We start from the raw sequence: 53,948 nt of genomic DNA on the forward strand, positions 1-53,948 counted from the left end.
GAAAACCCGTCGGCGATTCGATTGGAGCGCGGAACCTAGTGAAACCAACCGATGAAAGCAAGAAGTTTTTCGCCTCTTTCTTCCGTGGGACCGTGAGGACCTAAACCCCCGCGGCCCCGTCGGCCGGCCCGTTTCCGAGCGAGGCGGCTCTATACGGACCACCCTCTTTGTCAGCAAGCGGATTCTGATGATGCGGGGGAAGTTTCTCACAGACTCATGATCGTCGATCAGGAATCGTATTCCTCGAGGCTATTCGAAGCCCGTAAATACTGGCGTTTCGCCTTCTCAGGCCCCGCCGAGACGCGACATCAGTTCCGGATCCTGCTCGGAGGCCACGACCTCGTCGTCGAAGGCGCGTTGGGCATCCGCCTCGTCCGCAAAGGTCGCCGGCTCTGACAGCCGCAGGCTTGAAACCTCGTAGACATCGTCCTTCTGCTCGAGCGTGACGCCGCTGCGGGCGTGGAGGATGCGGGCGTCCATGGTCATTGGGCTGGTCTCCTGTTCCGATGCAGAACGCACCAATCGGCCGGATGGCTCTCCTCAATCGCCAGAAAGACCGTCTACGAGGCGCGAGCGCAGCTCTTCGTCATCCAGTCCCTGCACGACGATCATTTTCGAGCGCGACTGTCCGCCGCGTCCCACGCTGATCGACGACTTCGGCACGCCAAGGCTTTTGGCCAGGAGCCGGATCAGGGCGTCGTTGGCCTCTCCCTCGATCGGACGGGCGCGGACGCGCACCTTGAGCACGGGTCGTCCCTCGGCGTCGGTCGCCCAGCCATCAATGCGATCGGCCGCAGCGCCGGGCTGCAGCCTTATGGGCAAGTTCGCCATGTGGTCCTCTGCGGGCAAGAAAAAGGGCGCGGCTCCGATCGGCGCCGCGCCCTCTTCAGATGGATTCGACCTGGGCCTAGCCCAAGGCGGCCATCAGTTCCGGCACCACCGTCTTGTAGTCGCCGACCAGACCATAGTCCGCGACCTGGAAGATCGGGGCGTCCGCGTCCTTGTTGATGGCGACGATGGTCTTGGAGTCCTTCATCCCGGCCAGGTGCTGAATCGCGCCCGAGATGCCGATGGCGATGTAGAGCGCCGGGGCGACCACCTTGCCGGTCTGACCGACCTGATAGTCGTTGGGCGCATAGCCGGCGTCGACCGCCGCGCGCGAGGCGCCGATGGCGGCCCCCAGCTTGTCGGCGAGCGGCTCCATCACGGCATGGAACTCGTCCGCCGAGCCCAGGGCGCGACCGCCCGAGACGATGATCTTGGCGGCGCCCAGTTCGGGCCGGTCCGACTTGACCATTTCCTCGGACACGAAGGCCGTCTTGGGCGCATCGGCGCCGGCGACGCTCTCGACCGGCGCCGAACCGCCCTCAGCCGCGGCGGCGAAGGCGGTCGGGCGCACCGTGATCATCTTCTTGGCGTCGGCCGACTGGATCGTCTCCAGCGCATTGCCGGCATAGATGGGGCGCACGAAGGTATCGGCCGACACCACCTCGATGATGTCCGAAATCGGCGCGACGTCCAGCTTGGCGGCCAGACGCGGGGCGAAGTTCTTTCCGTCCGTGGTCGCAGGCGTCAGGATGGCGTCGTAGCCCCCGGCCAACGGCAGGACGGTCGCCTCGACCGCCTCAGCCAGCATCTTGCCCAGACCGGCGCTATCAGCCAGCAGCACCTTGCGGACGCCCGCGATCTTGGCGGCGCTATCGGCGGCGGCCTGCGCCCCCTGCCCCAGAACCAGGACATCCACATCGGACGAGAGGCCCAGCGCGGCGGTCACGGTCTTGTGGGTGGTGTCGCGAACGGTCGAACCGTCGTGATCGGCGATGACGAGGACAGCCATATTACAGCGCTCCCGCAGACTTGAGCTTGGAAACCAGTTCGGCCGCATCGGCCACCTTGACGCCGGCCGACCGTTTGGGCGGCTCGGTGACCTTGATGACCTTCAGACGGTCGGCGACATCGACGCCGTAGTCGGCGACCGCCTTCATGGCGATCTCCTTCTTCTTGGCCTTCATGATGTTCGGCAAGGAGGCGTAGCGCGGCGTATTCAGCCGCAGATCCACCGTCACCACCGCCGGCAGTTCGGCGGCGATCGTCTGCAGGCCGCCATCGACCTCGCGCGTGACCGTGGCTTTTCCGCCGTCGATCGCCAGCTTGCCGGCGAAGGTCGCCTGGGGCCAGTCCAGCAGGGCGGCCAGCATCTGACCCACCGCATTGTTGTCGCCGTCGATCGACTGTTTGCCCATCAGGACCAGGTCGGGCTTTTCTTGCTCGACCACCGCCTTCAGCAGCTTGGCGACCGCCAGCGGCTCAAGATCCGTGTCCGACTGGATCAGCAGCCCCCGATCCGCGCCCATGGCCAGCGCCGTGCGGATGGTTTCCTGCGCCTGGGTCACACCGATGGAGACCACGACGATTTCCGTCGCGGTGCCGGCGGCATGGTGTTCCTTGCCTTCCTTCAGACGAACCGCCTCTTCGACGGCGATCTCGTCGAAGGGGTTCATGCTCATCTTGACGTTGGCCAGATCGACGCCCGACTGATCCGCCTTGACGCGGGCCTTGACGTTATAGTCGATCACCCGTTTGACGGGGACGAGTACCTTCATGGGTCTATCCGTGAAATCGCCTGAATGTGTGGGCAGGACATGGAGCGGTCGCGAAGGCCTGTCAACGTAACGTGGGGTCAAGCTGTGGCTTCGATCCCTATCCAACGGACCACGAGATGAAGCGTTTCCTGACCTTTCCCCGCCTGGCGATGATCTTCTTCGGCTTGTTCGGCATCACGGTCGTCGGGATTTTTGCCTTGCAGGACTATTGGGTCGCGCCCGGCAAACGCTGCGAGGCGGCGGGCAAATGGTACGACATGGAAAGCCGCATCTGCGCCCAGCCTATCTCCATCGCCCAGATCACCGGCCGCCCCAATGGCGTGTCTCGCGCCGAGGCTTCGGCCGAGAAGAACCGGGAGCTGGTTCGCATCGAACAGGACCTCGCCGCGCAGAGCCGCGCCCGCGCCGCAGAGGCCGAGCGTCAGAAAGCCGCACTGGCGGCGGCGCGTCCCGCCGCCTGACCGGTTTCGCCTAACGGGTCGCGCCGGGCTTCCATTTGATGTCGCTGGCGCCGTTGGCGTTGGCGCGTCGCGCGGCGACGAACAGATGGTCGGACAGGCGGTTCAGATATTTGACCGCTTCGACATTCACGGCCTCGCCGTTTTCGATCAGGCGCACCGCCTCGCGTTCGGCCCGTCGGCAGACGGTGCGCGCGACATGCAGATGGGCCGACAACGGCGCGCCGCCCGGCAGGATGAAGCTGTCGAGCGCCTTCAGGCTCTCGTTCATCCAGTCGATTTCCTGCTCAAGGCGCGCAACCTGACTCTCGACGATGCGCAAGGCCTCCCAGGCCGGCGGCGGGTCCAGAGGCGTGGCCAGATCGGCGCCCAGGTCGAACAGCTCATTCTGGATCCGGCCCAGCATGGCGTCGATCCGGTCGTTCTGGCCGCTGTTCAGCCGGGCGACCCCGATCACCGCGTTCAGCTCATCCACCGCGCCATAGGCCTCGACCCGAGCATCGCTCTTGGACACAGGCGCGCCAGACGCCAGACGCGTGCGACCGTCGTCGCCCGTGCGGGTGTAGATTTTGTTCAGCGTCACCATGATCAGGCTCCCTGCGTCGCCTTCCACATCATGCCGACGACCAGCAGGATGACGGCGACCGCCTGAAGCCCGACGCGCAGACGCATCAGCTTGTTGGAATGGCTGCGCGCATAGTCCCCGCCCCGGAACAGCGAATAGAGGCCGAAGCCCAAGGTGATCGTCACGGCCAGGATCGCGAGGATGATCAAAATGTCGAAAATCTGCATGCCGTCGTTCTAGACCCGGATCGCCGTCACGCGCCAGCGCAGCGCTCAAAGCCATTGTCCGGCGCGCAGGATCGAACGGCAGAAATTCGCCAATCGCAGATATTTTATTTCCCGAGCTAAGCCATTTGGTGACGATTGTTGGCGTAACGTCAGCGCCATGACTGATCGCGCCGTCCGCAACCTGGAGCACCTCAAGAGCTCGGCCTCCACAGCTCGCGTGCTGAATCTGCTGCGCGTGTGGGAGGAGAACGGCGACAGCGCGCCCGACGGCGCCGTGCGCAATCCCGACTGGGCTGCGCGTCCGATCTTCCGTACGGCGGCGCTGAACCGCGCCCTGATCATCAAACATCGTCTGCGGCGCAACGAGACCGATCTGTTCACCGGCCGACGCCAGGTCGCGACCAAGGTCGTCATCCCCATCGACGATGCGGACCTGAAGACCGGCGGCCGATACGTCTTCGTCAATCAGATCGGCTTTGAGCGGATGATGATGGAGGCGTTCGGCGTCGCGCCCAACCACCCCGATATCGAAACCCTGCGCCTGATCGACAAACTGCCGTCGCTGGACCCCTTTTTGCTGCGTGAGCAGTTGCGTCGCGGCGGCCTAGACCCCTCGCCCTGCTACTTCTCGATCAGCGACAGTGATCTTCAGCGCATGCTGGCCTTCGTCCGCAGCGAGATCGAGCCGCTGGTGACGCTTAGCCTGGGCGCGGATACGGTAGCCGTGAATTCGGATTCCGCCGGGCGGATGGCGTCCAAGATTCTGTCGAACACGCCCGGCGATCAGCTGGACGCCCTGCGACTGACCCTGCGCCTGGCGCCCGAACAGTATCAGGAGGGCGTCTTCTGCTGGAAAGGCTTCCTCTATTACAAGTGGACGCTCGCCGCCCTGCTGGGCGAGGTCGCCGGCGTCGCCGAGGCCGTGCGCACCATCAAGCCCGTCGGCAAGGTCGATCACGCCGCTAAAGAATATCTGGCGCGCAGCCGCGATGTCCTGCGCGGCCGCATCATCAAGACGTGCGACGAAGTCAGCAGAACCCTGCGCGTCTATGACGACGCCTACGCCAAATTGACCCAGGAAGGCCGCCCTATCGCGTTCCGTGACTTCCTGCTGGACGCCCCGTCCATGTTCGCAAAGCTGGGCGACCAGCTGGGCGCCGTCCAGCACATCGTCAGCTACTGGCGCTTCCGCTTCGGCCCCTCCGCCGCTCCGGTGAACGTCGAGGAGCTGATGGACATCTTCATGGACTTCGAAACCGGCCTGCTCGGCCGTGGCGAACTGCCCGACGACATCGGAATGATCGCCGCCTAGCCCGATCCTAGTGCGCCGCGTCCCAGTTCGACGCCGCGCGGGCATCCACTACGAGGGGTACGGTCAGGGCCACGGCTGGGTCCGACGCGTTTTCCATCACGCGTTTGATGACGGCGATGGCGCGGTCGGCCTCGGCTTCCGGCGCCTCGAACACCAGTTCGTCGTGGACCTGAAGCAACATGCGCGTGCTGAGGCCGGCCTCGGTCAGGGCGGCGGGCATGCGGATCATGGCGCGGCGGATGATGTCGGCGGCCGCGCCCTGGATCGGGGCGTTGATGGCGGCGCGCTCGCCGAACTGGCGCTCGGCGCCGGACTTGGAATGGATGGCCGGGATGTGGATTCGGCGGCCGAAGACGGTCGAGACGAAGCCGGTCTGGCGCACCTCGGCCTTGGTCTTGTCCATATAGGCGCGAATGCCCGGGAACCGTTCGAAATAGGTCTTGATATAGGCCCCCGCCTCGCCCTGATCGATGCCCAGCTGGTTGGCGAGGCCGAAGGCCGAAATGCCGTAGACGATGCCGAAGTTGATCGCCTTGGCGCGGCGCCGCGTCTCGGACGGCATGCCCTCGACCGGCACGCCGAACATCTCCGAGGCCGTCGCCGCGTGAATATCCAGCCCCGCCTTGAAGGCGCGCTTCAGTTCGGGAATGTCGCCGATATGGGCCAAAAGACGCAGCTCGATCTGGCTGTAGTCGGCGCTGATCAGAACATTGCCGGGCGCGGCGATGAAGGCCTGGCGGATCTCGCGGCCCGTCTCGGTGCGGATCGGGATGTTCTGCAGGTTGGGATCGCTGGACGCCAGACGGCCCGTGGTGGCGGCGGCCAGCTGATAGCTGGTGTGGACGCGGTCCGTCTTGGGATCGGCGGCCGCGGTCAAGGCGTCCGTATAGGTGCCCTTCAGCTTCGACAGCTGGCGCCAGTCCAGGATCGCGCGCGGCAGATCGTGGCTGAGCGCCAGTTCCTCCAACACGCTGGCGTCGGTGCCCCACTGGCCCGAGGCGGTCTTCTTGCCGCCCGGCAGGTTCAGTTCGCCGAACAGTATCTCGCCGATCTGGCGCGGCGAGCCGATGTTGAAGGGGCGCCCGGCGATCTCATGGGCCTGGGCCTCCAGCTCGGCCATACGTAGGCCGAACTCGCTGGACAGCCGCTTCAGCCGGTCGGGATCGATGCGAACCCCGTTCAGCTCCATGTCCGCCAGCACCGTCGGCATGCCGCGCTCCAGCGTCTCATAGACGGTGGACAGGCCTTCACGCGCCAGACGGGGTTTCAGAATACGCCACAGCCGCAGCGTCACATCCGCATCCTCGGCGGCATATTCCGAGGCGGGTTTCAGCGCGACGTGCTTGAAGGATTTCTGGCTCTTGCCAGTACCCGCCACGCTCTTAAACGGGATCGGCTCGTGGCCCAGGTGCAGGCGCGCCAGCTCGTCCATGCCGTGCCCGTGCAGTCCGCCCTCCAGCACATAGGAGATCAGCATCGTGTCGTCATAGGGCGCGACGCGGATGTCCCGACGCGCCATGACGGCGATGTCGTATTTGGCGTTCTGAAGCACTTTCAGGACCGACGGGTCTTCCAGCAGCGTCTTCAGCTTGGCCAGGGTCGTAGGCTTGTCCAGCTGATGGATCGGCTCGGGCGCCTCGCCCGTTTCGCCAAATAGTCCGCCCTCGCCGGACTGCGGCTCGTGCTCGTGCGTCAGGGGGATGTAGCAGGCCTCGTTCGGCCCCACCGCCAACGACACGCCGCACAGACCCGCGTGGGTCGCCGACAGCGTATCGGTCTCGGTGTCGAAGCCGACGACGCCGACCTCGGTCGCGCGCGCGATCCAGCGATCCAGCGCCTCTTCAGTCTGAACGCATTCGTAGGCTGCGTGATCGAAGGTCTGGACCTCGGCGGGGCCTTCGACGACCTGGCCGTAGCGAGGGGTCGCGACCGGCGCGTTCAGGTTCGGCGCGCGCTTGGGCGCAAAGGCGGAAACGTCGCTGGGCCCGGCCTTGCCGTCGCCCACGCGGCGCTGCAGCGAGCGGAACTCCATCGTCTCCAAAAAGGCCGACAGGATCGCAGGATCGGGATCGCGCACGGCGAAATCGTCGATCGCCTCGGGCGCCGGCGCATCGCAGGTCAGGCGCACCAGCTCACGCGACAGCCGGATCTGGTCGGCGAAGTCGATCAGAGTCTGACGGCGCTTGGGCTGTTTGATCTCACCGGCATTGGCCAGCAGGGTGTCCAGATCGCCGTATTCGTCCAGCAGCTGCGCCGCCGTCTTCGGTCCGATGCCTGGCGCGCCGGGGACGTTGTCCACGCTGTCGCCGATCAGGGCCTGCAGATCGACCATCTTCTCAGGCGCAACCCCGAACTTTTCGAAGACCTCAGGCTCGGCCAGACGCCGGTCCTTCATTGGATCCCACATCACGACGCCGCCGCCGATCAGCTGCATCAAATCCTTGTCCGACGAGACGATCACCGCCTCCCCGCCCGCATCGCGCGCCTTGCAGGCGTAGGTCGCGATCAGGTCGTCGGCCTCGTAGCCGGGCAGTTCGACGCAATGGACGCCGAACGCCGCCGTCGCTTCGCGCACCAGCGGAAACTGCGGGACCAGATCCTCGGGCGGCGGCGGACGATGGGCCTTGTACTGATCGTACAGGGTGTTTCGGAACGTCTTTTCCGAATGGTCGAAGATGGCCACCAGATGGGTGGGGCCATCGGCGCCCTTCATGTCCTTCAGCAGCTTCCACAACATGTTGCAGTAGCCCTGGACCGCGCCGACCGGCAGGCCGTCGGACTTTCTCGTTAATGGCGGCAGGGCGTGATAGGCGCGAAAGATGTAGGCCGAGGCGTCGATCATCCACAGACGCAGCGCAGGGCCGTCCTGCGTCATCTGGCGTTCGGTCTCTGGATTTTCGGGCGCAGTCGTCTCGGTCATGGCCGGAACATAGGGCTCCAACGCCCCCGCGTCAGCGTCAGAATTCGGTCCAGCTCGATCCCGGATCGCGTTGACCCGGCTGGGCCTGCTGCTGGCCCCAGGACACGACCATGAAAGCCTTGTGGCTGCGGATACGATAGGTGCCGATCATCGGCACCACCGCGCCCAGCGGCGCACCGGTCTTGGCTTCGTAGAGGAAGCCGGAAAACTCGGCGACCCCGACCCGGTCCCGGTGGCTGTAGACCGATAGTTCCGGCAGGGAGACGACGTTGAAGGTCTCGTTGATCGGGATCCGCATCTCGGGGATGCCGAAGACGCGCCGCATCTGCTCCAGCGACAGGGCGCCGGCGCGGATCTCGAACACGGCGTTCGCCTCGTCCTTGTTGCGGGCCAGGCTGAAACCGGCGTCCGAGATCGCGCCGCGTATCGCGCTGACGGCGTAGCGGGTGCCCTCGCCCTGGAAATAGGCGTCGTCGATGAAGACCGAAGCGCCCGTCGGCAGCGGCAGGACCAGCCCCTCGACCGCCCGGTCCGAGGCGCGCGCCAAGAGCAGCTGCTCCGTCGCCGTGCGGCCGGTGTTGCTTTCGGTGGTCGAGGCGCAGGCCGACAGCACGACCGCCGCAACCGTCAGCAGAGCCGCCGTCCGGGCCGTCATCACCAGGCGCCGACGTTCGGCATGGAGGCCCAGGGCTCGGCCGGCGCCAGCGGCGCGCCTTCCTGAAGCAGTTCGATGGAGATGCCGTCGGGCGAGCGGACGAAGGCCATGTTGCCGTCGCGCGGCGGACGGTTGATCGTCACCCCGCCGTCCATCAGCGTCTGGCAGGCGGCGTAGATGTCATCGACCTTATAGGCCAGGTGACCGAAGTTGCGGCCGCCCTGATACTCTTCCGGATCCCAGTTGAAGGTCAGCTCGACCTCGGGGCAGCGTTCCGCCGCCGACTGTTCCAGATTCTTGGGCGCTACGAGAAACACGAGCGTGAACCGGCCCGCCTCGTTCTCGGTGCGGCGCACCTCCTGCAGACCCAGAAGGTCGCAATAGAAGTGCAGCGAGGCGTCGATGTCCTTTACCCGGACCATGGTGTGCAGATAGCGCAAGGCTCGTCTCCGTCCGAACAGCGTGTCAGCCGTCTATAGACCCAACCGCCGCAACACCGCGACTGAACTGAGGTTACGGTCTCAGTGGGCCTCGGGTGCGCGGGCGGCGGGGCTCAGATATTCGTTCTCGTCGTGGGCCTGGGCCGACAGGACGAAACGCCGGTCGCAATAGCCGCACTCGATGAAGTCGTCCTCGCCCATGTCCATATAGACCAGCGGATGGCCCAGGGCCCCGCCGCCGCCGTCGCAGGCCACGCGTTTGGTCGAGACGACGATCTCTTCGGGCGGCGGGATGATGGCGTCGGAATGGCGGGGAGGCATGGTCCGGTCCGGGTCTGAAAGGCTTGCGCGCTTCCTAGGCGGCGCAGGCCGGAAGGTCAAACCTCAGCGGTCCGGCGACCCAGCAGCCGGTTCAGCATCGCCTTGCGCTTCTTAAACAGGGTCAGGCCCAGACAGGCCGCGCCGACCCACAGACCGATCTCGCCGATCAGCAACAGGGCGGCGCCGGCGATGGCGGCATGCGTCATTTCTATCTGATCGGTCTTGCCCGCCAGCAGCGCCAGTCCTCCACCGACATATCCGATGGCGCAGACAGCCATGGCGACGAAGCCGATCAGGCGGGTGCGGGTCAGGGGCGTCCTGGCTTTTTTAATGGGGGTCACGGCGTTCTCCATCAAGTTCGGTTGTCTTTATGACAAGCAAGCTAGACATGTTGATTGATGACGTCAAGCATCATTGACACATGGACAGGTCTGCTTGTCGGATGGCGTCGGCGAGACAGGTTGGCGATTGCGGTCACTCGCCCTACCTATGCCGCTCGCCGTCCCGTCCGAGTGAATAGCCGACCATGTCAGAGACCCCCGCCCTGCCCGACAACGCCATCGCGGTGCGGGGACTGAAGAAGACCTATGCCGGGTCCAAGAAGGCCGCTCCCAAGACGGCCCTGCGTGGCGTCGATCTGGTCATTCCGCGCGGCTCCGTCTTCGGCCTGCTTGGCCCGAACGGGGCGGGCAAGTCGACACTGATCAACATCCTGGCCGGCGTGGTGAAGAAGTCCGAGGGCTCGGTGACCATCTGGGGCCGCGACATCGACAAGGAGCCGCGCGACGCCGCCGCCGCCCTGGGCGTCGTGCCGCAGGAGATCGTCGCCGACGTCTTCTTCACCCCGCGCGAATCGCTGGAGGTGCAAGCGGGCTTTTACGGCGTGCCTAAGGACGAGCGCCGGTCCGACGAACTGCTTGCCGCGCTCGGCCTGTCGGACAAGGCCAACGCCTATGTCCGTGCCCTGTCCGGCGGTATGAAGCGCCGGCTGATGGTGGCCAAGGCCTTGGTCCACAATCCGCCCATCCTGATCCTGGACGAGCCGACGGCCGGCGTGGACGTCGAACTGCGTCGCCAGCTGTGGGCCTACGTCCGCCGCATCAACGAGGAGGGGGTGACCATCGTCCTGACCACCCACTATCTCGAAGAAGCGCAGGAGCTTTGCGACACCATCGCCATCGTCAACCGGGGCGAGGTGGTGGCCTGCGAGCCCACGCCGCAGCTTCTGCGCCGTCTGGACAGCCGCAATGTCGTTGTGACCCCTGAAACGCCCCAGGCGACGCCGCCGGTGCTGGCCGGTTTCGAGGTTACGCCTCGTCCGGGCGGCGCCTTCGCGGTCGCCTATAAAAAGGGGCAGTCTTCGGTCGAGCTGGTCATCAACGCCGTGCGCGCCGCCGGCGTCACCATCGCCGACATCACCACCGAAGATCCGGATTTGGAGGACGTCTTCCTAGCCCTGACCTACGGCGACACGTCGCGGGTCGATCCGACCAGGGACTAATCGACCTCGGCTAGGAATTCGAAGATCGCGGCCTTGGCCTCGGCCTCGTCCAACATGGGCGCGTGGCCGATGCCGGGAACCTCGACATAGGCCATGGTCGGGGCCGCCTTCTTCATCCGCGCGGCGATGTCGGCGCTCAGCAGATCCGAGGCAGCGCCCCGCACCAGCAGCGTCGGCTTCTTCTTCGCGAGGCGTCGGAACATGGGCCACAGGTTCGGGACCAGCGCCTTGGCGCCCGCCGCTCGGATCGGCACGGCGATGTCCGGATCGTAGTCCAGCGCGATCTCGCCGTCGGGCTGCTGGCGGAAAATGCGCCGGGCGAAGGCGTCCCAGTCCGCATCCGTATAGTGCGGGAACGCCACCGCATTGATCCGCTTCGCATAGGCCGCCGCATCGGCCCAGGAGCCGATCTCGACCGGCTGGCCGCTGTAGGCGGCGATGCGCGCCAGACCTTCCGGCGCCACCTCCGGCCCGATGTCGTTCAGGATCGCGGCGACCACCGCCTTGGACCGCATCGCCGTCAGCGCCATGGTGATCAGCCCGCCCATCGAGGTGCCGACGAAGACCGCTTTATCGATCCCGGCCTGCTCCATCAGGGCCAGCACGTCGCGCGCATAGACGTCGGGCATATAGGTCATGGCGTCGGGCGCACGGTCCGACAGGCCACGTCCACGCACATCCACGGCCAGCACCCGACGCCCGCTCTGAGCCAAAAGCGGCGCGATGGCTTCGAAATCGGCGCTGTTGCGGGTCAGGCCATGGATGGCGATCACCGGCGGCCGCGCGACGCCGGGACCGGGCGCATAATCACGCGCAAAGAGCGTGAGCCCATCCGGCGAGGTCCAGCGGCGTTCAACGAATGGATAGGGCGCGCTCATTGGCGATGTCCTCCGATTTTGGATCAGAGTAATTCACCAGCCGAGGAAATGCGACGCCCGGTCTTAAAGACCCACCACATCGCGCACGAAAGAGTCCAGATCGCCGCCTTCGAAGAGATAGCCCGCCACCCCGGCCCGCTCTCCGGCCTGCAGATCGCGCGTCTGATCGCCTATGATGAAGGACTGAGCCGGGTCCAGATGGTGCTGGGCGATAGCGCGCAGCAACATGCCCGGATTGGGCTTGCGATCAGGGTGATCAGGATGGCGATAGCGCGCCTCGATCGCCTCGGGATGGAAGGGCGCGGAATAGACGGCGTCGATGATCGCCCCCTCTTCGGCCAATCGCGCGACCAGCAGATCGTTGAAGGCGTTCATCGTCTCTTCGCTGAACAGGCCTCGCGCCACGCCCGACTGGTTCGTCACGATCACGGTGCGATAGCCGGCCTTGTTCATCCGCCGCACCGCCGCCGCCGCGCCGGGGATCAGCTTCAAATCCTCGGGCCGATGCGGATAACCGCTGTCCTCGATCAGCACCCCGTCCCGATCCAGAAAGGCGGCGGGCCGGCCGGTCATGCGTCGCTCCGAAGCAATTCCGAAAAGGCGGTCATCAGGTGATAGAGGCTGGACGCCGGCGCCGCTTCATCGTGCGAGCGGCAGTCGGCGTCGTAGCTGTCCACCCATAGGCCCGGCACGGCGGTCGCCAGATGCGTGTCGAACACGGCGGCGATCAGTGCCGAAACGCCGGTGTCGCCAAAACTCAACCCTGTGCGAATGGCCTCGGTCTGGGACCACAGACGCCGCCCGCCATCCAGCACCTCTCCCGCCGGGCCGATCTCACGGATGGCGAACCCGTCGCGATAACCGCGTGCTGTCGCTCGGCGATGCAGCGCCGTGGCCAGATCTGAATCGTCCCCACTCTGTTGTAACAGCCAGGCCCATTCTTCGAGGTGGCCCGGCTCGATCACATAACCTGTCGCTGGATCGGCGGACCAATCCTCGGTGAAATATTCGCGGATCGCGCCGTCGATCAGGAAGCGGTGTTTGCACAGGTCCAGCGACACCCGCGCCGCCGCTTCGAACGCTGGGTCGGGCGCAATCGCCTGCCAGGCCAGCATGGCCTCCAGCATATGCATGTGGGGATTTTGACGCCGCGGCAGGCGTGGCGGCAGCGCCTCTTCCCATCCCCCATGCGAAGACGCCATCAACCGATCGATCGCAGCCAGCGTCTCCACCGCCAGAGGCCGCGCTCGCGCATCACCCAGGACGCGGTGCGCCGCCGCGAGCGCGAACAGAACGAAGGCCAAATCATAGAGATCAGGCGTCTCATCGACCACAACGCCGTCGTCATCGGTTGCCGAGACCCAAAGGCCGTCGTAACGTCGGCGACTGGATATCAGTTGATCCAGCCCGGCCTGGGCCACCGCACGGCCCTGCGCCCATCCCAAGGCGGCCGCTTCGCAAAACACATAGACCTGACGCGCCTGAACCCGCGTGCGACGACGAAGACCGGTCACCGGCCGGCCATCGAAATCCAGCTGCTCGAAGAAGCGCCCCTGCGCATCCACGCCCCGCTCAGCCCACAGCGGCAGGGCATGGTCGAACAGCCAGTTCGAAACCCTGGTCCGGGCGGCGGAAAGCTTCGTCATGGCGCTGGCTTAGGACGCAAGCCGACGGGCGCCAAGACCTGTGTGCGGTAGCAAAGGGCAACGCGATGTGACGCCGCGCGATTTGGCCCGCGCGCCCGATCTTGCTAGGACGACCCGACATTCGCGGCCCGCCTGTCCGGCCGCCGCCCCCGATTCCCCCGTGGAGAGCGTCCCCCATGATCCCCTTCATCGACCTTCAGGCCCAGCGCCAGCGCCTCGGCGGCAAGATCGAGGCCGCCGTTCAGGAAGCCGTTGTCGGCGGCGCCTGGGTCATGGGTCCGCAGGTCCGCCAGTTCGAGGCCGACCTCGCCGCCTTCGGTCAGGCCAAACACGCCTTGGGCTGCGGCAACGGCACCGACGCCCTGATCCTGCCGTTGATCGCCTGGGGCGTTCGCACCGGCGACGCCGTCTTCTGCCCCAGCTTCACCTTCACGGCCACGGCCGAGGTCGTGCCGTGGCTGGGCGCCTCGCCCGTGTTCGTGGACGTCGACGCCCACACCTACAATATGGACCCGGCCAAGCTTGAGGCGGCCATCGAAGCGGTCAAGGCCGAAGGTCGCCTGACGCCCAAGGTGGTCATCGCCGTCGATCTGTTTGGTCAGCCGGCCGACTATCCCGCCATCCGCGCTATCTGCGACCGCCACGGGCTCAAGCTGATCTCGGATTCGGCGCAGGGCTTCGGATGCACCCTGAACGGCGACCATCCGCTGAAGTGGGCCGATGTCACCACGACCAGCTTCTTCCCGGCCAAGCCTTTGGGCTGCTACGGCGACGGCGGGGCGGTGCTGACAGACGACGACGATCTGGCTCAGGAAATGGATTCCCTTCGCGTGCACGGCAAGGTCGTCGCCAAGGACCTGGAGGCCGGCGCCGCCGCCTTCGCCCACGACCCCAAATATCTGGCCATGCGCATCGGCATGAACAGCCGGCTGGACACCATCCAGGCCGCCATCCTGATCGAGAAGCTGAAGGTCTTCGGTCAGGAGATCGAGTGGCGCAACCGGATCGCCGCCCGCTACAACGAACGCCTCGCACCCCATGTCTCGGCCGTGCCCCACGTCATCGACGGCGGCGTTTCCATCTGGGCGCAATACACGATCGAGCATGAGGATCGCGACGGGCTGGCCGCGCACCTGAAGGATCGCGGCGTGCCCACCGCCGTCTATTATCCGGTGCCGATGCACATGCAGCCGGCCTATCAGCGCTTCCCGCAGGGCGCGGGTGGCCTGCCGGTTACCGAACGGCTGAGGAACCGGGTCCTCAGCCTGCCGATGCACGCCGATCTGGACGAGGCGACCCAGGACAAGGTCGTCGCCGCCGTCGCCAGCTACAAGGGCTAAGCCGATGCCGAACACCCCCGCCCTCAAGATCGGCGTCGCCGGCGTCGGCGTCATGGGCCGCAACCATGCGCGCGTCGCCTCCGAGATGCGCGAGTTCGACCTGACCACCGTCTTCGATCCCGATGCGGTGACGGCCGAGGGAGTCGCCGCCGCCTATGGCGCATCGCCCGTCACGACGGCCCAGGCCTTCGTGGACGCCGGTCTGGACGCCGCCATCGTCGCCACGCCCAACCGGTTCCACGCCGAGATTGGCGTCGCCCTCCTGGAAAAGGGCGTCCACGTCCTTGTCGAAAAGCCGATCGCCGCCAGCGTCGCCGACGCCCAACGCATGATCGATGCGGCCAAGGCCAATGACCGGGTCCTGATGGTCGGTCAGGTCGAGCGCTTCAATCCTGCGGTCGAAACCGTGAAGCGCGCCGTGACTGACGACGACATCATCTCGATCCAGATCACCCGGGTTGGTCCCTTCCCGCCCCGCATGGGCGAGGTCGGCGTGGTCATCGATCTGGCCGTGCACGACATCGACATCATCCGCCACCTGACGGGCTCCGAGATCGTCGAGGTGCAGCCGCAACTGGCCCGCACCCGCGCCGACCGCGAGGACACGGCCCTGCTCCAGTTCCGTCTGGACAGCGGTGTGATCGCCCATATCACCACCAACTGGGTCACCCCCTACAAGACCCGCACGCTGCAGGTCGCGACCAAGACCAAATTCATCGTCGCCGATCTGATCACGCGCCAGGTCACCGAGTATTTCGGCCAGCAGCCGGACGGCTCCTATTCGACCCGGATGCTGAACAACTGGCCGGCCGAACCGCTTAAGAAGGAGCTGGAGGCCTTCGCCCGGGCCATCACGACCGGCGAAACGCCAGCCGTCACCGGTGAAGACGGCCTGCGCAATCTCGAGGTCGCGCTGCGCTGCCTCGGCGAGCACTGATCGGATCAGGCCCCGTTCTCGCCGCAAAACCTGAGGAAGAGAAACGTATGCGCCGTATCACCGCCACCGCTCTCGCCCTGATCGTCGTCGGTTCGGCGGCGGCGCCCGCCCACGCGGACGCCCGCTACCTGGCCTATAATGCATCGGACCGGATCACCCAGGCGCTGACCAAGGGCGTCACCTTGCAGGTGCGGCGCGGTCTGTTCGGGGCGGTGCAGGTCGAGCGTCTGTTCTCCACCACCGCGCGCGGGACAGCAGGCTTCACGCGCGGCGGGCCGGACGCCGCGCGACGCGTCCTGCCCCAGGGCGCCGAGGAAAACGACATCTATGCCATCGATCAGGACGGCGACGGCCGCGGCCTGTCGCGCGCCCTGTGTCCCGGCGCCGACGAGGTCTGGCTGATCATGGGTCGCGTGCGTGCGCCTCGTCCCCTGACCATGCAGGCCGTGGGTCGGTGGTCGGACGGCGCCTATCGGCACTGCGTGACGCTCAGCTACGACTGGCGCGGCGAATGGGCGACAGCCCCGCAGGCGCAAACGCCACGAGACTGATCCGCGTCCAGACTGTTTCATAATGAGCACGCACAAGCGGACAATTGTGACGATTTGACTTTTATATTCGTCAGTGACACTTTGAGCACACGAGCGGCGGCGGCCGTTCTACCGCCCTGGAATATCCCCCTCCCCGGCGGCGAGAGAGACGAACCTCCCAGAGCCCGGCCCGTCGCGGTCGGGCTTTTTTTACGCCGCGCGCCTGCTAGACGGGGGCATGACCCTTCGCCTCGCCACCTGGAACATCAACTCCGTCCGCCTGCGCATCGACCAGGTCGCCCGCTTCGTCGCCGAACGCGCGCCCGATGTCCTGATGCTGCAGGAGATCAAATGCACCACGGACCAGTTCCCACGCGGCGCCTTCGAGGACATGGGCATGCCCCACCTTCGCGTGGCGGGCCAGAAGGGCTGGCACGGCGTCGCCATCGCCAGCCGCCTGCCGCTTGAGGACAGCGACACCTTCCAGGTTTGCAAACTGGGTCATGCGCGCTGCGTCTCGGCCCGCGTGTCCGGCATCGACGTGCAGAACTTCTATATCCCGGCCGGCGGCGACGTTCCGGACCGGGCGCTGAACCCCAAGTTCGACCACAAGATGGACTTCTATGAACAGCTGACCGCGATCGTGGCCAAGCAGGACAAGTCTCGCCCCCTGGTCATGGCCGGCGACTTCAACATTGCACCGGGAGAGGGCGATGTTTGGAACCACCGCTACATGTCCAAGATCGTCAGCCATACGCCGATTGAGGTCGAGACACTGAACCGGCTCCAGGAGACGGGCGGTTTCGCCGATGTGCTGCGCGACCGTTTTCCCGAGCCTCAGAAACTGGCCAGCTGGTGGAGCTATCGCGCCGCCGACTTCCGCAAATCGAATCGCGGTCTGCGCCTGGACCACATCTGGACCTCGCCCGGCCTGACCCCCGCCGTGGTCAAGGACACCGCCCGCATCCACGACGACGTCCGCGAATGGGATCGTCCCAGCGACCACGCGCCGGTCACGGTTGATCTGGACGTCTGATCCTCAATAGACGGCGACCGGCTTGACCGACGCCGGCGCCTTTCGACCCCGGCCGACTTTTCTGGCGGCGCGCCCGAGCCGAACCACCGCCTCGTCCAGCTGGTCTTCCGGCAGGGTGTAGGGCAGGCGCAGGCGGCGTTCGAAGGCGCCGTCGACGCCGAATCGCGGACCGGCGGCGAGGCGCAGGCCTTCGGCCTCGGCCGCGATCGTGAGGGCGGAACTGATCGGCGTGGGCAGGCGCGCCCACAGCGACAGCCCGCCGGCCGGGCGGGGACAGACCCAGTCAGGCAGTTTTTCAGCGAGCCGCGTCCGCAGATGATCCCGCCGGGCGCGCAGGAGAGGCCGGCGCGCCGCCAGGGCCTTGCCGCCGTCGTTCAACAGTTCGACCGCCGCCAGCTGCTCCAGGATCGGAACACCCAGATCGAAGCTGGCGCGACTTTGGGCCAGGCGCTGGATCACCGCCCGGTCAGCGCGGATCCAGCCGATCCGCAAACCGCCCCAGACGCTTTTGGACATCGATCCCAGTCTGACCATCCGCGGCGCATCGACGGCCGAGGCGCTGAGCGCCGGCGGTCCGCTCAAGGTCAGTTCGACCAAGGTCTCGTCCAGCACCAGCAAGGTTTCAGACCCCTTCAGCCCCGCCAGCAGCCGCGCCCGATCCGACGCCCGCATCATGCGCCCGGTCGGATTGTTGTGATCCAGCACCAGATAGGCCATGGCCGCGCCGCTGCTGCGACAGGCCGAGACGAGCCCCTCGACGTCCCAGCCCTCCTCGCCTTCGCCGTCGGGCAAGGCCACCGGCACGGCGCGACCGCCCGCCGCCAGGATGGCGTCGATCGCCTGCGGATAGGTGGGATGGTCGAACACCACCGGGGCGCCGGGCCGCGTCGTCAGGCGCAGCAGATGAACCAGAGCATTGTGGGCGCCGTGGGTGATCAGAATCTGCCCCGACGAGGTCGCCAGGCCGCGCCGCCGGTATCCCGCAGCCACCGCTTCGCGCAGTTCCTCCAGCCCCGCCGTCTCATAACCGTGTCCGGGCAGGTTCGCCGGCAACCGCTCCAGCGCCCGCACATAGGCCGCATGCACATTGGGATCGGCCGGCAACACGGCGGCGGTCAGGTCGATCAGACCGGTCTTGTCCGTTTGCGTCGCCTCATGACGCGGCGAAGGTCCGGTCGGCAGGCTGGTGCGCGCGGCGGCGCCCTGCCCGCCGGTCAGGAATCCGTCATCCCGCAAGCGTCCGTAGGCGGCCGAGACGGTCGTTCGGCTCAGGCCCAGCGCCTGGGCCAGTTCCCGTTCGCCGGGCAAACGCGCCGCCAAGGGCAGTCGGCCATCCAGAATCAGCAGTCGTATCGCGCCTGAGAGCTGCCGATAGGCTGCGCCTGCGCCCGGCGACCGCCAGGCGCCGAGGTGGCGTGTCAGAGAAACAAGACCGATCGACCGCGACGACATGGGGCCAGAATGGCATAACTGGCCCTGTTTTCGATAGCCAGTTTGGCGCATCAGATCGATCTATGACCCGTCGCCTGATCCAGCTCTTCGCCGGCCTTTTTCTCTACGGCCTGTCCATCGCCCTGATCGTCCGCGCCGATCTCGGTCTGGATCCATGGGACGTGCTGAACCAAGGGGTGTTCGAGCGGTTCGCGAAACCCGCCGGTATGAGCTTCGGTCTGGTGGTCAATCTGATCGGTATGGCCGTGCTTCTGCTATGGATCCCCCTACGCCAGAAGCCAGGGATCGGGACCGTCGCCAATGTGTTGGTCATCGGCACGGTCGCCAATTTCGGTTTGGACTGGATCCCGTCCGACCTAGGCCTACCGCTCCGGGCCGGCCTGCTCATCGCCGGCATCGTCCTGAACGGCGTGGCCAGCGGGGCCTATATCGGCGCAGGCCTCGGTCCCGGCCCCCGCGACGGCCTAATGACCGGCATCGTCGCGCGCACAGGCTGGCCGGTGAAATGGGTGCGGACGGCCATTGAACTGACCGTTATCGCCGTCGGCTGGCTCTTGGGTGGTTCGGTCGGAGTGGGCACGTTGCTTTACGCCCTGACCATCGGCCCACTGGTCCACGTCTTCCTGCCGCTGTTCGCAATTCGTCCGAAGGCGGCCGGTTGAACCCGTTAGGGCTGCAGCCGGTATCCGCCCGCGTCGGTCAGCAGCAGACGCGCATGGCCCGGTTCCGGTTCGATCTTCTGGCGCAGGCGATAGATATGGGTTTCCAGCGTATGCGTCGTGACCCCGGCGTTGTAGCCCCAGACCTCGGTCAGCAACTCTTCGCGCGACACCGGCTTGGCCCCGGCGCGATAGAGGTATTTCAGGATATTGGTTTCCTTCTCGGTCAACCGCACCTTCTTGCCCTTTGAGTCCATCAGCACCTTGGCGGCAGGCCGGAACTCGTAGGGGCCAATGGTGAAGACGGCGTCCTCAGATTGTTCATGGCTGCGCAGATGGGCGCGGATGCGCGCCAGCAGCACGGCGAACCGGAAGGGCTTGGTGACATAATCGTTGGCTCCGGCGTCCAGGCCCAGGATGGCGTCGGCGTCCGCCGATTGCGCCGTCAGCATGATGACCGGGGTCGAAACCCCGTCCTTGCGCAACAGGCGACAGGCCTCGCGGCCATCCATGTCGGGCAGATCGACGTCCAACAGGATCAGATCGGCGCGGATCTCGCGCCCCATCCGGACGCCATCGGTCGCGGTCGCGGCCTGCTGGGTCTTGAACTCCTCATGCAGGTTCAGCTGCTCGGCCAAGGCCTCGCGCAGGTCGTCGTCGTCGTCGATGATCAGAATGGTCTTGGGCGTAGGCATGGGACAGACAATGGCGAGGCTTGGCCCCCGCGCCAAGGCTTGGGGGTGCGAATATTCACATCGGGTTACGAGCTAGAGGGCGTTTCGGGTCGATTTCGTTCCCCGAACAAGGCCGTTCCGACCCTGACGTGCGTCGCGCCGCACCGGATGGCGGTCTCATAGTCGCCGCTCATACCCATCGACAGGACCGACAAACCGTTTCGTTCGGCCATGTCCCGCAACATCTGAAAATGCGGCTCTGCGTCCTGATCCGCCGGGGGAATGCACATCAGACCCTCTACCGTCAGCCGATACGTGTCGCGCGCCGCCGCAATCAGGGCGTCGGCGGCATCGGGCAGGACCCCGGCCTTCTGGTCCTCCGCGCCCGTGTTGACCTGGACCAGGACGCGCGGCGATCGGCCGCGCTTTTCGCCCGCCTTCGCCAGGGCGCGCGCCAGCTTTTCGCGGTCCAGGGTTTCCATCACGTCGAACAGAGCGACCGCATCCTCGGCCTTATTGGTCTGCAAGGGGCCGATCAGCCGCAGCTCCAAACCCTGTGCGCCCCCGCGACGATCAGCCCACCGTCCCTGCGCCTCCTGCACCCGGTTCTCGCCGAAGATCCGCTGACCCGTCGCCAAGATGGCGTCGATGGCCTCTGGGGCTTGCGTCTTGGAGACGGCGGTCAGGATCACGTCCGCTGGATCCCGACCGGCCGCATGGCAGGCGGCGTCGATGCGCGCCCGCACCTCGGCGACCCTTTCGGCGATGGACGGGGCGGAAAAAGCGGAGGAAGAAGAGGTCATGATCCTGCCGGCCGGTTACAGCGACGATGCGCGCGCGATCTGGAACGCCGCGACCGCTCTAAACCGCGCCGCCGTCGCTGTCAGCCCGGCCGCCGCAGCCTTGCCGCCGATGCTGTTCTTCACCGACCCGGATCGCACGCCCCGACCGTGGGAGACGGCGGCGCGCCTGCCCGCCGGCTCGGCGGTGATCTATCGCGCCTTCGGCGCCTCCGACGCCGTAGAAACGGGGCATCGGCTTCGGGAAGCGACGGCCGATCGGGGCGTGAAACTGTTGGTCGGGCTGGACCCTGATCTGGCCGAGGCGATCGACGCCGACGGGCTACACCTGCCCGAACGTGCGGTTGAGCAGGCCGCGCGCATTCGCTCGGACCGACCCGACTGGATTTTGACAGCGGCTTGGCACGGCCTATCCCAGCCGCCCGAAGACTTGAACGCCCTGATCCTGTCGCCGGTGTTTCCGGCGGGCGGCGCGTCCGCCGGCAAACCCGCCTGGGGCGTCGCTGCGTTCGAACGGCATGTGAAAGCCGCCGGCCTGCCGGTCTATGCGCTGGGCGGCGTCACGCCAGAAAACGCCGCAACGCTCGCATACACAGGCGCCTGCGGCCTGGCGGCGGTAAGTGCGATCCAGTCAGCGTTTCGCTGACCGATCGAAATCAGAACTTGAAGATGGTTTCCAGACGGACGCGGGGCTGGGCCCGGCCGTTGGTTTCGGGCGCGCGGGCCGGATCGGCTTCCGGCGTGCTGACGGCGGCGGCGGCGCCGACGCGCAGACGGTCGTTCAGGCGATAATAGGCGCCGGCCTCGACATCGCCCCAGTCGGTTTCGCGGCCCACGGGCTGGTTCAGGTTGAAATCCAGGCCCCAGCGGCCACGGTCGTTCAGGCGCAGGCCGCGACGCTGCGGCGCCGGCGCATTGCGCTGCGCCGCCTGGGCCTCCGAAAGGGAAACGGTGGACGTGCTTTGGGCGAGCGCCGACGTCGACGCGGCCATCGCCGTCGTCGCCATCATCACAGCCAGGAAACCACCGAACCGCATACCAAATCCTTCGAACCCCGCCATGAGGCGGCGTTTCAACCCTGAACCGACCTTATATGGTCGTGAGCCCCGCGATTAGACACCGGGTGTCTGCGCGGTCAACGCAATGAGCCGGCGCTAACAAGGTTCCCGCGCATTGTTGTCGGCGTATGTGTCTCAAGCGTCACGGCATTCGGGCGGATTCCGGCGAAATCTCACATGCCCTTCACAAAACACCGCGACGCGCGATGCGACGGGAACCGACTTCGCCTTGTCATCGCCCCTTTTCGCCGTGTTATAGAGCCTGGCAGTCGGCATTCCTCATGCCGTGCGCGCGTGCGGGCGAGGGCTCTCACGTCCCTGAGTTTACGGAGACTTCTCTTGATGAGCCTCAACAAGGCCTTGGTTCGGAACGTCGCGGTCGTGCTGGTCTCGGGCGTGGCCCTGGGCGCGTCCCTGTCGGCCTGCTCGAGCATTCCCTTCGTCGGCGGCAAGAAGTCTGCGCCCAAGACGAACGTGCAACAGGGCATCGGCGTCAACGCCTTCCTGTGGCGCGCCTCGCTCGACACCCTCAGCTTCATGCCGCTGCTGACCGCCGATCCGTGGGGCGGCGTCATCAACTATGACTGGTACATCAACCCCCAGACGCCGAACGAGCGCTTCAAGGCGACCGTCTTCATCCTGGACACCCGTCTGCGCGCCGACGCGCTGAACGTCACGGTGACCAAGGAAGTGAAGGGCGCCGATGGTCAGTGGACCGCCGCCCCGGTCGCCGCCCAGACCGAGGCCGATCTGGAAAACGCCATCCTGACCAAGGCGCGCCAGCTGAATCTGTCGAACGCCGGCTAAAGCCGGCGCTCGCTTTATTTCTAGGCGCTACCGCCCTTTGGGCTACTTGAGCGCCTACTGGTTTAGTTTCGTCAGACCTGCTGGGAACGCCGAAACGCATTACTTCTTGGGCGCTGTCGTCCTTCGGGCTAGTTGAGCCGGGAGGGCGTCAGCGCCCTTTCGACTTTCAGGACGACCGTGGCCCGTTACGAACCCAAGACCGCCGAACCCCGCCAGCAGGCCCGATGGGCCGAGGCTTCCGCCTTCGTCACGAAGGACACCGGCCGGCCGAAATACTATGTGCTGGAGATGTTCCCCTATCCGTCGGGCAACATTCACATGGGTCACGCCCGCAACTATGTGATGGGCGACGTGGTGGCGCGGTCCAAGCGCGCGCAAGGGTACGACGTTCTGCACCCGATGGGCTGGGACGCCTTCGGCATGCCGGCCGAGAACGCGGCCATGGAGCGCGGCATCCACCCGAAAGGCTGGACCTATTCCAACATCGCCAACATGCGCGAGCAGCTGAAGCTGCTGGGCCTGTCGCTGGACTGGTCGCGCGAGTTCGCCACCTGCGACCCGGAATACTATGGCAAGCAGCAGGCCTGGTTTCTGGAGCTGTATCGGCGCGGTCTGGTCTATCGCAAGGACGCGGTGGTAAACTGGGATCCGGTCGACAACACGGTCCTGGCCAACGAACAGGTGATCGACGGACGCGGCTGGCGCTCGGGCGCCCTGGTGGAGAAGCGCAAGCTGAACCAGTGGTTCCTTCGCATCACCGACTATGCCGACGACCTGATCGACGGCCTGAAGACCTTGGACCGCTGGCCCGAAAAGGTCCGGCTGATGCAAGAGAACTGGATCGGCAAGTCCAAGGGCGCGACCCTGTGGTGGGACATCGTCGAGGCGCCGGCCTTCCTGCCCGCCTCCCCCGAGGGCGAACCCAATCACGCCCGCGATCCGATCGAGGTCTACACCACCCGCCCCGATACCCTGTTCGGCGCCAGCTTCCTGGCCTTGGCGCCCGACCATCCCCTGACTAAGGCCATCGCCGAACATCGGCCGGACGTGGCGGACTTCATCAAGGCCTGTGCTCAGACCGGCACCAGCGAAGCCGAGATCGAAAAGGCCGAGAAGCTGGGCGTGGATCTGGGCGTTCGCGTCCGCCATCCCTTCGATCCGGACAAGACCCTGCCCGTCTGGGCCGCCAACTTCGTGCTGTCGACCTACGGTTCGGGCGCCATCTTCGGCTGCCCGGCCCACGACCAACGCGACCTGGACTTCGCCCGCAAATACGATCTGCCGGTGACGCCGGTGGTGAAACCCGACGACGCCGAGACGGTCGAGATCGGAACCGAGGCCTATGTCGGCCCCGGCCGCATCTTCAACTCCGACTTCCTGAACGGCATGGACGTCGAGGCCGCCAAGGCCGCCGCGATCGCCAAGGTCGAGACCGCCGGCCAGGGCCGCGCCGAGACCATCTATCGCCTTCGTGACTGGGGTGTTTCGCGCCAGCGGTATTGGGGTTGCCCGATCCCGATCATCCACTGCCCGTCCTGCGGCGTCGTCGAGGTGCCCGCCGATCAGTTGCCGGTCGTCCTGCCTGACGATGTGACCTTCGACGTGCCCGGCAACCCGTTGGCGCGTCACGCGACCTGGAAGCACGTCATGTGCCCGTCGTGCGGCGCCGACGCGACGCGCGAGACCGACACGCTCGACACCTTCGTCGACTCCAGCTGGTATTTCGCCCGCTTCACCGATCCGACGGCCGAGGCGCCGATCGACAAGGCCGCCGCCGACCGCTGGCTGGCCGTCGATCAATATATCGGCGGAGTCGAGCACGCGGTCCTGCACCTGCTGTACGCCCGCTTCATCACCCGCGCCCTGTCTGACGCCGGCATGTTGTCGGTGAAGGAGCCGTTCGCCGGCCTGTTCACCCAAGGCATGGTGGTCCACGAGACCTATCGCCGGGCCGACGGCGCCTGGGTCGAGCCGACCGACGTGGAGCTGAAGAACGACAACGGCGTCCGCTCGGCCCGCCAGCTTTCGACCGGCGAAATCCTGGTCATCGGCGACATCGAAAAGATGTCGAAGTCCAAGAAGAACGTCGTCGCGCCGGCCGAAATCCTGGAAAGCCACGGCGTGGACGCCGGTCGCCTGTTCGTCCTGTCCGACAGCCCGCCCGAGCGGGACGTGCAGTGGACCCCTGGCGGCGTGGAGGGCGCCAGCCGCTTCGTCCAGCGCACCTGGACCCTGTTCGACACCTATGACGCCGGTTTCGCGGGCGGAGACAAGGCCAACGCCGATCTGCTGCGCGAGACGCACAAAGCCATCAAGGCCGTGTCCGAAGGGGTCGAAGGCTTCCGCTTCAACTCGGCCATCGCCAAGCTTTACGCCTTCGTCGCGACCATTCGCGACAATGCCCAGGCCGGCGGCGACGCCAAGCGTCAGGCTCTTTCGGCGCTGGCTCGTCTGATCGCCCCCTTCACCCCGCATCTGGCCGAAGAAGCCTGGACGCGCCTGGGTGAGGACGGGATGGTTCTGGACGCGCCGTGGCCCGTGTGGGACGCTGCGCTCGCGGCCGACGACGAGGTGGTCCTGCCCATCCAGATCAACGGCAAGCGTCGCGCGGAAATCCGCGTGCCGCGCGGCATGGAGCCGTCCGAGGTCGAAGCCCTGGTCCTGGCCGACGAAACGGTCAAGGCGCGGCTGGAGGGTCTGAGCGTGAAGAAGATCGTCGTGGTCAAGGACCGCATCGTCAATCTGGTGGCTGGCTGATGCGTATTGCGGCGACTTGCGCGGTTCTCGCGTCTCTGGCGGTTTCCGCCTGCGGCTTCACGCCCATGTACGCCGAGCCGGCCGTGGGGTCATCTCTGCGCCGGATCGCCGTCACGACCCAGGATGACCGCCTGGGCTATCGCCTGCGCGAGCAGCTGGAAGACGTCCTCGCCTGGGATCGCGGCGCGACGCCGTTGTATCGCCTGACGACCGAGGTCCAGCAGAACCGCCGCTCGCTGGGTCGCCGCATCGACGACACCGCCACCCGCTATGAACTCACGGTCAAGGCGACCTGGACCCTCACCCCCGCCGCCGGGGGAACGCCCGTCAGCGGCACGGAAACGGTCACCACGACCTACGCCACCGCCGACCAGCCCTATGCCGCCATCGCCGCCCAGCAGGACGGAGAGGAGCGCGCCGCAGCCGAACTGGCTCGCCTGATCCGACTGGATCTGATGCAGGCGCTGTCGAACCCGTGATCCTGGCCAAACGCCCCGAGATCGATCGCTTCCTGAAGGCGCCCGATCCGGCGATCCGGGCGGCGGTGATCCACGGCAAGGACCGGTCAGGCGTCGCTGAGCGGGCCGAGGTGCTGTGCAAGACGGTCACGCCGGACCTGAACGACCCCTTCAATGTCACCGTCCTGACCGACAGCGACATCGATGGCGATGAAACGAAGCTGGAAGAAGCGCTGACGGCCATGTCCCTGATGGGCGGCCGTCGTCTGGTGCGCATCCGTCTGTCGACGCTTAAGCCCGGCGTGGACAAGGCTGTCGCCGCCGCGCTGAAGATTCACGCCGACGGCGGCTACAATCCCGACGCCATGATGGTGGTCGAGGCCGACCAGCTGGGCCGCGAATCCGCGCTCAGAAAGGCGGCCGAGAAGGAGAACGGCGCGGTCGGCATCGTCTGCTACGAGGACGAGACCGGCGATGTCGCCCGCATGGTCCGTGAGGCCCTGGCCGCCGACAAGGTGGGCCTGACCTCCGACGCCCTGGACCGTTTCGTCGCGCGCCTGCCGCGCGAGCGGGGTTTGATGCGGCAAGAGATCGAGCGCCTGGCCCTCTTCATCGGCCCTGGCTCCGGCAAGACGCTGGATATGGATGCGCTGGAGCATCATCTCGGCGTTGAACCGGACGCCTCCCTGTCGGATGCGGCGCTTCAGGCTTTCGGCGCGCGTCCCGGCCCGGCGCAGGCGGGGCTCAGGCGCGCCTTCGCCGAGGGCGAATCGTCGGTGCTCGCCGTTCGCTCCACCGCGATCCATCTCGGAAAGCTACGTCGGATCAATATCTTGCAAGCCAGCGGCGCGAACGCCAAGGAGGCCGCCAAGGCCGCTGGCGTCTTCTGGAAACAGGAGGCGGAAATGCTGCGTCAGGCGCGATCCTGGCGGCTGGAAGCCCTGGACGAGGTTTTGGACAGCATCAACACGGCCGATGTCGCCACCAAGACGACCGGAATGCCGGACCAACTGATCGCCGAACGCCTGCTGCTGGAAATCGCAGGTCGCGCCAGACGCTTGGGGCTGTAGCCCTAGCCGCGCTTTGACGCCTTGCGGAAGGCGGGCTGGGCCATGGCGACATTGCGCGCCGACACAGCCTTCTCTTCGGCCTTGGCGCCCGGTTGGGCGTTGAACCCATGACCCGCCTTGGCCTTCTTGGCGGCGAGCGCCTGTTTCAGCTTGTCGGCGGCTGTGGGTGTCGTGTCTTCAGTCATATCGACACCCTAGCACAGTCTAGCGCTCAGCCGCGCATCAAACGGCGGCACAGGTCGTCGAGCTGCTCCAGCGAGCCGTAGCCGATCGTCAGTTCGCCCTTTCCGCCCTTGTCCGACAACTGCACTTTCAGGCCCAGCGCATCGGCCAGATCCTGCTGCAGGGCGGCGACATCGGCCGCCCCTTCCCCGCCGACGGCCGCCGACGCCGACTTGGTCTTCGTCGGCTTCGGCCCCTCGACCGCACGGCGCGCCAGGGCCTCTGTCTCACGGACGCTGAGACCATCCACGAAGGCGATGTCCGCCAACTGGCCCGGATCGGGCGTATTGATGAGGGCCCGGGCGTGACCCGCGGACAGCTTGCCTTCGCGCACGTAGAACAGCACCCGCTCGGGCAGTTGCAGCAGGCGCATGGTGTTGGCCACGTGGCTGCGGCTCTTGCCGACCACGCCAGCCACCGCATCCTGCGTCCGCCCGAAGCGCTCCATCAGAACGCGGTACGCCTCAGCCTCTTCCAGAGGATTTAAGTCCGCGCGTTGGACATTCTCGACGATCGCGACCTCAAACACCTCGACGTCGTCCATCTCGTGGACAACGATCGGCACCTCGGTCAGGCGCGCCGCCTGTGACGCGCGCCAGCGGCGCTCGCCGGCGATAATCTGCCAGACGCCGTCCTCGCCCGGTTGGGTCCGCACCAGGATCGGCTGCAACACCCCCTTGTCGCGGATAGAGGCGGTCAGTTCCTCCAGATCCTCCTGGCGAAAGGTCTTGCGCGGCTGGTCCGGATTGGGCTTCAGGCTTTCGATCGGCACGCGTTGCACGCCGGCGGGCACAGGCGCGTCAGATGCGACCGGCGCCTCGGCGTCCTGCCCCATCAACGCCGACAGGCCGCGGCCCAGACCTCTTTGTCGTTCAGCCAAGATACTGTTCCGTTCTATTAAAACTCAGGCGGCCAGCTTCAGGCGCTGGCGTTCGCGCTTCACCACTTCCTTGGCCAGCCGTAGATAGGCCTGGCTGCCGGCGCACTTCAGGTCATAGATCAGCGCCGGCTTGCCGAACGACGGCGCCTCGGCGACGCGGACGTTACGCGGGATCACGCTCTCATAGACCTTATCGCCGAAGTGAGCGCGCACGTCGTTGGCCACCTGGCCCGACAGGGCGCTGCGACGATCGAACATTGTCAGGACCAGGCCCTGGATTTCCAGCGATGGGTTGAGGCTGTGCTTGACCATATCGATGGTACGCATCAGCTGGCTCAGGCCTTCCAGGGCGAAGAACTCGCATTGCAACGGCACCAGCACCGCGTCCGCCGCCGCCATCGCATTCAGCGTCAACAGGTTCAGCGACGGCGGGCAGTCGATCAGCACATAGTCATACGCGGTAGGGCCGTCGTCGTGCGCGCGAAGAGCATCACGCAGCCGATAGGACCGGCGATCCGCTTGGCTCAGTTCGATCTCAACGCCCGACATGTCCGCGTCGGCCGGGACGATCCACAAACCCGGCACAGTCGTCTGCACCGAGGCATCCGCGATCGAGCGCTGGTCAACGACGACATCATAAATGGTCACCCGCCGTGTTTCACGTGGAACACCCAGACCCGTTGAGGCATTGCCCTGAGGGTCCATATCCACGATCAGCACGCGCTCCCCGATAGCGGCCAGGGCGGTGCCGAGGTTGATCGCTGTCGTCGTCTTGCCAACCCCGCCCTTCTGGTTGGACACGGCGAGGACGCGGGCGGGCTTTCTAGCGCGTTGAGCGGGCACGGCGGAGGCTCCGGATTGTCACGATGCGGCCGCGCACGTCGCTTTGCGACGGGGCCAGTTCAGCCTCGAAATGCCAGGATTTGCGCGCTTCGATCAACTCGGATTCGGCACGCTCCCCCTTCAGGAACAGACCTTGTGCACCCCTTTGGAAGTAGGGCTGTGCATAACCCAGCAGTTTCTCCATCGGCGCGACGGCACGGGCGGTGACGATGTCGCACGTCACCGACTGCGCCTCAGCCCGACCGACGATGACCGTCGCCGGCAAGGACAGCGCATCGACCACTTCTCGCAAGAATCGGCAGCGCTTGGCCAAACTGTCGATCAGCCAGACATGCGCCCCGTCCCGCCCCTTCAGCATGATGGAAAGGATCAGTCCGGGAAAGCCGGCTCCTGCCCCCAAATCCGCCCAGGTCTTGGCTTCAGGCGCCAGATCAAGCAGTTGCGCACTATCCCAGACATGGCGGTTCCAGAAGTCCGGCAGACTGTCCGGGCCCACCAGATTCATCACCGTATTCGCCTCGACCAACCGCAGCCGAAAGGCCTCGAGGTCGGCGATCTGTTCCGCTGACGCATTGGAGCGTGAACGGAACGCTTGTTGTTCAGTCTCCAACATCAGGCCGCGACCGACGCCTTTGGCGCGCGCTTCACATAGGCCAGCAGCGCGGTCAAAGCGCCCGGCGTCATGCCCTCGATCCGACCAGCTTGGCCCAAGGTGCGCGGTTGGACGCGCGCCAGCTTTTCCTTCACCTCGTTCGATAGACCGCCAACGGCGCCGTAATCGAGATCGGTCGGGAGCATCAGCCCCTCCTCCGCCTTCAGCGCATCCGCATCCTGCGACTGTCGATCCAGGTAGTTGGCGTAGGCAGCGTCGATTTGAACCTGCTCGCGAACGTCGTCGGTCCAATCGGCGATGATGGGCACTGCTGAAACAAACTGATCCAAAATCACATCGGGGAAGGCCAGCAGCTCGCGCATCGACCGCCGACGACCGTCAGCATTGACCGAAATGCCAAGCGCACCGGCCTCGTTCGGCGTGAATAGTGTTTCACGTGAAACAGCGCTAGCCACCGCAAGCGCCGATCGCTTGGATTCAAAGCGAACACGCCGTTGCTCGCCGACGATGCCCAGCTCGATCGCAAGCGGCGTCAGTCGAAGGTCGGCGTTGTCAGCGCGCAGCGTCAGCCGATACTCCGCCCGGCTGGTGAACATCCGATACGGTTCGGTAACGCCGCGCGTCACCAGATCGTCGATCATGACGCCGATATAGGCCTGATCACGCCCCAGGATCACCGGCTCCAAGCCCGCCGCCGAACGCGCGGCGTTTAGCCCTGCCATCAACCCCTGCGCCGCGGCCTCCTCATAGCCCGTCGTGCCGTTGATCTGTCCGGCGAGATATAGTCCCGGACGCTTCTTGACCTCCAGCGCCGCCGTCAGCTCGCGCGGATCGACATAGTCGTACTCGATGGCGTAGCCGTATCGAAACACCTCGACCGCTTCCAACCCCGGAATGGTGCGGAGGAAGGCGAGCTGTGTCGGCTCTGACACCGAGGTGGAGATGCCGTTTGGATAGACCGTCGGATCGTCTAAGCCCTCCGGCTCCAGGAAGATCTGATGGCTCGTCTTATCGGCGAACCGAACGACCTTGTCTTCGATCGACGGACAATACCGCGGGCCACGTCCCGACAGCTTGCCGCCATAGACGGCGCTCTCGCCAAGATTTTCCGCGATGATCCGATGGGTCTCCTCGGTCGTGTGGGTCACGCCGCAGGCGATCTGGGGCACGTCGATCCGGTCGGTAAGAAAGGAAAAGGCTGACGGCGTATTGTCCGCTTCCTGCATTTCCAGCCGGTCCCAGGCTATCGTCCTACCGTCCAGGCGTGCGGGCGTGCCTGTCTTCAAACGTCCCATTATAAGGTCGGCGGCATGAAGATCGGCGGCCAGACACGTCGAAGGCTCCTCGCCATGCCGCCCCGCCGGGATGCGCTCGTCGCCGCGATGGATGATCCCGTTCAGGAAGGTGCCGGTCGTCAGGACGACCGCCCCAGCGCGAACCGTCTCTCCCGCGCCGGTCACGACGCCGACCACACGGTCGCCTTCAAGGACAAGCCGCTCGGCCGTCCCGGCCATCAGGGTCAGATTGGGCGTCCCTTGCAGTTCGGCCTGCATGGCCTCGCGATAGAGGCGTCGGTCGATCTGGCTGCGCGGGCCCCTGACGGCGGCGCCCTTGGATCGATTCAGGAGGCGGAATTGGATGCCTGACACATCGGCCAGCCGTCCCATCACGCCGTCCATTGCGTCGATCTCGCGAACGAGATGCCCCTTCCCCAGCCCCCCAATAGCCGGGTTGCACGACATCTCGCCAATCGTCTCCAACTTCTGGGTGAGCAAGACGGTGCGGGCACCCGCCCGCGCGGACGCCGCCGCCGCTTCACAGCCGGCGTGGCCGCCGCCGATGACGACGACGTCGAATACGCGATCTGAGGGAGAAATCATCGCTGCCACATAGGGCAAAAAGGGTGTGATCGCCAGAGGCAGGCCAACCGCGTCACGCTGTGCCTCGCCTCTGTTTCACGTGAAACGCTGGTATGGCTAGACCTACTTTCCGATGCAGAAGGTCGAAAAGACTTCGCCCAGAATGTCCTCAACACCAATCGCACCTGTCACGCGCGCCAGAGCGTCGGCAGCCCGTCTCAGATCGTCGCCAGCCATTTCCGGCGCTACATTGAGCGCAGCCCGCGCCGCATCGACGCTTTCCAACGCCTCAAGCAAACGCAGCCGATGGCGCTCTTGCGTCACGGCAGGGAAGTCGGCGCCTGACAGGTCCCGGGCAAGACGGGCAGCAATCCATTCTCGAAGCTCAGCCAGGCCGGCACCGGTCACGGTGCTCACCGCTAAAGTCTCATACTCGTCATCGGCTGAGCCGGCGCCTAGGTCGGACTTGGTCGCCACGATCAGATCGCCATCCTTGACGTAGTTAGCAGCCACCCCGTCCGGATCACCCGGCGCGCGAACCCAGACACGCAAGTCGGCTTGTTCGGCGCGAAGCCGGGCGCGGCGCACGCCCTCGGCCTCGACGGGGTCGTCGCTGTCTCTCAAGCCTGCCGTATCCGACAAAGTCACGGCATAGCCCCCGATCACCAGATCGGCATCCAGCACATCCCGCGTGGTGCCGGCGATCGGCGTCACGATGGCCGCCTCACGTGCAACGAGCGCATTGAACAACGACGACTTGCCGGCGTTCGTCTCACCGATCAGGACGATGCGGTAACCATCCCTCACCCGTTCGCCACGCCGCCCCGTATCGACCGCGCGTCTCAGGTCGGCGCCGAGCCGGTCCAGCACAGGCCCCGCCGTACGGGCCAGATTGTCCGGGACCTCTTCATCCGGAAAATCGATCTCGGCCTCGACCAGAACCAGGGCGTGAAGAAGATCACGGCGGAAGCAGGCATAGGTTTCGCTGAGCTTGCCATCCAACTGACCCAACGCCTGCTTGGCCTGGGCGCTGGTCTCCGCATCGATCAGATCGGCGACGGCCTCGGCTTGCGCCAAATCCATGCGGCCATTTTGAAACGCGCGACGCGTGAATTCGCCGGGGTCCGCCGGGCGCAAGCCCAGTGCGATCAAGGCGCGACTGGCGGCCTCGATGACGGCACGACCGCCATGCAGATGCAGCTCGGCTGCGTCCTCACCCGTGTAACTGTTTGGCGCCACGAAACGCAGCACCAGCGCCTGATCGATGTGATCGCCGGCATGGCTGAGGTTGCGCACCGAAGCCATGCGCGGCGTTAAACGGGTCGCGCCCAGCGCCGTCAACGCGGCCTCTACGCCGGGGCCCGACAAACGGAGAACCGCGATGGCGCCTCGGCCGGGCGGCGTTGCCAAGGCGAATATGGTATCGATCATCAACTCAGACCGAGCGGCTCCTGGGCGGGCGGATGCTCACTTCACCGCCGCTTCCATCAGGCGTCGAAACTGGTCTTGGGCCTGCAGGCCGAAGCTGGTCCAGGTCTTCATCAATTCCTCGGGCTGCATGGCGGCGACATTGGCCTCCATCCGCTTCTGCATCTCCGCGACCATGGCCTCGTTCAGCGGCGTCACGTCCGGCAGACCTAGGAATGCGCGTGCCTCCGCCGGTGTGCATTCGACTTCCACATTGACCTTCATCGCATGGTCTCCTGTTTCACGTGAAACGCCATTTCTACCCTAACGCCACGCGCGCGGCGCGTGGCTGCTTGAGGATGACGGATCAGGTGTTCATCGACTGGAAGAAGTCCGAGTTGTTCTTCGACTGACGCAGTTTGTCGAGCAGGAACTCGATCGCGTCCTGCGGCCCCATCGGATTCAGGATGCGGCGCAGGACGTAGGTCTTGGCCAGCTGATCCTTCGGCGTGATCAGGTCTTCCTTGCGGGTGCCGGATTTCAGCACGTCGATGGCGGGGAAGATGCGCTTGTCGGCGACCTTGCGATCCAGCACGATTTCCGAGTTGCCGGTGCCCTTGAACTCTTCGAAGATCACCTCGTCCATCCGGCTGCCGGTGTCGATCAGGGCCGTGGCGATGATGGTCAGCGAACCGCCCTGCTCTACATTGCGCGCGGCGCCGAAGAAGCGCTTCGGCCGTTGCAGGGCGTTGGCGTCCACACCGCCCGTCAGCACCTTACCCGACGAGGGAACAGTGGCGTTGTAGGCGCGGCCCAGACGCGTAATGGAGTCCAGCAGGATCACCACGTCCTTCTTGTGCTCGACCAGACGCTTGGCCTTTTCGATCACCATTTCGGCGACAGCGACGTGGCGGGTGGCGGGCTCGTCGAAGGTGGAGGCGACGACCTCGCCCTTCACGGTGCGCTGCATGTCCGTCACTTCTTCGGGGCGTTCGTCGATGAGCAGGACGATCAGGAAGACTTCCGGGTGGTTGCGTTCAATCGATTTGGCGATGTTCTGCAGCATCACTGTCTTACCGACGCGCGGCGGCGCCACGATCAGGCAGCGTTGGCCCTTGCCCAGAGGCGCGACGATATCGATCACCCGGCCCGAGCGATCCTTCAGCGTCGGATCCTGGATTTCCATGTGCAGCCGCTCTTCGGGATAGAGCGGCGTCAGGTTGTCGAACAGGACCTTGGTCTTGACCGCTTCGGGGTCTTCCAGATTGATCGTGTCGACCTTGAGCAAGGCGAAGTAGCGTTCGCCTTCCCGCGGGGCCCGCACGGCCCCATGGACGGTGTCGCCCGAGCGCAGGCCGAAGCGGCGGATCTGCGACGGCGAGACATAGACGTCGTCCGGCCCCGGCAGATAGTTGGCGTCCGAGCTGCGCAGGAAGCCGAACCCGTCCGGCAGAATTTCCAGCACGCCGTCGGCGATGATCTCGACTTCTTCGTCGGCCAAGGCCTTCAGAATGGCGAACAGCAGATCCTGTTTGCGCAGGTTCGAGGCGTTCTCAACCTCCAGTTGTTCGGCGAAGGCGACCAGATCGGCTGGGGTCTTCTCGTTCAGTTCGGCCAGCGTGATGCGGCCGTTGGCGACGACAGGCTCGCCGTCCTCTTCGTCATCCGCCGTCGTGTCCACGCCGGAATCGGCGCCCGCCGCCTCGCCGGCTTCATGCGCCGCGCCGTGATGGGTGGGGGTTTCAACCTCCACGCCTTCGTTTTCGGGGGTGTCGGTGTTGGTGTCGCGGACGTCGGTCATGATGCAGGCTCGCGGGCGCACACGGCCAGACGGCTGCGGCGCGGGTCTCTGAAAATGTCTGGCCGGAAGGCCGAAGGGAGGTGCAACGGGCTCCCGCTGGCTCCAAGGCCTGCAGGCGTCACGAAAGAGAGGGACCGCCGACGCGGGACGCCGAACGGTTCGCCGCCAGCGGAACCACAGGCGGCGGGTCAGGTCAAGCGGAGCCGCTTAATGGAACGTCCACTCCGTCGTCACCGACAGCACCATGACGATGGCCAGGACGAACGGAACCTCATTCGTCATGCGCCAGAACTTGCCTGAATACTTCGACGTGCCGGCGGCGATCTTCTTTCTTTGGGCCGCCAGGAAGCCGTGCCAGCCGCTGAGCAGGAAGACACCCGCCAGCTTGGCGACCATCCACGGCTCGCCCAAGAAGGCGGCGCCGCGCGCCGAGACATCGATGTGGATCAACCACAGACCAAAAACCCAAGCCAGGATCATCGCCGGGTTCAGAATGATGCGCAGCAGCCGCGTCTGCCACAGGCGCAACAGCGCCTGCATTTCACTTTTCAGCGGTTCGGGCTTGGCGTCCTGTTCGGCGTCATAGGCGTAGAGCCGGGGCAGGAACAGCAGGCCCGCCATCCAGGCGATCACCGCCAGAATGTGCAGTCCACGTGCGAGATCATAGGTGTTCATGCCGCCTGCCTCCCCTTGCGATGCGGACAGGCCTTCCAGTCCGCCTTGCACCCCTGGCCGAACGGCGCGACGCCCACGTGGGACAATGCGCCCACAGCCGCATCGGCCAAGGCGTCTATGAACAGCGGCTCGATCCCGACCGCCGTCGCCCGCAAATAGGGACTGGCCCCTTTTTCGTGGGCCAGTTCGCCATATTCGATATCCAGCTCGACCAGGGTCTCGATATGTTCCGAGACAAAGGCGATAGGCGTGACGACGACCCCGACGCCGTCTTTGGCCGCCGTTTCAATGGTTTCGGGCGTGGACGGGCCCAGCCATTTCATCGGCCCGACCCGGCTTTGGTAGCAGATAGCGTGGTCGATCGGCCCGCGCTGGGCCTCGATGGCGGCGACCACGGCGGCGACCGTCGTCTCGATCTGCTCCTGATAGGGATCCCCCTTGCCGGTCACCAGCTTCTCGGGGATGCCATGGGCGGAGAACAGCACCCGCACCGGCTGGCCCACCGCCTCGTCCAGCTTCTCGCCGATCGCCTGGGCCTGGGCCTCAACCCAGCCTGTCGCGGCCGGATAGCAGCAGACGGCCCGGCTGACGCCCGGGCCGGCATAGGAGACGCTCCAAGCCTTCAGCGAGGATTCCGTCGTCGTGGTCGAAAACTGCGGATAGAGCGGCAGCAGGACGACTTCGTCGGGTCCGAAGGCGGCGACCTCGGCCGCCGTCTCCTCGGTCAACGGATGCCAATAGCGCATGGCGATGAAGACCTTGACCTCATCGCCGCCAAGCCGCGCGCCAAGCAACGCCTGCAAAGCCTCGGCCTGACGACGGGTTTCGGGCAGCAGCGGCGATCCCCCGCCCATCAGGGCGTAGTTGGCCTGGGCGCTGGTTTCGCGCCGGCTGGAGATCAGTTTGGCCAGAGGCGTGCGGAAGATCCCCGGAAGGCCGATGATGGCCGGATCGTTGAACAGGTTGAACAGGAACGGCTTGACCGAAGCCTGATCGTCCGGCCCGCCCAGATTGAACAGCACCACCGCGATGCGGCGGCCGGGGTTCGCATCGCTCATTGGGCGCCGATCCGTCTCAGAACCTGTTCGACATGGTCGATCGGCACATCCGGCAGGATGCCGTGGCCGAGGTTGAACAGCCAGGGCCCCTGCCCCCAGGCCTCCATCAGCTGATCGACGCGTCGGTCCAGCAGATCGCCGCCGGCGCGCAGCAACAGCGGGTCGAGCGCCCCTTGGATCGGCTTGATCTGCTGCACCCGTTTGCCGACCTCGAGTGGGCAGGCGGTGTCCAGGGCGACGGCATCGACCTCGACCGCCTCGGCATACTGCTCTGCGAGCGCCGCAGAGCCCCGTGGGAAGCCGATGAGGGGTACGGTGACCCCAAGCTCCCGCGTCCGCTTCACCAGCGCCTGGTGGGGCTTCAGGACCAGTCTTTCGAACAGGTCGTCCGGCAAGCCCTCTGCCCAGCTCTCGAAGATCTTCAGAACCTGGGCGCCGGCGTCGGCCTGCATCTTCAGATATCGGGCCGTGGCCTCGACCAGAACCTCCAGCGTCTCATCGACGCGCTCGGGATCGGCATAGGCGTAGGTGCGGGCTTGGGCGCGTTCACCCTTGCCTATGGTGCGCGCCTGGCCGTCCAGCATATAGGTCGCCACTGTCCAGGGCGCGCCGGCGAAGCCGATCAGGGCGCGTTCCGGCTCCAAGGCCGCGCGCACGATCGACAGGGTCTCACCCACCGCCGACAGATGCTCGCCCGCCGCCGGAGCCAGTTCGGCCATCCGACCCGGGATCGGCATTTCGCCCAGACGCGGCCCCTCCCCCGTCTCGAACCAGACGTCCTGGCCGAGGGCGCGCGGGATCAGCAGGATGTCGGCGAAAACGATCGCCGCATCGAAGCCGAACCGGCGCATGGGCTGAAGCGTCGCCTCGGCGGCCATTTCGGGGTTCAGACAGAAGGCGATGAAGTCGGGCGCCTCGGCCCTCAGCTTGCGATATTCCGGCAGATACCGCCCGGCCTGGCGCATGAACCACACCGGCGGACGCTCCAACGTCTCCCCGCGGAGAGCTCGGAGCACCAAGGGTGTCGGATCGGCATTCTGGGTCTGATCGGTCATGCCGGAGGATTAAGGTCACAGCCCCCCGCTCTCAATCCCTAATCAGATTAAGAATTAAAAGATTCGAAGTGGCAGGTAGGGCGGTGGAATGGCGGGGATGACTCGATCGGGGGCGACGGAACAAAAGCGGATATCCACGCCTGGCATATCGTTAACGGGGATGTCGAAACGACCAATCCTGCCGGTGGACAATCCCTAACAAAACCTTAACGGGCAAGGGTTTGCGGGGACTTGCGGCTGTGAACGCGGTTAAACGCCGTTAACCTTTCATTAGGATTTTCCACAGCGGTGAGAAAGTAGGTTTTCCGCCTTGGGATGATCCGGCGTCGGACGACCAACGCCATCCACCATCATCCCCGCTCGCGGGCGGATCGATCAGCGGCTAAGAAAAACGGCGCCCCGACGGTCCAACGCCGTCCCCCAACTTTCAACAGGGAGACAGACAGTCTCATGAGCCCTGCGAGACCCTCGGGACCGGCCCGTCTGGCCACCTATTTCCACGTTCACCTGGTGTCAGACTCCACCGGCGAGACCTTGAATGCCATGGCCAAGGCGGTGACCGCACGCTTCGATGGGGTCATTCCGATCGAGCACATCTATTCCCTAGTGCGATCGGCAAAGCAGATGGAGCGGGTGCTGCAGGAGGTGGAGTCCGCGCCCGGCGTCGTTCTCCACACCCTGGTCGACCGCGATCTGCGAGAGCAGCTGGAAGAAGGCTGCCGTCGCCTGGACATGCCCCAGATCGGCGCGCTGGATCCCTTGGTCGGCGCCATGTCGCGCTATCTCGGCGCGGCCCTGTCCACCCGCATCGGCGCCCAGCACGCGCTGGACCACGACTATTTCAACCGGATCGCGGCGCTGGACTTCGCCATGGCCTATGATGACGGCCAGGGCTCTCTGGATCAGCTGGAGGGCGCCGACGTCGTTCTGTGCGGTGTCAGCCGGACATCCAAGACCCCCACCTGCATCTATCTGGCCCACCGAGGCATCCGGGCGGCCAACGTGCCCCTGGTGCCGGGTCAGGAGGACGGCGAGCGGCTGACCAAGCTGAAGAACCCCTTGGTGATCGGCCTGACCGTGTCGCCGGATCGACTGGTTCAGATCCGGCGCAACCGCATCGACAATCTGAACGCCAGCCAATCGTCGAACTACACTGATCAAGACGCCGTGCGCGACGAGACGATCAAAGCCCGGCGGGCCTTCGAGCGGCGCGGCTGGCCGACCATCGACGTGACCCGCCGTTCGGTGGAAGAGACGGCGGCGGCGATCACCAATCTTCTGAGCGAGCATCGCAACCACAAGATCGGGACGACATGGTGATGAGCGTTTCTGTTGCGCTATCGCCCTCCGGGCTGCTTGAGCGCGGAACTCTGATCCTGGCGTCCAAGAGCGCGGCCCGCCGCGCCATGCTGGAAAACGCCGGCGTCGCCTTCGAGGTGCGCGTCGCCGATGTGGACGAGGACGCCATCAAGGCCGTCTCGACCGACCTGGACGCCGCCGCCCTCGCCGTTCGTCTTGCGGAAGCCAAGGCCCTGGCCGTCTCACGCGACGATGAGACCGCCTGGGTGCTGGGCTCGGATCAGACCCTGGCCTTTGACGGCGGCCTGGTCTCCAAGGCCAAGTCTCTGGACGCGGCGCGCGAGCGGCTGAAGGCCATGCGCGGCAAGTCGCACCAACTGCATTCCGGCGCAGCGTTGGCGACCAAGGGCCAGATCGTCTGGTCCGGCGTCGATACGGTTCAGATGCGGATGCGCGATTTCTCCGACGCCTTCCTCGACGCCTATCTGGTGGCGGAGGGCGAAGCCCTGCTGTCCTGCGTCGGCTCTTACCGGCTGGAGGGACTGGGCTCGCAGCTGTTCGAGACGGTGGACGGCGACTATTTCACAGTGCTGGGTCTGCCGCTCTGGCCGGTGTTGAAAGAGCTGCGTCGGGCTGGGGTGATCGCGGCATGAGCACGCCCCGCATAACCGGGGCCGCCATGGTCGCCGGGATCGCCGGAAATCCCGTCGCCCATTCGCTCAGCCCGGTCATCCACAACGCCTGGCTGGCGGCCGGCGGGATCGACGGCGCCTACGTCCCCTTCGCCCCTGCCGATGCGGCCGGGTTCGAGGCCCTGGTCGCGGCGGGACGCGCGGGTCTGATCATGGGCCTGAACGTCACCGCCCCGTTCAAGGAACAGGCCTTCGCCCTGGCGGAGCAGGCGACGCCGGCGGCGCGGCTGACGTCCTCGGCCAATATCCTGCAGTTTGAAAACGGGCTGGTCCTGGCCGACAGTTCCGACGGCGTCGGCCTGATGCGCGGCCTGAAGGAACAGGCGCCGGGCCTGGACGTGGCCGGGCGGCCGGTGGTGATGCTGGGCGCCGGCGGCGCGGCCCGCGCAGGCTCCGGCGCCTTGGTCGAGGCCGGCGCCGAGGTTCGCATCGTCAACCGTTCGCCCGAACGTGCAGAGGCTTTGGCCGCTGATCTTGGACCCTCGGTTCGGGTCATGGCGGACGGCGACGCCTGCGACGGCGCAGCCTTGGTCATCAATGCGCTCAGCGTTGCGCCGACCATCGACTTTGACCGGATCGCGCCCGGCACGGTGGTGATGGATATGACGTACAAGCCGCTGTCCACGCCGTTCCTGACGGCAGCGCGCGAACGCGGCCTGCCGACGGTGGATGGATTGGCGATGCTGATCGGCCAGGCGGCGCCGTCGTTCGAAGCCCTGTTCCGCCGCCCGCCGCCGCCTCTCGATCTTCGCGCCCTGTTGATGACGCATCTGGGCGAGGCGACATGATCCTGCTCGGTCTCACCGGCTCCATCGGCATGGGCAAGTCGACGACGACGACCATGTTCGCCGATTTGGGGGCGATTGTCTGGAACGCCGATGATGCGGTCCACCGCCTCTACGCGCCCGGCGGTGAGGCGGTCGGTCCTGTGGGCGAAGCCTTTCCCGGCGTCGTCGTGGACGGCGCGGTCGATCGCACACGTCTGGCCGAGGCCCTTGGGAAAGACGAGACCGCCTTTCGGCGTCTGGAAGCCATCGTCCACCCCTTGGTCGCCCAAGGTCGCGCGGCGGATCTGGAGGCGGCGCGCACGGCGGGTGTGAAACTGGCGGTTCTGGACATCCCCCTGCTGTTCGAGACGGGTGGGGACAGTGCTGTCGACGCCGTGGTGGTGGTCACCGCCGATCCGGCGATCCAGGCGGAGCGCGTCCTGGCCCGTCCCGGCATGACCCGCGAACGGTTCGACGCCATCCTGGTGCGCCAGATGCCGGACGCCGAAAAGCGCGCCCGCGCCGATTTCGTCATCGACACCGGCCGGGGGTTGGAGGCCGCGCGGGACGAGGTCGAGGCGATCGTCGCTGTCGTTCTGGACCCGTCGTGGATATCTCCCCGGCGCGGCGCGGCGAGCCTTTCGCGCTGAGGCGAATGACGCCATTAAGAGCAAATGGCGCGCGAGATCGTTCTGGATACGGAAACCACCGGCTTCGACCCCAAGACGGGCGACCGGCTGATCGAGGTCGGCTGTATCGAGATCCAGGATCTGCTGCCGACGGGGCGGACATTCCATCGGTTCGTCAATCCCGAGCGGCTGATCCCGCCCGACGCCATCCGGGTTCACGGCATCACCGACGAGAAGGTCAAGGATGCGCCCAAGTTCGCCGAGATCGCTGACGACCTGATCGAATTCATTGGCGATGCGCAGATGATCGCCCACAACGCCGCCTTCGACCGCAACTTCATCGACTTCGAATATGCGCGGTGCGGCCGGCCGATCACCGGCGAGGCGCGCTGGATCGATACGCTGAAACTGGCCCAGACGCGGTTTCCGGGCATGCCCAACTCACTGGACGCCCTATGCAAACGGTACAAGGTGTCGCTGGTCGAGCGGACTCTGCACGGCGCCCTGATCGATGCCCGTCTGCTGGCCGAGGTCTATCTAGAGCTTCGCGGCGGCAAGGAACGGGTGCTGGACCTGTCGTCCGCGCCTGTCGGTCGTGGCCCCGGCGGCGTCATCGAAACCGCCGCCTACGGCCAGCGTCCCCGCCCCTTGGCGCCGCGCTCCACGCCCGAGGAACAGGCCGCCCACGTCGCCTTCCTCGCCAAGGCCCTGAAGGACCGCTCACTGTGGGAAGCCTACGGCCTGCCGGCGCAGGAAGACGCGGCGTAGCCAAGATGACCCTGAAATACCGTCGTCATTCCGGGGCTGAGCGGAGCGAGGAACCCGGAAGCCAGGCGTGAGGTTTGGATCTCGGACGCATTTTCTAGAACGAGATTGCGCTCCTAGGTTCCGGGTTCGGCCTTCGGCCGCCCCGGAATGACGCAGATGATCTGTTTTGACTTCGTGACCGAGTCGCAAACATAGCAGGGCGGCAATGGCCCTTGGGCATTAGGCCTGTCTGAAGCCCAGCACGTCTTGCATGTCGTAAAGACCGGGGCGGCGGGTGCGGACCCAGGCGGCGGCGGCAACGGCGCCGCGGGCGAACAGCGACCGGTCGATGGCCGAATGGCTGAGCGTCAGAACCTCGTCCTCGGAGGCGAACAGCACCGTGTGTTCGCCCACAATCCCGCCGGCGCGGATCGAAGAAAAGCCGATCTTCCCGCTCTCGCGCTCGCCCTGGACACCGTCGTAGGGTTTGGAGCGCAGGTCATCCAGATCCGCGAACCGGCCCTCGGCGGCGGCTTCGCCCAGCATCAGGGCCGTGCCCGACGGTGAATCCACTTTCCGGCGGTGGTGGGCCTCGGTGATCTCGATGTCCCAATCCTGGGCGTCCAGACGTTGGGCCGCATGCTGGACCAGGCCGATCAGGATGTTGACGCCCAGAGAGAAGTTGCCGCTCTTGACGATGGCGACCTTCTCGGCGGCCTTCATCAGGTCGGCCTCCTGCTCGTCCGTGAAGCCGGTCGAACCGATCACCAAGGCCGGGCCGCCGCGCTCGGCCGCGCTCCGGGCCAAGGCCACCGAGGCGGCCGGGGTGGAGAAGTCGATGATCACGTCGCACAGCGACAGGTCGGCGGTTTCGCCCCAATCGAAGCGGGCGGCGACCACCACGTCCTCGCGGGCATCCAGAACCTGAGAGACCGCACGCCCCATCCGGCCGCGATAGCCGGAAATGCCGGCGTGGAAGATTGCGCTCAAACCGCGTTCTCTTTCGACCCGTCCGCGTCCTGACTGCCCAGGATGTCGGCCCAGAAACGCTTCGCCTTCCCGGCAAAGCTGGAATTCCTGGGGTTCTGCCCCTCCCCGAACGACAGGGCAAGCTCTTCCAGCAACTCACGCTGGCGCGCGGTCAGATCGGTGGGCGTCTCGACGAACAGTTCGACCACCAGATCGCCCCGGTTGCGGCCGTTCAGATGGGGCATGCCCTTGCCCTTGATGCGTACGGTCTTGCCGGTCTGGGCGCCGGCCGGCACGGCGACCGAGGCCTTGCACTTGCCGTCGCAGGCCGTTGAGACCAGGCAAGGGGCGTCGATCTCGCCGCCCAGGGCCGCCACCGTCATCGGCACGGGCACGGTGACCAGCAGGTCCAGGTTGTCGCGCTCGAACAGGTCGTGCGGCGTGACCGAGATGAAGACGTATAGATCGCCGCGCGGTCCGCCGCGCTGGCCCGCATCGCCCTCGCCCGACAGACGGATGCGCGAACCGTCGTCCACGCCGGCGGGGATTTTCAGGTTCAGGGTGCGGGTTTTGCGCACTTGGCCATGCCCGTGGCAGGTGGTGCAGGGATCGGCGATCATCTGACCCTGGCCGTGGCAACGGGGGCAGGTGCGCTCGACTTGGAAGAAGCCGTTCGCTTGGCGCACGCGACCGGCGCCCTGGCAGGTGGTGCAGGTGACAGGCTTGGTGCCCGGCTTGGCCCCCGACCCCTCGCAGGTGTCGCAGGTCATGGTCGAGGGGATGTCGATCTCGACGTCCTCGCCCTTGTAGGCCTGCTCCAGGGTGATCTCCAGATCGTAGCGCAGGTCCGAGCCCCGGCGCGGTCCGCCCTGCTGGCCCCGGCCCTGGCGTCCGCCGAACGCGTCCCCGAACGCATCGCCAAAGACCTGGGAGAAGATGTCATTGATGTCCGAGAAGCCCTGGCCGCCCTGGCCGAAGGGATTGCCGCCCCCGCCGCCGTTCACGCCCGCATGGCCGTAACGATCATAGGCCGCGCGCTTGTTGTCATCCGACAGCACCGTATAGGCCTCGGACAACTCCTTGAACTTGGCCATCGACTCTTCCGATCCGCCGTTGCGGTCCGGGTGGTGGATCATGGCCAGCTTGCGGTAGGCGGCTTTTAGGCCGGGGGCGTCGATCGTGCGTTCGACACCCAGAACTTCGTAATAATCACGCGCCATCGGGCGTTCGTCCTCATACTTCCCCGTTCGCTTTCGCCTCGCCTCTTACCGAGCGTTGGTCGAAATCGATGTCCCGGCTGACATGGGGTCCGGGACCAATGATGCAAGTTTCATGAAAAGGCCCCGCCTATCGCAAGACAAGCGGGGCCGTATCATTTCAGCGACCTGTGACGGATCAGGCGCTTTTCTTGTCGTCGCCGTCCGTGTCCGACACTTCCTCGAACTCGGCGTCGACCACGCCGTCGTCGGCCGGCTGGCCTTCGGCGGCGGCGTCGCCCTGCTGCTGGGCGTACATGGCCTCACCCAGCTTCATCGAGGCCTGGACCAGGGTGTTGGTCTTGGCGCGGATGTCTTCCGGGTCCGTGCCTTCGCGCGCGGTCTTCAGCTCGGCCAGGCCGGTCTCGATGGCCGTCTTCTCGTCCGCGCCGACCTTGTCGCCGTGTTCGGCCAGGGCCTTCTCGGTCGAGTGGATCAGGCTGTCGGCGGCGTTCTGCGCCTCGACCAGATCCTTCTTGGCCTTGTCGGTCGCGGCGTTGGCTTCGGCTTCCTTGACCATCTTGTCGATGTCGGCGTCTGACAGGCCGCCGTTCGCCTGGATGCGGATCGACTGCTCCTTGTTGGTCGCCTTGTCCTTGGCCGAGACGTTGACGATGCCGTTGGCGTCGATGTCGAAGGCGACCTCGATCTGCGGCATGCCGCGCGGTGCGGGCGGAATGCCCATCAGGTCGAACTGACCCAGCATCTTGTTGTCCGACGCCATCGGACGCTCGCCCTGGAAGACCCGGATCGTCACGGCCGACTGGTTGTCGTCGGCGGTCGAGAAGGTCTGGCTCTTCTTGGTCGGGATCGTCGTGTTGCGCTCGATCAGGGGTGTGAAGACGCCGCCCAAGGTTTCGATGCCCAAGGTCAGCGGCGTCACGTCCAGCAGCAGCACGTCCTTGACGTCGCCTTGCAGAACCCCGGCCTGAACGGCGGCGCCCAGGGCCACGACTTCGTCAGGGTTCACGCCCTTGTGCGGCTCCTTGCCGAAGAAGGCCTTCACGGCTTCCACGACCTTGGGCATGCGGGTCATGCCGCCGACCAGAACCACTTCGTCGATGTCCGAAGCCTTCAGGCCGGCGTCGGCCAGGGCCTTCTTGCACGGCTCGATCGTACGTTGGACCAGATCCTCGACCAGGCTTTCCAGCTTGGCGCGCGTCAGCTTGATGTTCAGGTGCAGCGGACCCGAGGCGTTCATGGTGATGAACGGCAGGTTGACCTCGTACTGGGTCGTGGTCGACAGCTCCTTCTTGGCCTTTTCGGCCTCTTCCTTCAGGCGCTGCAGGGCCAGCTTGTCCTGGCGCAGGTCGACCGACTGCTCCTTCTTGAACTCGTCGGCCAGGTAGTCGACCAGACGCAGGTCGAAGTCTTCACCGCCCAGGAAGGTGTCGCCGTTGGTCGACTTCACCTCGAACACGCCGTCGCCGATCTCCAGGATCGAGACGTCGAAGGTGCCGCCGCCCAGGTCATAGACGGCGATCTTCTGGCCGTCGTTCTTTTCCAGACCATAGGCCAGGGCCGCCGCGGTCGGCTCGTTGATGATGCGCAGCACTTCCAAGCCGGCGATCTTGCCGGCGTCCTTGGTCGCCTGACGTTGGCTGTCGTTGAAGTAGGCCGGCACGGTGATCACGGCCTGGGTGACCTTGTCGCCCAGATAGGCCTCGGCCGCTTCCTTCATCTTGGTCAGGGTGAAGGCCGAAATCTGCTGCGGGGAATAGTCCTTGCCGAAGGCGCGCACCCAGGCGTCGCCGTTCGGGCCCTTGACGATCTCATAGGGCACCATGCCCTTGTCCTTGGCGACGACGGGATCATCGAAGTTGCGGCCGATCAGGCGCTTGATCGCGAAGAAGGTGTTGGACGGGTTGGTGACGGCCTGGCGCTTGGCGGGTTGACCCACCAGCACTTCCGCGCCGTCCTGGATCGCCACGACCGACGGGGTCGTGCGGTTGCCCTCGGCGTTTTCGATCACCTTCGGCGTCTTGCCGTCCATGACGGCGACGCACGAGTTGGTGGTGCCCAGGTCGATGCCGATAATCTTGGCCATGTGTTCTTCAGTCTCTCTGGTTCGGCGGGCGATGCGGCGGCCTTCGACGAAGCGCCGCGCGTGACCGCCCCCGGTTGGGTTGGCGTGGATCAGGCTGGATAGCCCCAAGTTTCGCGGGGTTTCTCCGAAGCTGGCCCCGATATGGGAAAATCCCCCCGGCCCGCAAGGGCGTTATGCGATTCAACGCTTTCGAAGAACGGTGAAATTCGAAGATGCAGGCGCGGCGATTACGGCGCATAAGATTTTGCATCGCGCTCTGGGGATCGCGATCGAGGAAGGGAGAGGAAAGAATGATCAAGATCATGCTCAAGGCCGCCGTCGCCGCCGCCGTTCTGATCGGCTCTGCGGCGGCCGCCGCGCCGCCTGCTGGGGCGCCGGCCATCCAGTCGCGTGACGGCTATGATCGGCACGTCACAATCAAGAACCGCACCGGCTGGACCATGTTGCGCTTCTACGCGTCGGATTCGCGCAGCGACGACTGGGAAGAGGACATCCTGGGCTCGGACGTTCTGGAAAGCGGGCAGGATGTGCGCATCAACATCGATGACGGCTCGGGCGCCTGCATCTATGACTTCAAGGCCGAGTTCACCAACGGTCAGGAGCTGACGCGGTCGCGCATCAATGTCTGTGAGGTCAGCGAATACACCTATACCCGTTGAGGTGAAGACCGCTATCGAGGGCTTCCGGCTCTGGCCGGGGGCGCTTGATGCCGCGGCGCAGGCTGATCTGGTCGCCGAGGTATTCGCCCGGCTGCATGACGCGCCCCTCTATCGGCCGACCACGCCGGGCGGTCGGCCCTTTTCGGTTCAGATGAGCAACTTCGGGCGGCTGGGCTGGGTCTCCGACCGGGGCGGTTATCGCTATCAGTCGACCCATCCGGAGACCGGGCGACCCTGGCCCGCGATCCCGACTGTGCTGCTCGATCTGTGGCACGCCACGGTCGGCTGGCCCACGCCGCCGGACGCCTGTCTGGTCAATCTGTATCGCGATGCGGCGAAGATGGGCCTGCACCAGGACAAGGACGAGGCCGACCTCGGCGCGCCCGTCCTGTCGGTGTCGCTAGGGGACACGGCCACGTTCCGCATCGGCGCGGCGGAGGGCGGACGCACCACGACGCTGAGGTTGACCAGCGGCGACGTCTGCGCCCTGACCGGACCCGCGCGCCTGGCCCGCCACGGCGTCGACCGCGTGCTGGCCGGATCGTCGCGCCTGATCCCCGGCGGCGGCCGGCTGAACCTGACGCTGCGCCGGGCGCGTTGAACGTCAGTCTTCGATGACGCCAAGGGCGCCGCCATCGCCCAGACGCCAGTAGCCCGCCGCCTTCATCGCCTTGGCGTCGAAACCGAGTGCGACCATGGCGCCGCGCAACGCCTTGGCCGCCTGGGCTTCCGCCGCGATCCAGACATAGGCGTCGTCGCGCGATACGTCGGCCGCTGCCGACTTCACGGCCGAAACCAGGGCGTCGGCCTGTCCATGATCGCCGTCGCGCTCGACCCAGACTGACGTCAGGTTCGCGCGGCTCGCCAGCGTCAATCGCGAGGCGGCGTCTGCAACCTCGATCACGGTCAGGGCGCGCACCCCGGCCGGCAGTTCCTCCACACGGCGGGCGATGGCGGGCAAGGCCGTGTCATCGCCGATCAGGATATGGTCGGCATAGTCGACCGGGACGATGAACGACCCACGTGGCCCGCCGACGCCCAGGATCGATCCAGGCGCCGCCGCTTCGGCCCATTCCGTCGCCGGACCGCTATGGCCGATGACAAAGTCGATGGTCAGCCGGTTGGTCGCGGGATCATAGGCCCGCAGCGTGTAGTCGCGCGCGATCGGCCGGGGCTCTGAAAACACCGGGCCGTCTGGCCCTGCGGTCGGCAGGTTCAGCGTCTCTCCGTCTCGTACGGGAAAGATTTTCACATGATCGTCGAATCCTGCGCTGACGAAGCCGGTCAGGTCATCGCCGCTCAGGATCACCCGCTTCAGGGTGGGCGTCAGGCCTTCGACCGAGACGACCGAGAGCGTGCGAAACTTCAGCTCGTGCCGAACGCGACGGCTTTCGCGCGCACTCATGTCTTTTCGATCCTGTCGGCCGCCTCGGCCAAAACGGCGGCGATGGCCTCGACCTGAGCGTCGGTCAGGGCGATCTCGCCGGTCAGCCGCCCATGGAGGGTGTGGCGCAGTCGGCCGATGGCGTCCTGGATGGCCGTCGGACGCAGGGCGCGCGCGGCGAACTTGTCCATCGTCGCCTCGGCGGCCTTCAGCACGTCTTCGTTTTCCGCCAGCATGGCGCGTCCGGCCTCGGTGATCGCGTACCGCTTCTTGCCGCCCTGGGCCTCGGACACCAGCGCGCCCATCTCTTCCAGCAAGGTCAGGCTGGGATAGATGACGCCGGGGCTGGGCGAATAGGCGCCGCCCAGTCTCGTTTCGACCGCCTTGATCAGCTCATAACCGTGGCTGGGCTTGTCGGCGATCAGCGACAAAAGCACCCAGCGCAGCGTGCCGTGGTCGAACAGGCGCCCGCCGCCGCGCCGGCCATGGCCGTGACCACGTCCGCGCGCCTCGCCGCCTTCCCAGCCGGGACCGAAGTCCGCGCCGCGCCCGCCGCGCATGCCACGTCCGAAGGCCAGGCCGCCATGGCGACCGTGCTTTTCGCCGCATTCGTTGCGGCGTCCTTGAAAGATCCCCTTGGACCTCATGATCGATTCCTTTTCGATATATCTATTCACAGCGGTTCAGATATATCTGAATGGGGAAATGCGCAAGAGGGGCTGGCGTTGGAGCGCAAGCTGCGGCGTAAATCGGGAATGGACGATCTGAAGCGCCGCTGGGCCCGCCTCGAACCCCACATCACCGTCGTAGGCCCCGACGACGACCGGCCCCGCCCGGCGGTGCTGCTGTTCCATGGCTGCGGGGGGCTGCGCGATCACCTGCCCCGCTATGCCGAGGTCGCCAAGGCGGCGGGCTGGCGCGCCTTCATCATCGATTCCTACGGCCCGCGCGGCTGGGGTCGGGCCTTTACCCTAGCGGCGGTCTGCACCGGCCTGTCGTTCCGGGGCTATGAGCGTGTGGGCGACGTCCTGGCGGCGATCCGGGGCGTTTCGGCCCGCCCTGATGTCGATGCGACAAAGCTGGCCCTCGCCGGCTGGAGCCACGGCGGCTGGTCGATCATGGAGATGATGAGCGGCGCGCCGACGCCCGGCGCCTTTGGCGTGATCGATCCCGCCGAGGCCAGCCTGTCCGGCGTCAAGGCGGTGTGGCTGGCCTATCCCTACATCGGCCCGTTCGCCTTCAACCGGCTGAAGCCCTGGCGGCATTGCCCGCGCGTTCTGGCCGTCACCTGCAAGCGCGACCACTTGACGACTGTGCGCAACGCCGAACAGGTCAACGCCATGATCCGCAACTGCGGCTCCCAGGTCGAAAGCTGGATCGCCGGGGGTACCCACGCCTTCGACGAACCCACCAACAATGGGCCGATGCGCCACGATCCGACCCTGACGGCCGAGGCCCTGCGCCGGTTTGGCGCCTTCCTGACCGACGCCGTCCCACACGGCTGAAAAAGAAAACTGACCCGCGCTCTTGACGGGCGATCCATCACGTAACAATTTTAGTTACATGAAAAGGGATTCCCGGCTGTCCAACATCCTCCACGCCCTGCTGCACATGGCCGAGCATGAGACACGCACCGGCTCGCCCATGACCTCGGACCAGCTGGCGGTCTGCCTTTCGACCAATCCCGTGGTGGTGCGCCGAACCATGGCCGGCCTGCGCGAGCAGGGATTGGTGGCGTCGGAGAAGGGGCATGGCGGGGGCTGGCGTCTGTCGCGACCGCTGGATCAGGTCACCCTGGGCCAGGTGAACAAGGCCCTCGGCGGCGCGGATCTGTTTCCGGCCGCTCCGCCTGTCGAGGCCGACGGCTGCCTGGTCGAGGCGGCGGTCAATGACGCCCTGGCCGAGACCTACGCCGCCGCCCGCGCCCTGCTGATCGCGCGTCTGAACGACATAACCCTGGCCGATCTGGCGGCGGATTTCTCGCGCCGCATGGCCGAACATCCCAAGAGAGACCTCCTGCATGCCCACGCCCGAAAGTCCTGACGTCATGCCGCACGACGCCCTGATCATCGGCGGCTCCTATGCCGGCCTGTCCGCAGCCATGCAGCTGGTCCGCGCGCGCCGCCGCGTTCTTGTTATCGACGACGGCAGGCCGCGCAATCGGTTCGCCGCCCGCGCCCATGGCGTTCTGACGAATGACGGAAAGCCCGGCGCTGAGATCACGGCGTCCGCCCGGTCTCAGGTCGCGGCCTATCCGACCGCCGCCTTCCGCATGGCGGAGGCGGTCGAGGTCGAACGGATCGATGGCGGTTTCTCGGTCGCCTTCGCTGACGGCACACGGACAAGCGGTCGCCGGCTGCTGCTGTCGCACGGGGTCGAGGACGTGCTGGCCGACATTCCGGGAGTGAAGGAACGCTGGGGCCGCACCGCCCTGCACTGTCCCTGGTGCCACGGCTATGAGATCGGCGGCGGCCGCATCGGCGTGCTGGGGCGCGGCGATCACGCGGTCCCGTATGCGGCGACGGTCGCCGAATGGGGCCAGGTCACCCTGTTCATGGATCTCGACGTGGGCCTGTCGCCCGAAGACGCCCATCTGCTGGATCGACGCGGGGTCACCATCGAGGCCACGCCCATCGCGCGGCTGGAGGGCGAGGCGCCGGACCTGAGCGGCGCGCGGCTGACCGACGGACGGTTCGTCGAGCTGAAGGCCATCTTCGTCGGCGCCAATGTGCGCGTCGCCAGCCCCTTCGCCGAGCGTTTGGGCTGCGAGATGACCGACACGCCGATGGGGCGAGTGATCAAGGTGGACGCCATGCAGCAGACGACCCAGCCCGGCGTCTTCGCCGCCGGCGACCTGGCGCGCGCCGCCTCCAACATCACCCTGGCGACCTCGGACGGCATGATCGCCGCCCACGCCCTGTTCAGGTCCCTGGTCGAGGAAGAGACGGCGGTCGCCGCCTAGCCGATCGTCGCCTCGACCGTGATGGTCGCGCGGACCGAATGGGCCATTTCGCAATGGTCGTGCGCCTGATGATGCAGGGCGTCGATCTCGGCCTGATCGGGCTCGCGGCCGGTGAAGCTGATGAAGGGGCGCAGCGTCACCTCGGCGAGGTAGCGCTTGCCGTCATCGTCCTTGCCCATCTTGCCCGAAGCCTCGTCGACATAGGTGTCGACCACCAGGCCGGCGTTGGCGGCGAAGGCCAGGAACCACAGCATGTGACAGCTGGACAGAGAGGCGATCATCGCCTCTTCCGGATCGACGCCGGCCGGATCGGACATTGGCACGGGCACGCTGGAGGGCGCCGACGACCCCGGCACCACCGCTCCGCCGTCGAAGCTCCAGGAATGGGCCCGGCTGTAGCGCTTGTCCAGGAAGGGCTGGTCGCCGCGGTTCCAGACGACCTTGGCTTCATAGACCCCCATTACGCCCTCCAGAAGCCGACGATCTTCTTGACCTCGTCCACCACGGGATCGGCGACCTCGGCGGCGCGTTCGGCGCCGGCCTTCAGCACGCGGTCGATCTCGGCCGGATCGTCCATCAGACGGCGCATCTCGGCCGTCACGGGCGCCAGCGACGACACGGCCAGGTCCGCCAGCGCCGGCTTGAAGGCGCCGAAGCCCTGGCCGCCGAACTGTGCGATCACCTGTTCGCGGGTCAGGCCCGCCAACGCCGCATAGATGGCGACCAGATTCTTGGCCTCGGGCCGTTCGTTCAGGCCATCCAGCGTTTCCGGCAACGGCTCGGGATCGGTCTTGGCCTTCTTGATCTTGGAGGCGATCGTGTCGGCGTCGTCGGTCAGGTTGATGCGGCTGTTGTCGGACGGATCCGACTTGGACATTTTGGCCGCCCCGTCGCGCAGGGACATGACGCGGGTCGCCGGTCCCTGGATGATCGGCTCGGGTACGGGGAAGAAGCCGGGAACGCCGAAGTCGTTGTTGAACTTGGCGGCGATGTCGCGGGTCAGCTCCAGATGCTGCTTCTGGTCCTCGCCGACCGGCACCTCGGTGGCCTTGTACAGCAGGATGTCGGCCGCCTGGAGCACGGGATAGGTATAGAGACCGACCGAGGAGCGTTCCTTGTGCTTGCCCGACTTCTCCTTGAACTGGGTCATCCGGTCGAGCCAGCCGAGGCGGGCGACGCAGTTGAAGATCCAGGCCAGTTCCGCATGGGCGCGCACGGCCGACTGCGGGAAGATGGTCGCCTTTTCCGGATCCAGGCCCGAGGCCAGATAGGCGGCGGCGATCTCGCGCGTCTGGGCGGTCAGTTTGGCGGGATCCTGCCACACGGTGATGGCGTGCATGTCGGCGACGAAGACATAGACCGGCGCGCCCTGGTCCTGCAGTTCCACGAACCGCTTCAGGGCGCCGAGGTAGTTGCCCAGGTGCAGCGCGCCTGAGGCTTGGATGCCGGACAGGATGCGGCGCGGGCCGTCATAGGTCGCAACGGCGGGGGTTTGGTCGGTCATGGGATCGGGTCTCGGAAGGTCGAAAGGCAGGCGTGGCGAGGCAGGCGGCGGCTCAGCCGCGCCATCGCAGGTCATGGATCAGGCCCGAGGTCGTCATGGCCTCGCGCTTATCGGTTCGCCGCCTGTCAGTCCAGACCGGAGACCGCGCCGCCGCCGGGCGCGCGCTTCAGCGTGGCCTTCAGTTCCGAGATGGTGACGGCCCGGAACGCCAGCAGGCAGAAGCCGTAAAGCCCGGCCCCGGCGCCGCAGACCACCAGGACGGCGATCTCCTTGGCCAGGAACAGGCGGCTAAGCTGCGGATAGAAGACGTCGGCGGCGAACAGCAGGGCGGCCATCATGGCGCTGGCGGCGATCACGCGGGCGATGCGTGACAAAAAGGCCGGCGACGGCCGCCAGCTGTTTTCGCGGATCAGGACGCCGCCCAACAGAGCGACGTTGACCCAGGCCGAGGTGCTGGTGGCGATGGCCAGGCCCAGCACTCCGTCCCAGCCCTGACGGCGGAACCAGAAGAACAGGGCCGAGCCCAGGATGACGGTGATGACCACGCTGGCCACGGCGAAGATCATCGGACGGCGCGTGTCCTGGCGCGCGAAGAAGGGCGGGGTCAGAACCTTGGCCAGGACGAAGGCCGGCACGCCCCAGGCGAACTGACGCAAAACGTCGGCGGTGCGGGCGGCGTCGGCCGAGGTGAAGGCGCCCCGCGTCACCGTCGCGTCGATGATGAAGAAGGGAATGACGAACAAGGCCACCGCCGCCGGCAGGGTGAAGGCCATGGCCAGGTTGATGCCGTCGTCCAGCGTCTTCTGCCCGCCCTCGTGATCGCCGTCGACGAAGGCCTTGGTCAGGCGCGGCACCAGGGCCAAGCCGATGGCGACGCCCACCAGGCCCAGCGGCAGTTGATACAGCCGGTCGGCGTTATACAGCACCGAACGCGCGCCCTCGTCCGACCCGGTCAGGAACTGCGACACCAGAGAGTTGATCTGCAGCGCCCCGCCCGCCAGGGCGCCGGGCACGGCGAGCGCCAGGGTGTGACGCACATTCGGCGTGATGCGCGGCAGGCCGATCTTGAGCCGCACGCCCAGACGCCGCACGCCCCACCACAGCAGACCGGCCTGGATCAGGCCCGAAACTGTCACCGCCGCCGTCACCATCAGCAGCACCGTCTCCTGCGGGATCGGCATGATCAGCGGCGGCATCAGGGCGGCCAGGGTGCACAGGTTCAGAAATACCGGCACGGCCGCCGACAGGGCGAACCGACCGCCGGTGTTCAGTACGCCCGACAGCAGCGAGGCCACGGTCATACAGGCCAGATAGGGCATGGCCAGTTGGGTCGCGATCACGGCGGCGCGCAACACCTCGGGCTGGCCCTGATAGGCCGACAGCAGCCACGGCATGATCCACGGCATCACGACCTGCAGCAGGATGCAGAAGCCGGCGACCACGGCCAGCATGAAGCTGAGCGCCTCGGACGCCGTGACGGCGGCCGCTTCCTCGCCCTCGCGCGCCCGAACCCCGC

The 53,948-nt window shown here is 66.1% G+C and carries 60 protein-coding genes (1 of these 60 running past the window's edge); 23 read left to right on the forward strand and 37 right to left on the reverse strand.

The window, feature by feature from the left end; genetic code table 11:
• Positions 1-285 precede the first annotated feature (285 nt).
• From BVE01S_RS10055 to BVE01S_RS10070, 4 genes are all read right to left on the reverse strand, one after another.
• Positions 286-486, reverse strand: a complete 201-nt coding sequence (locus BVE01S_RS10055) for a hypothetical protein (protein ID WP_066627018.1) — start codon at positions 484-486, stop codon at positions 286-288.
• A gap of 54 nt (positions 487-540) precedes the next feature.
• Positions 541-831 (reverse strand): DUF167 domain-containing protein, encoded by a 291-nt coding sequence (locus BVE01S_RS10060; RefSeq protein ID WP_066627021.1) that lies wholly within the window; start codon positions 829-831, stop codon positions 541-543.
• Between the two features lie 76 nt (positions 832-907).
• Entirely contained in the window at positions 908-1,837 is a 930-nt protein-coding gene (locus BVE01S_RS10065) for an electron transfer flavoprotein subunit alpha/FixB family protein (RefSeq protein WP_066627023.1), read from the reverse strand.
• 1 nt (position 1,838) lies between these two features.
• On the reverse strand, positions 1,839-2,603 hold the full coding sequence (locus BVE01S_RS10070) for an electron transfer flavoprotein subunit beta/FixA family protein (protein ID WP_066627024.1): 765 nt from the start codon (positions 2,601-2,603) through the stop codon (positions 1,839-1,841).
• Positions 2,604-2,719: 116 nt separating this feature from the next.
• Here BVE01S_RS10070 and BVE01S_RS10075 point away from each other — a divergent pair, with 116 nt between their 5' ends.
• The gene (locus BVE01S_RS10075) at positions 2,720-3,064 is read left to right on the forward strand and encodes a hypothetical protein (protein ID WP_055755047.1); all 345 of its coding nucleotides are present in this window, start codon (positions 2,720-2,722) and stop codon (positions 3,062-3,064) included.
• A 10-nt stretch (positions 3,065-3,074) separates the two neighbouring features.
• Here BVE01S_RS10075 and BVE01S_RS10080 read toward each other — a convergent pair whose 3' ends face one another.
• Entirely contained in the window at positions 3,075-3,647 is a 573-nt protein-coding gene (locus BVE01S_RS10080; protein ID WP_039246607.1) for a cob(I)yrinic acid a,c-diamide adenosyltransferase, read from the reverse strand.
• 2 nt (positions 3,648-3,649) lie between these two features.
• A complete protein-coding gene (locus tag BVE01S_RS10085) occupies positions 3,650-3,853 on the reverse strand; it encodes a twin transmembrane helix small protein (RefSeq protein WP_055755048.1) in 204 nt (67 codons plus the stop codon).
• 157 nt (positions 3,854-4,010) lie between these two features.
• On the opposite strand from BVE01S_RS10085, the gene BVE01S_RS10090 reads away from it, so the two are divergent.
• Positions 4,011-5,165: a hypothetical protein gene (locus BVE01S_RS10090; RefSeq protein ID WP_066627027.1), complete on the forward strand. Its 1,155-nt coding sequence runs from the start codon at positions 4,011-4,013 to the stop codon at positions 5,163-5,165.
• Between the two features lie 7 nt (positions 5,166-5,172).
• Here BVE01S_RS10090 and polA read toward each other — a convergent pair whose 3' ends face one another.
• From polA to BVE01S_RS10115, 5 genes are all read right to left on the reverse strand, one after another.
• Positions 5,173-8,085, reverse strand: a complete 2,913-nt coding sequence (gene polA / locus BVE01S_RS10095; protein ID WP_066627368.1) for a DNA polymerase I — start codon at positions 8,083-8,085, stop codon at positions 5,173-5,175.
• A gap of 37 nt (positions 8,086-8,122) precedes the next feature.
• The gene (locus BVE01S_RS10100; protein ID WP_017505427.1) at positions 8,123-8,740 is read right to left on the reverse strand and encodes a DUF6655 family protein; all 618 of its coding nucleotides are present in this window, start codon (positions 8,738-8,740) and stop codon (positions 8,123-8,125) included.
• A complete protein-coding gene (locus BVE01S_RS10105) occupies positions 8,740-9,180 on the reverse strand; it encodes a VOC family protein (protein ID WP_066627029.1) in 441 nt (146 codons plus the stop codon). Before BVE01S_RS10105 ends, BVE01S_RS10100 begins: the two co-directional genes overlap by 1 nt.
• A gap of 81 nt (positions 9,181-9,261) precedes the next feature.
• On the reverse strand, positions 9,262-9,501 hold the full coding sequence (locus tag BVE01S_RS10110; protein ID WP_017505425.1) for a zinc-finger domain-containing protein: 240 nt from the start codon (positions 9,499-9,501) through the stop codon (positions 9,262-9,264).
• 56 nt (positions 9,502-9,557) lie between these two features.
• Positions 9,558-9,842, reverse strand: coding sequence for a hypothetical protein (locus tag BVE01S_RS10115; protein ID WP_240612035.1), 285 nt, complete (start codon positions 9,840-9,842; stop codon positions 9,558-9,560).
• A 185-nt stretch (positions 9,843-10,027) separates the two neighbouring features.
• On the opposite strand from BVE01S_RS10115, the gene BVE01S_RS10120 reads away from it, so the two are divergent.
• Positions 10,028-11,002, forward strand: a complete 975-nt coding sequence (locus BVE01S_RS10120) for an ABC transporter ATP-binding protein (protein ID WP_066627033.1) — start codon at positions 10,028-10,030, stop codon at positions 11,000-11,002.
• Here the strand turns inward: BVE01S_RS10120 and BVE01S_RS10125 are convergent.
• The 3 genes from BVE01S_RS10125 to BVE01S_RS10135 form a co-directional block, all read right to left on the reverse strand.
• Entirely contained in the window at positions 10,999-11,880 is an 882-nt protein-coding gene (locus BVE01S_RS10125; RefSeq protein WP_066627036.1) for an alpha/beta fold hydrolase, read from the reverse strand. The genes BVE01S_RS10120 and BVE01S_RS10125 overlap by 4 nt on opposite strands.
• A gap of 63 nt (positions 11,881-11,943) precedes the next feature.
• Positions 11,944-12,453 carry a D-glycero-alpha-D-manno-heptose-1,7-bisphosphate 7-phosphatase gene (locus BVE01S_RS10130; protein WP_066627043.1) on the reverse strand — a complete coding sequence of 170 codons (510 nt, stop codon included), beginning with the start codon at positions 12,451-12,453 and terminating at the stop codon, positions 11,944-11,946.
• A complete protein-coding gene (locus BVE01S_RS10135) occupies positions 12,450-13,526 on the reverse strand; it encodes an AGE family epimerase/isomerase (protein WP_066627050.1) in 1,077 nt (358 codons plus the stop codon). Before BVE01S_RS10135 ends, BVE01S_RS10130 begins: the two co-directional genes overlap by 4 nt.
• 176 nt (positions 13,527-13,702) lie before the next feature.
• Between BVE01S_RS10135 and BVE01S_RS10140 the strand changes: the two genes are divergently transcribed.
• The 4 genes from BVE01S_RS10140 to BVE01S_RS10155 all read left to right on the forward strand — a co-directional run bounded on the left by BVE01S_RS10140 (position 13,703) and on the right by BVE01S_RS10155 (position 17,369).
• Positions 13,703-14,866, forward strand: a complete 1,164-nt coding sequence (locus BVE01S_RS10140; protein ID WP_066627066.1) for a DegT/DnrJ/EryC1/StrS family aminotransferase — start codon at positions 13,703-13,705, stop codon at positions 14,864-14,866.
• A gap of 4 nt (positions 14,867-14,870) precedes the next feature.
• Positions 14,871-15,803, forward strand: coding sequence for a Gfo/Idh/MocA family protein (locus tag BVE01S_RS10145; RefSeq protein ID WP_066627074.1), 933 nt, complete (start codon positions 14,871-14,873; stop codon positions 15,801-15,803).
• A gap of 47 nt (positions 15,804-15,850) precedes the next feature.
• The gene (locus tag BVE01S_RS10150) at positions 15,851-16,354 is read left to right on the forward strand and encodes a hypothetical protein (protein WP_066627081.1); all 504 of its coding nucleotides are present in this window, start codon (positions 15,851-15,853) and stop codon (positions 16,352-16,354) included.
• Between the two features lie 217 nt (positions 16,355-16,571).
• A complete protein-coding gene (locus tag BVE01S_RS10155) occupies positions 16,572-17,369 on the forward strand; it encodes an exodeoxyribonuclease III (protein ID WP_066627084.1) in 798 nt (265 codons plus the stop codon).
• A 3-nt stretch (positions 17,370-17,372) separates the two neighbouring features.
• On the opposite strand, the gene yczR is transcribed toward BVE01S_RS10155, so the two are convergent.
• Positions 17,373-18,872 carry a MocR-like transcription factor YczR gene (yczR, locus tag BVE01S_RS10160; RefSeq protein WP_306301765.1) on the reverse strand — a complete coding sequence of 500 codons (1,500 nt, stop codon included), beginning with the start codon at positions 18,870-18,872 and terminating at the stop codon, positions 17,373-17,375.
• An 11-nt stretch (positions 18,873-18,883) separates the two neighbouring features.
• Between yczR and yczE the strand changes: the two genes are divergently transcribed.
• A complete protein-coding gene (gene yczE, locus BVE01S_RS10165; protein WP_066627089.1) occupies positions 18,884-19,483 on the forward strand; it encodes a membrane protein YczE in 600 nt (199 codons plus the stop codon).
• 5 nt (positions 19,484-19,488) lie between these two features.
• Here the strand turns inward: yczE and BVE01S_RS10170 are convergent, their stop codons facing one another.
• A complete protein-coding gene (locus BVE01S_RS10170) occupies positions 19,489-20,175 on the reverse strand; it encodes a response regulator transcription factor (RefSeq protein ID WP_066627096.1) in 687 nt (228 codons plus the stop codon).
• Positions 20,176-20,240: 65 nt separating this feature from the next.
• Positions 20,241-20,957 (reverse strand): YggS family pyridoxal phosphate-dependent enzyme, encoded by a 717-nt coding sequence (locus BVE01S_RS10175; protein WP_066627098.1) that lies wholly within the window; start codon positions 20,955-20,957, stop codon positions 20,241-20,243.
• On the opposite strand from BVE01S_RS10175, the gene BVE01S_RS10180 reads away from it, so the two are divergent.
• Positions 20,956-21,600, forward strand: a complete 645-nt coding sequence (locus tag BVE01S_RS10180; RefSeq protein ID WP_205678553.1) for a thiamine phosphate synthase — start codon at positions 20,956-20,958, stop codon at positions 21,598-21,600. The genes BVE01S_RS10175 and BVE01S_RS10180 overlap by 2 nt on opposite strands.
• A 10-nt stretch (positions 21,601-21,610) precedes the next feature.
• Here BVE01S_RS10180 and BVE01S_RS10185 read toward each other — a convergent pair whose 3' ends face one another.
• Positions 21,611-21,991: an NtrZ family periplasmic regulatory protein gene (locus tag BVE01S_RS10185; protein ID WP_066627100.1), complete on the reverse strand. Its 381-nt coding sequence runs from the start codon at positions 21,989-21,991 to the stop codon at positions 21,611-21,613.
• Between the two features lie 363 nt (positions 21,992-22,354).
• Here BVE01S_RS10185 and BVE01S_RS10190 point away from each other — a divergent pair, with 363 nt between their 5' ends.
• From BVE01S_RS10190 to holA, 4 genes are all read left to right on the forward strand, one after another.
• Complete coding sequence (locus tag BVE01S_RS10190; RefSeq protein WP_017505409.1) at positions 22,355-22,819, forward strand: DUF3576 domain-containing protein; 465 nt, start codon at positions 22,355-22,357, stop codon at positions 22,817-22,819.
• 177 nt (positions 22,820-22,996) lie between these two features.
• Positions 22,997-25,576, forward strand: coding sequence for a leucine--tRNA ligase (gene leuS, locus BVE01S_RS10195; RefSeq protein WP_066627370.1), 2,580 nt, complete (start codon positions 22,997-22,999; stop codon positions 25,574-25,576).
• Positions 25,576-26,055: an LPS assembly lipoprotein LptE gene (lptE, locus tag BVE01S_RS10200; protein ID WP_066627101.1), complete on the forward strand. Its 480-nt coding sequence runs from the start codon at positions 25,576-25,578 to the stop codon at positions 26,053-26,055. Before leuS ends, lptE begins: the two co-directional genes overlap by 1 nt.
• Positions 26,052-27,104 (forward strand): DNA polymerase III subunit delta, encoded by a 1,053-nt coding sequence (gene holA, locus BVE01S_RS10205; protein WP_066627103.1) that lies wholly within the window; start codon positions 26,052-26,054, stop codon positions 27,102-27,104. Before lptE ends, holA begins: the two co-directional genes overlap by 4 nt.
• A gap of 2 nt (positions 27,105-27,106) precedes the next feature.
• Here the strand turns inward: holA and BVE01S_RS10210 are convergent, their stop codons facing one another.
• The 11 genes from BVE01S_RS10210 to hemE all read right to left on the reverse strand — a co-directional run bounded on the left by BVE01S_RS10210 (position 27,107) and on the right by hemE (position 37,517).
• Entirely contained in the window at positions 27,107-27,289 is a 183-nt protein-coding gene (locus BVE01S_RS10210) for a hypothetical protein (RefSeq protein WP_055755069.1), read from the reverse strand.
• Between the two features lie 26 nt (positions 27,290-27,315).
• Positions 27,316-28,206, reverse strand: a complete 891-nt coding sequence (locus BVE01S_RS10215; protein WP_055755070.1) for a ParB/RepB/Spo0J family partition protein — start codon at positions 28,204-28,206, stop codon at positions 27,316-27,318.
• A gap of 24 nt (positions 28,207-28,230) precedes the next feature.
• The gene (locus BVE01S_RS10220; protein ID WP_039246649.1) at positions 28,231-29,049 is read right to left on the reverse strand and encodes a ParA family protein; all 819 of its coding nucleotides are present in this window, start codon (positions 29,047-29,049) and stop codon (positions 28,231-28,233) included.
• A complete protein-coding gene (rsmG, locus tag BVE01S_RS10225; protein ID WP_066627107.1) occupies positions 29,030-29,662 on the reverse strand; it encodes a 16S rRNA (guanine(527)-N(7))-methyltransferase RsmG in 633 nt (210 codons plus the stop codon). Before rsmG ends, BVE01S_RS10220 begins: the two co-directional genes overlap by 20 nt.
• Positions 29,662-31,542, reverse strand: coding sequence for a tRNA uridine-5-carboxymethylaminomethyl(34) synthesis enzyme MnmG (gene mnmG, locus BVE01S_RS10230; protein ID WP_088582606.1), 1,881 nt, complete (start codon positions 31,540-31,542; stop codon positions 29,662-29,664). Before mnmG ends, rsmG begins: the two co-directional genes overlap by 1 nt.
• Before the next feature lie 102 nt (positions 31,543-31,644).
• A complete protein-coding gene (mnmE, locus tag BVE01S_RS10235) occupies positions 31,645-32,952 on the reverse strand; it encodes a tRNA uridine-5-carboxymethylaminomethyl(34) synthesis GTPase MnmE (protein ID WP_066627112.1) in 1,308 nt (435 codons plus the stop codon).
• Positions 32,953-32,988: 36 nt separating this feature from the next.
• A complete protein-coding gene (locus tag BVE01S_RS10240) occupies positions 32,989-33,213 on the reverse strand; it encodes a DUF6489 family protein (RefSeq protein WP_066627115.1) in 225 nt (74 codons plus the stop codon).
• Positions 33,214-33,295: 82 nt separating this feature from the next.
• Positions 33,296-34,729, reverse strand: coding sequence for a transcription termination factor Rho (gene rho / locus BVE01S_RS10245; RefSeq protein ID WP_066627117.1), 1,434 nt, complete (start codon positions 34,727-34,729; stop codon positions 33,296-33,298).
• Positions 34,730-34,936: 207 nt separating this feature from the next.
• Positions 34,937-35,404: a CopD family protein gene (locus BVE01S_RS10250; protein ID WP_066627119.1), complete on the reverse strand. Its 468-nt coding sequence runs from the start codon at positions 35,402-35,404 to the stop codon at positions 34,937-34,939.
• A complete protein-coding gene (hemH, locus tag BVE01S_RS10255; protein ID WP_066627122.1) occupies positions 35,401-36,462 on the reverse strand; it encodes a ferrochelatase in 1,062 nt (353 codons plus the stop codon). Before hemH ends, BVE01S_RS10250 begins: the two co-directional genes overlap by 4 nt.
• The gene (hemE, locus tag BVE01S_RS10260; protein WP_066627124.1) at positions 36,459-37,517 is read right to left on the reverse strand and encodes a uroporphyrinogen decarboxylase; all 1,059 of its coding nucleotides are present in this window, start codon (positions 37,515-37,517) and stop codon (positions 36,459-36,461) included. The genes hemH and hemE overlap by 4 nt, the downstream gene beginning before the upstream one ends.
• 450 nt (positions 37,518-37,967) lie before the next feature.
• Here hemE and BVE01S_RS10265 point away from each other — a divergent pair, with 450 nt between their 5' ends.
• Genes BVE01S_RS10265 through dnaQ form a run of 5 tightly spaced genes read left to right on the forward strand, consistent with a single transcriptional unit; the run spans position 37,968 to position 41,672 of the window.
• On the forward strand, positions 37,968-38,837 hold the full coding sequence (locus tag BVE01S_RS10265; RefSeq protein WP_066627126.1) for a pyruvate, water dikinase regulatory protein: 870 nt from the start codon (positions 37,968-37,970) through the stop codon (positions 38,835-38,837).
• Positions 38,837-39,469 (forward strand): Maf family protein, encoded by a 633-nt coding sequence (locus BVE01S_RS10270; RefSeq protein WP_066627371.1) that lies wholly within the window; start codon positions 38,837-38,839, stop codon positions 39,467-39,469. Before BVE01S_RS10265 ends, BVE01S_RS10270 begins: the two co-directional genes overlap by 1 nt.
• A complete protein-coding gene (locus BVE01S_RS10275) occupies positions 39,466-40,296 on the forward strand; it encodes a shikimate dehydrogenase family protein (RefSeq protein ID WP_066627129.1) in 831 nt (276 codons plus the stop codon). Before BVE01S_RS10270 ends, BVE01S_RS10275 begins: the two co-directional genes overlap by 4 nt.
• Positions 40,293-40,925 carry a dephospho-CoA kinase gene (coaE, locus tag BVE01S_RS10280; protein ID WP_066627134.1) on the forward strand — a complete coding sequence of 211 codons (633 nt, stop codon included), beginning with the start codon at positions 40,293-40,295 and terminating at the stop codon, positions 40,923-40,925. The genes BVE01S_RS10275 and coaE overlap by 4 nt, the downstream gene beginning before the upstream one ends.
• 24 nt (positions 40,926-40,949) lie before the next feature.
• Positions 40,950-41,672 carry a DNA polymerase III subunit epsilon gene (gene dnaQ, locus BVE01S_RS10285; protein WP_066627137.1) on the forward strand — a complete coding sequence of 241 codons (723 nt, stop codon included), beginning with the start codon at positions 40,950-40,952 and terminating at the stop codon, positions 41,670-41,672.
• A 219-nt stretch (positions 41,673-41,891) separates the two neighbouring features.
• Here dnaQ and dapB read toward each other — a convergent pair whose 3' ends face one another.
• The 3 genes from dapB to dnaK all read right to left on the reverse strand — a co-directional run bounded on the left by dapB (position 41,892) and on the right by dnaK (position 45,956).
• The gene (gene dapB, locus BVE01S_RS10290; RefSeq protein ID WP_066627144.1) at positions 41,892-42,641 is read right to left on the reverse strand and encodes a 4-hydroxy-tetrahydrodipicolinate reductase; all 750 of its coding nucleotides are present in this window, start codon (positions 42,639-42,641) and stop codon (positions 41,892-41,894) included.
• A complete protein-coding gene (gene dnaJ / locus BVE01S_RS10295) occupies positions 42,638-43,840 on the reverse strand; it encodes a molecular chaperone DnaJ (protein WP_055755084.1) in 1,203 nt (400 codons plus the stop codon). Before dnaJ ends, dapB begins: the two co-directional genes overlap by 4 nt.
• A 175-nt stretch (positions 43,841-44,015) precedes the next feature.
• The gene (dnaK, locus tag BVE01S_RS10300; protein ID WP_255353582.1) at positions 44,016-45,956 is read right to left on the reverse strand and encodes a molecular chaperone DnaK; all 1,941 of its coding nucleotides are present in this window, start codon (positions 45,954-45,956) and stop codon (positions 44,016-44,018) included.
• Between the two features lie 257 nt (positions 45,957-46,213).
• Here dnaK and BVE01S_RS10305 point away from each other — a divergent pair, with 257 nt between their 5' ends.
• On the forward strand, positions 46,214-46,582 hold the full coding sequence (locus BVE01S_RS10305) for a hypothetical protein (RefSeq protein ID WP_066553572.1): 369 nt from the start codon (positions 46,214-46,216) through the stop codon (positions 46,580-46,582).
• Positions 46,545-47,183, forward strand: coding sequence for an alpha-ketoglutarate-dependent dioxygenase AlkB (locus BVE01S_RS10310; RefSeq protein WP_066627151.1), 639 nt, complete (start codon positions 46,545-46,547; stop codon positions 47,181-47,183). The genes BVE01S_RS10305 and BVE01S_RS10310 overlap by 38 nt, the downstream gene beginning before the upstream one ends.
• A 3-nt stretch (positions 47,184-47,186) precedes the next feature.
• Here BVE01S_RS10310 and BVE01S_RS10315 read toward each other — a convergent pair whose 3' ends face one another.
• Both BVE01S_RS10315 and BVE01S_RS10320 read right to left on the reverse strand, forming a co-directional pair.
• Positions 47,187-47,987, reverse strand: a complete 801-nt coding sequence (locus BVE01S_RS10315) for a siderophore-interacting protein (RefSeq protein WP_066627159.1) — start codon at positions 47,985-47,987, stop codon at positions 47,187-47,189.
• Entirely contained in the window at positions 47,984-48,613 is a 630-nt protein-coding gene (locus BVE01S_RS10320) for a PadR family transcriptional regulator (RefSeq protein ID WP_066627377.1), read from the reverse strand. The genes BVE01S_RS10315 and BVE01S_RS10320 overlap by 4 nt, the downstream gene beginning before the upstream one ends.
• Before the next feature lie 78 nt (positions 48,614-48,691).
• On the opposite strand from BVE01S_RS10320, the gene BVE01S_RS10325 reads away from it, so the two are divergent.
• The 3 genes from BVE01S_RS10325 to BVE01S_RS10335 are packed head-to-tail and all read left to right on the forward strand — an operon-like array spanning position 48,692 to position 50,928.
• Positions 48,692-49,471, forward strand: coding sequence for a dienelactone hydrolase family protein (locus BVE01S_RS10325; protein WP_240612166.1), 780 nt, complete (start codon positions 48,692-48,694; stop codon positions 49,469-49,471).
• 58 nt (positions 49,472-49,529) lie between these two features.
• Complete coding sequence (locus tag BVE01S_RS10330) at positions 49,530-50,009, forward strand: Rrf2 family transcriptional regulator (protein WP_066627179.1); 480 nt, start codon at positions 49,530-49,532, stop codon at positions 50,007-50,009.
• Positions 49,987-50,928, forward strand: a complete 942-nt coding sequence (locus BVE01S_RS10335) for an NAD(P)/FAD-dependent oxidoreductase (RefSeq protein WP_244878375.1) — start codon at positions 49,987-49,989, stop codon at positions 50,926-50,928. Before BVE01S_RS10330 ends, BVE01S_RS10335 begins: the two co-directional genes overlap by 23 nt.
• Here BVE01S_RS10335 and BVE01S_RS10340 read toward each other — a convergent pair.
• From BVE01S_RS10340 to murJ, 3 genes are all read right to left on the reverse strand, one after another.
• Complete coding sequence (locus tag BVE01S_RS10340) at positions 50,925-51,389, reverse strand: OsmC family protein (protein WP_066627182.1); 465 nt, start codon at positions 51,387-51,389, stop codon at positions 50,925-50,927. The two genes, BVE01S_RS10335 and BVE01S_RS10340, sit on opposite strands and share 4 nt — an antisense overlap.
• Positions 51,389-52,432: a tryptophan--tRNA ligase gene (gene trpS / locus BVE01S_RS10345; protein ID WP_066627383.1), complete on the reverse strand. Its 1,044-nt coding sequence runs from the start codon at positions 52,430-52,432 to the stop codon at positions 51,389-51,391. Before trpS ends, BVE01S_RS10340 begins: the two co-directional genes overlap by 1 nt.
• A gap of 125 nt (positions 52,433-52,557) precedes the next feature.
• Positions 52,558-53,948, reverse strand: partial view of a murein biosynthesis integral membrane protein MurJ gene (murJ, locus tag BVE01S_RS10350; protein WP_066627185.1) — the 3' portion only. Its footprint extends 205 nt past the window's final position; 1,391 of the gene's 1,596 nt are visible here — the last part of the coding sequence; its start codon lies beyond the right edge, outside the window; it ends in the stop codon at positions 52,558-52,560.

Source organism: Brevundimonas vesicularis NBRC 12165 (assembly GCF_001592205.1).
Taxonomy (GTDB): domain Bacteria; phylum Pseudomonadota; class Alphaproteobacteria; order Caulobacterales; family Caulobacteraceae; genus Brevundimonas; species Brevundimonas vesicularis.

Bases quoted from the DNA above. Each gene is read 5' to 3' on its own strand.
- BVE01S_RS10055 (WP_066627018.1), bottom strand. From the start codon at position 486: ATGACCATGGACGCCCGCATCCTCCACGCCCGCAGCGGCGTCACGCTC.
- BVE01S_RS10060 (WP_066627021.1), bottom strand. From the start codon at position 831: ATGGCGAACTTGCCCATAAGGCTGCAGCCCGGCGCTGCGGCCGATCGC.
- BVE01S_RS10065 (WP_066627023.1), bottom strand. From the start codon at position 1,837: ATGGCTGTCCTCGTCATCGCCGATCACGACGGTTCGACCGTTCGCGAC.
- BVE01S_RS10070 (WP_066627024.1), bottom strand. From the start codon at position 2,603: ATGAAGGTACTCGTCCCCGTCAAACGGGTGATCGACTATAACGTCAAG.
- BVE01S_RS10075 (WP_055755047.1), top strand. From the start codon at position 2,720: ATGAAGCGTTTCCTGACCTTTCCCCGCCTGGCGATGATCTTCTTCGGC.
- BVE01S_RS10080 (WP_039246607.1), bottom strand. From the start codon at position 3,647: ATGGTGACGCTGAACAAAATCTACACCCGCACGGGCGACGACGGTCGC.
- BVE01S_RS10085 (WP_055755048.1), bottom strand. From the start codon at position 3,853: ATGCAGATTTTCGACATTTTGATCATCCTCGCGATCCTGGCCGTGACG.
- BVE01S_RS10090 (WP_066627027.1), top strand. From the start codon at position 4,011: ATGACTGATCGCGCCGTCCGCAACCTGGAGCACCTCAAGAGCTCGGCC.
- polA (WP_066627368.1), bottom strand. From the start codon at position 8,085: ATGACCGAGACGACTGCGCCCGAAAATCCAGAGACCGAACGCCAGATG.
- BVE01S_RS10100 (WP_017505427.1), bottom strand. From the start codon at position 8,740: ATGACGGCCCGGACGGCGGCTCTGCTGACGGTTGCGGCGGTCGTGCTG.
- BVE01S_RS10110 (WP_017505425.1), bottom strand. From the start codon at position 9,501: ATGCCTCCCCGCCATTCCGACGCCATCATCCCGCCGCCCGAAGAGATC.
- BVE01S_RS10120 (WP_066627033.1), top strand. From the start codon at position 10,028: ATGTCAGAGACCCCCGCCCTGCCCGACAACGCCATCGCGGTGCGGGGA.
- BVE01S_RS10125 (WP_066627036.1), bottom strand. From the start codon at position 11,880: ATGAGCGCGCCCTATCCATTCGTTGAACGCCGCTGGACCTCGCCGGAT.
- BVE01S_RS10130 (WP_066627043.1), bottom strand. From the start codon at position 12,453: ATGACCGGCCGGCCCGCCGCCTTTCTGGATCGGGACGGGGTGCTGATC.
- BVE01S_RS10135 (WP_066627050.1), bottom strand. From the start codon at position 13,526: ATGACGAAGCTTTCCGCCGCCCGGACCAGGGTTTCGAACTGGCTGTTC.
- BVE01S_RS10140 (WP_066627066.1), top strand. From the start codon at position 13,703: ATGATCCCCTTCATCGACCTTCAGGCCCAGCGCCAGCGCCTCGGCGGC.
- BVE01S_RS10145 (WP_066627074.1), top strand. From the start codon at position 14,871: ATGCCGAACACCCCCGCCCTCAAGATCGGCGTCGCCGGCGTCGGCGTC.
- BVE01S_RS10150 (WP_066627081.1), top strand. From the start codon at position 15,851: ATGCGCCGTATCACCGCCACCGCTCTCGCCCTGATCGTCGTCGGTTCG.
- BVE01S_RS10155 (WP_066627084.1), top strand. From the start codon at position 16,572: ATGACCCTTCGCCTCGCCACCTGGAACATCAACTCCGTCCGCCTGCGC.
- yczR (WP_306301765.1), bottom strand. From the start codon at position 18,872: ATGCGCCAAACTGGCTATCGAAAACAGGGCCAGTTATGCCATTCTGGC.
- yczE (WP_066627089.1), top strand. From the start codon at position 18,884: ATGACCCGTCGCCTGATCCAGCTCTTCGCCGGCCTTTTTCTCTACGGC.
- BVE01S_RS10170 (WP_066627096.1), bottom strand. From the start codon at position 20,175: ATGCCTACGCCCAAGACCATTCTGATCATCGACGACGACGACGACCTG.
- BVE01S_RS10180 (WP_205678553.1), top strand. From the start codon at position 20,956: ATGATCCTGCCGGCCGGTTACAGCGACGATGCGCGCGCGATCTGGAAC.
- BVE01S_RS10175 (WP_066627098.1), bottom strand. From the start codon at position 20,957: ATGACCTCTTCTTCCTCCGCTTTTTCCGCCCCGTCCATCGCCGAAAGG.
- BVE01S_RS10185 (WP_066627100.1), bottom strand. From the start codon at position 21,991: ATGCGGTTCGGTGGTTTCCTGGCTGTGATGATGGCGACGACGGCGATG.
- BVE01S_RS10190 (WP_017505409.1), top strand. From the start codon at position 22,355: ATGAGCCTCAACAAGGCCTTGGTTCGGAACGTCGCGGTCGTGCTGGTC.
- lptE (WP_066627101.1), top strand. From the start codon at position 25,576: ATGCGTATTGCGGCGACTTGCGCGGTTCTCGCGTCTCTGGCGGTTTCC.
- BVE01S_RS10210 (WP_055755069.1), bottom strand. From the start codon at position 27,289: ATGACTGAAGACACGACACCCACAGCCGCCGACAAGCTGAAACAGGCG.
- rsmG (WP_066627107.1), bottom strand. From the start codon at position 29,662: ATGTTGGAGACTGAACAACAAGCGTTCCGTTCACGCTCCAATGCGTCA.
- mnmG (WP_088582606.1), bottom strand. From the start codon at position 31,542: ATGATTTCTCCCTCAGATCGCGTATTCGACGTCGTCGTCATCGGCGGC.
- mnmE (WP_066627112.1), bottom strand. From the start codon at position 32,952: ATGATCGATACCATATTCGCCTTGGCAACGCCGCCCGGCCGAGGCGCC.
- BVE01S_RS10240 (WP_066627115.1), bottom strand. From the start codon at position 33,213: ATGAAGGTCAATGTGGAAGTCGAATGCACACCGGCGGAGGCACGCGCA.
- rho (WP_066627117.1), bottom strand. From the start codon at position 34,729: ATGACCGACGTCCGCGACACCAACACCGACACCCCCGAAAACGAAGGC.
- BVE01S_RS10250 (WP_066627119.1), bottom strand. From the start codon at position 35,404: ATGAACACCTATGATCTCGCACGTGGACTGCACATTCTGGCGGTGATC.
- hemH (WP_066627122.1), bottom strand. From the start codon at position 36,462: ATGAGCGATGCGAACCCCGGCCGCCGCATCGCGGTGGTGCTGTTCAAT.
- hemE (WP_066627124.1), bottom strand. From the start codon at position 37,517: ATGACCGATCAGACCCAGAATGCCGATCCGACACCCTTGGTGCTCCGA.
- BVE01S_RS10265 (WP_066627126.1), top strand. From the start codon at position 37,968: ATGAGCCCTGCGAGACCCTCGGGACCGGCCCGTCTGGCCACCTATTTC.
- BVE01S_RS10270 (WP_066627371.1), top strand. From the start codon at position 38,837: ATGAGCGTTTCTGTTGCGCTATCGCCCTCCGGGCTGCTTGAGCGCGGA.
- BVE01S_RS10275 (WP_066627129.1), top strand. From the start codon at position 39,466: ATGAGCACGCCCCGCATAACCGGGGCCGCCATGGTCGCCGGGATCGCC.
- coaE (WP_066627134.1), top strand. From the start codon at position 40,293: ATGATCCTGCTCGGTCTCACCGGCTCCATCGGCATGGGCAAGTCGACG.
- dnaQ (WP_066627137.1), top strand. From the start codon at position 40,950: ATGGCGCGCGAGATCGTTCTGGATACGGAAACCACCGGCTTCGACCCC.
- dnaJ (WP_055755084.1), bottom strand. From the start codon at position 43,840: ATGGCGCGTGATTATTACGAAGTTCTGGGTGTCGAACGCACGATCGAC.
- BVE01S_RS10305 (WP_066553572.1), top strand. From the start codon at position 46,214: ATGATCAAGATCATGCTCAAGGCCGCCGTCGCCGCCGCCGTTCTGATC.
- BVE01S_RS10310 (WP_066627151.1), top strand. From the start codon at position 46,545: ATGTCTGTGAGGTCAGCGAATACACCTATACCCGTTGAGGTGAAGACC.
- BVE01S_RS10315 (WP_066627159.1), bottom strand. From the start codon at position 47,987: ATGAGTGCGCGCGAAAGCCGTCGCGTTCGGCACGAGCTGAAGTTTCGC.
- BVE01S_RS10320 (WP_066627377.1), bottom strand. From the start codon at position 48,613: ATGAGGTCCAAGGGGATCTTTCAAGGACGCCGCAACGAATGCGGCGAA.
- BVE01S_RS10330 (WP_066627179.1), top strand. From the start codon at position 49,530: ATGAAAAGGGATTCCCGGCTGTCCAACATCCTCCACGCCCTGCTGCAC.
- BVE01S_RS10335 (WP_244878375.1), top strand. From the start codon at position 49,987: ATGCCCACGCCCGAAAGTCCTGACGTCATGCCGCACGACGCCCTGATC.
- BVE01S_RS10340 (WP_066627182.1), bottom strand. From the start codon at position 51,389: ATGGGGGTCTATGAAGCCAAGGTCGTCTGGAACCGCGGCGACCAGCCC.
- trpS (WP_066627383.1), bottom strand. From the start codon at position 52,432: ATGACCGACCAAACCCCCGCCGTTGCGACCTATGACGGCCCGCGCCGC.